Here is a 57,671-nt window from a genome sequence, read left to right on the forward strand (position 1 = left end):
GCGGCCGCGATCGACGCGGGGATAAAATTTCGCCTGCACGACCTTCGCGCCTCGTTCCACAACGAATTGCTCCGCGCCGGCGTGGATGAAATCTACCGCAAGATTCTGATGGGCCACGGCAAGGACCTGGCGTTCGCTTCGACCGTGCAGGAACGGTATGCTCGGGTGCTTGATGCCGACCTAACCCGGATCATAAACTCGCTGCCGTCTTGTCAACAGCTTGTCGCCGAAATTTTGGAAATGCCGGTAAACCGTAGCAATAAACACAAGTTAGAATCGAGCTAGTCGTGTCTACGAATCCGTGTGTCGGGGGTTCAAATCCCTCCAGTCGCGCGGCGGAGCGAGCCCGGCGGCCATTGAGGTCGCCGGGCTTTTTTATTGGCCGGGCCGGTTCAAACCGCCGCCATCTCTTGCGGGATGCGTTTCGTATTGCTATGACCCTAGGCAAGGCAAAAGGAAGGATTACTTTATTCGTTGCCGGCCACCCAACCCGGAGAGCGGCTCCGGCTGATTCGAAACGAAGGGTTCTTCATGCGAAAGCGAATCGCCAACGCGCGGCGTGTCATCGTCAAACTCGGTTCAAGCACGATCGGCGCCCCTCACGGCGGCCTCGACGTCGCCTGCATCACGGGTTTGGCGGGTGAGATCGTCGCGGCCCGTCGCGCGGGCGTCGAAATCGTGATCGTTTCCTCGGGCGCCATCCTCGCCGGTCGCGGCAAACTGCGGATCACTACGCCCAATTCCCAACTCGACGTGGTCGCCAAACAGGCGATCGCCGCCGTGGGCCAGGTCGAGATCATGCGTTTCTGGCAGTACATTTTCGATTGGTACGGCGTCGTCGTCGGGCAAATCCTGGTCACGCGCGAAGTGATCGGTCAACGCAAGAGTTTCATCAACGCCCGCCATACGCTGCAGGCGCTCCTCGCCCGCGACGTCATTCCCGTCGTCAACGAAAACGATTCCGTGGCCGTCGAGGAAATCCGGCTGGGCGACAACGACAACCTCTCGGCAATGGTGGCCGGCCTGGTGGACGCGGAATTGCTGATCCTGCTGACCGACAAAGACGGGCTTTATTCGAACGACCCCGCGGTGGATCCGACCGCCAAGCTGATCCCCTTCGTTTCCCTGCATGACGACGGCGGCGAATTCGTGACCGGCGATTCGCGTTCGGGGGTCGGCCTGGGCGGCATGAACACGAAAGTGGCCGCCGCCAAGACCGCCGCGCGCTTTGGCGTGCCGACGGTGATCGCCGCCGGGAAAAAGCACGGCATTCTCACCGAAATCCTGACCGGCCGCGAAGTCGGGACACTCTTCGAACCCTTCCTGGAACCGCTCAAGGGCCGCAAACGATGGATTTTGTGCCAGGACGCCCCGTCCGGCGAAATCGTCGTGGATGACGGCGCCCGGGCGGCGCTGGTCAAGGGCGGTAAAAGTCTGTTGCCGAGCGGCATCCTGAACGTCAAAGGCGAGTTTGACCAGGGCGATGCCGTTTTGATCCGCGCGGCGGACGGACACGACATCGCGCGCGGTCTGGCCAATTACACGGCGGATGAAATCCGGCGGATCAAAGGGTTGAATTCGGCCGCGATCGAATCCGTTTTGGGCTATACGGCGGGAGAAGAAGTCGTGCACCGGGACGATTTTGCGCTGCTCGAATCGCCGTGATCGAAGGATTGCCGGCGCGGCAGGCCGCCGATCGGGAGGATCCGACGACATGAAAAACGAATCCGTGGAATTGAAACAACTGGCCCTGGCGGCGCGGCGCGCCTCCCTGCGATTGGCCGACGCCGATCCGGCCATGAAAAACCGGGCGCTACTGGAAATGGCGCGGCTGCTCCGCGACCGGACCGGCGCCATCCTCGCGGCGAACCAGAGCGACATGGAGCGCGGACGGGCCGGCAAGCTGTCCGCGGCGCTGCTCGACCGCCTGCTGTTGACCGAGGATCGCCTGGCGACGCTGGCCAAGGGCATCGAGGAAATCGCCGCCCTGCCCGACCCGGTGGGCGAAATCTCCCCGCTGACCAAGCGGCCCAACGGCCTGCTGGTTGGGCGGATGCGCATTCCCCTGGGCGTGATCCTGATGATCTACGAAGCGCGGCCCGGCGTCGCGGCGGACGCGGCGGCCTTGTGCCTCAAGGCGGGTAACGCGGTGATCCTGCGCGGTGGGTCGGACGCGGCCGACAGCAACCGGATGTTCGGCGATGTGTTGCGGTCGGCGCTGGACGAGACGGGGTTGCCGGTCGATGCCGTGACGGTCGTCGATCGCGGCGGCCACGAGAGCATCGCCGAGCTTTTGCGGTTCGATGAGGAAATCGATCTGGTCATCCCGCGCGGCGGCGAAGGTTTGATCCGCTTCGTCGCCGAGCATTCGCGCATCCCGGTGCTCAAGCACTACAAGGGCGTCTGCCACCTGTTCGTCGACCGCGACGCCGACCCGCAGATGGCGGTGGACCTGGCGCTGAACGGCAAGGTGCAGCGACCCGGCGTCTGCAACGCCGTCGAAACGATTCTTTTTCACGAGGACTGTGCTCCGGAATTGTTGCCGTTGGTTTGTCGCGAGCTGGCCGACCACGGGGTGCGGATCCGGGGCGACGCGCGGACGCGGCAGCTCTACCCGCCGGCCGAAGCGGCGACGGAGGCCGACTGGCCGGCGGAATATCTGGATTTGATCGTCGCCGTGCGGGTCGTGCCAGACCTGGACGAGGCGATCGCCCACATTCGGAAATACGGCTCGAATCACACCGAGGCGATCGTGACCGAGCATTACGAGAGCGCGATGAAGTTTCTGCGGCGGGTCGGATCGTCGACCGTGCTGATCAACGCCTCGACGCGGTTCGCGGACGGGCAGCAACTCGGCCTCGGCGCGGAAATCGGCATCTCGACGACCAAGCTGCACGCCTACGGTCCCATGGGGCTCGAAGGCCTGACAACGCAAAAGTTCATCGTTTTCGGCGACGGTCAGGTCCGGGAATAATGAAGGTCCCAATCAAAAGCGTTCTGCGGCGTTGGGGATCGGCGAAAGGATTCTCCAAGCAAATTCACATCCGCCGGCTGGGGCTGCTGGTCGGCGTGGCCGCGCTGATCGCGATCGCGCTTTCACCCAATCTGCTCAGTCGAGTGCCACGCTATAACGTCGGCGATTACCACGTCGGGGTCTACCGCGCCCCCTTCGCCCTGACTGTTACCGACGAGCTGGCCACCGCCGCGGCCCAAAAACGGGCCGTGGCCGACGTGCCGCCGATTTTCGATTTCGACCCGGCCATCGGCGAGCAGGCGATCCGCCAGACCCAGCTTGCTTTCCGCCGGATCCAGGACCTCAACCAGCCGCTGGCGGACCTGCAAAGTGAAAAAATCGGCGCCAAGGAAAAGGCGCGCCGGTTGGCCGAACTGGAGCAAACCATCCGCCGGAAAGCCGACCAACAGCGCGGCGATTTCGAAAAGCAGTTCGGCGTCGAAATGAAGGACGCCGAATTCAGTCTGCTGTCGAACGTCGAACTATCCGCCCAGCTCGCCGAACGCACGACGGCGCTGCTGCGCACCGCTTACGCCAAGTACATCACCTTCGACGCCGCCCAGGCCCGGCCGGCGATGGCAACGCCCGGCGAACCGGAAAAACCCCTACTCCTGCAATTGCAGACGAAAGGCAAGATCGCCACCGTCTCCGTCGCCGCCGCGGATCTCCTCGCGCCGAACCAGGCGGAGAAATTGCTGGCGCCGGAAGCCAGGCCGGAAAACGACGCCCTTCCCCCGGAAGCCGAGCGGCTGGCACTGCAAATCGCCTTGGCACAATTGAAACCAAACTTGCTGTTCAATGCCGCCGCCACCGAGGAGGCGCGCCGCGCGGCGGCGCTGGCGGTGCTTCCGGTCACCTACAATTTCGAAAAGAACCAATTGATCATCGGCGACGGCCGCCAGGTGACCGAACAGACGATCGTCGTGCTCGACGAAATCCGCCGGCGGACTGAAACGCGCGGCTGGCTGGTCGTCGCGCTCGGCCTGTTGCTGTTGGTTTTCGCCACTCTGTTTTTATCGTTCTGGCTTTCCGACGCGAACCTCGACGCCTTCAACATCACCGACCGCGACGTGCTGATGATGAGCATCCTCCTGGTCGCCACGCTTTTTCTGTTCCGCCTGGCCGGCTGGTTCGACGATCGGCTGAGCCTCTTGTTCCCGCGCAAGCCCGAAATGATGTTGATCTTTCTCTTCCCGCTCGCCGCGCCGGCGATGATCGTCCGTTTTCTGACGCGCTTCGAAATCGGCCTGATTTTTTCGGTCGTGTTGACCTTGCTGAGCGTGCTGGCGGCCAACGTCCCGACCCAGTCCGCCGCGCTGATCTTTCTTTTGCTGCTGGTCGGCTTGCATACGATGGGGCGCGTCAAGCGGCGCGGCGAGGTCTGGCGCGGCGGCCTTTGGGTGGGCCTCGCGGCCGGCGTCGCCGCCTTGCTCAGCGCCGTGCTCAAGCAGGATTTTTCCCTGGGCGGTCTACTGGGATTGCCCCTCGCCGGCATCTTCGGCGGCCTGTTGTGCAGCATGTTGGTTCTCGGCGTCACCCCACTGTTCGAATCGTCCTTCGATTACCTGACCGACCTCTCCCTGCTGGAACTGGCCAACATCGAGCACCCGCTGCTCAAACAGCTTTCCCACAACGCGCCGGGAACTTTCCACCATTCGCTCGCGATCAGTTCGCTGGCGGAAACGACGGCGGAAGCGATCGGCGCCAACGCACTACTGGCGCACGTCGGCGCGATGTTCCACGATGTCGGCAAGAGTCTGCAGCCGGCCTATTTCGTCGAGAATCAGTTGGGCGACAATCCGCACGACCAGATCCGCTCGCCCGAGGAATCGGCGCGCATCCTGATCGCCCACGTGCCGGACGGCGTCCGCCTGGCGAAGGAACACCGGCTGCCGCCGAGTCTGATCGACTTCATCGAGCAGCACCACGGTACGCGTTCGGCGGCGTACTTTCTCGCGCAGGCGCAACAGCGCGCGGCGGCGGGCGGCGCGCCGGCGGACGAATCGCTGTTCCGTTACCCCGGCCCCAAACCGCAAACCAAGGAAACCGCGATCCTGATGCTCTGCGACGTGATCGAGGCGCGCAGCCGCACCCTGGAAAAGCGTACGCCGGAAATCGTCGGTGGCATGGTGCGCGAAATGCTGGACCGCATCCGCGCGGAAGGACAGCTCGCCGAATGCCCGCTCACCGAAAGCGATCAGGAGAAGATCGTCACCGCGCTGACCGGCGCGATCATCGGCCTGCGCCACGAACGCATCGCCTACCCGGACCAGGTGCGGCATCCGCGCGAAGGGACGAATCGCTAATCCGTCGATTTTTCCGTTTCGCGCGCCGCCAACTGGCCGCAGGCCGCCAGGATATCCTGCCCCCGCGGTTTGCGAACAATGACGGTCAGTTGATGATCGAGCAGAATTTGTTGAAAGCGGCGCACACGCTCCTCGTTCGGCGGCGCGCACTCCGATCCGCTGAAGGGATTGGCGGCGATCAGGTTGATCTTCGGGCGCAAATCACCGACCAGCCGCGCCAGGCGGTGAGCGTCCTCGTCGGAATCGTTGACCCCGGCCACCAGCGAGTATTCGAACGTGATCCGTTTGCGATGCGGCACCGGAAAGCACCGGCAGGCGTCGATTAATTCCTTCAACGGGTATTTGCGGTTGGCGGGCACCAGGCGACTGCGCGTCTCGTCATCCGCAGCGTGCAGGCTGACCGCCAGGCTGACGTCGACCCGCCTTCCCAGTTCCAACATTTGCGGCACCAGCCCCACCGTCGAGAGCGTCAGTTTGCGCGGGCTCAGGTTGTTGCCGTGATCGTCGTAAAAGATTTTCACGGCGGCGACGACGTGGTCGAGGTTGTCGAGCGGCTCGCCCATGCCCATCAGCACGACGTTGCTGATGCGCCGTGCGGGCAGAAGGCGCTGGGCCGCGTTGTACTGTTCGACGATCTCCCCGGGCGTCAGGTTGCGGGTCAGACCCAGGGTGCCCGTGCGGCAGAAGCGGCACCCCCAACGGCAGCCGACCTGCGAGCTGATGCACAGCGTCACCCGGCCTTCCTCCGGGATGTATACGCTTTCGATGCGCTGCCCGTCGGGCAATTCGAATAAAAACTTGCGGGTGCCGTCCGCGCTTTCCTGAACGTCCAGCACCGGAAACCGCAGGATGAAGAATCGTTCTTCCAACCGCTCACGCAGATCCTTGGCGATATCGGTCATTTCAGCGAAGGAAGCCGCGTCCTTTTTGTACAGCCAGGTGAAAAGCTGTTGCGCGCGGAATGGTTTCTCGCCCATCTCCGTCAATGCGGCGACGAGTTCCTGCCGCGTCAGGCTTTTAATGCATTGCCGGCTCATCGCGCCCGCTCCGCCGCGGCTTCCCCGGCGACGAACCCGGTGGAAAACGCGGCCTGCAAGTTGTAGCCGCCCGTTACGCCGTCCACGTCGAGCACCTCGCCGCACAAATAAAGCCCCGGGCAAACCCGGCTGGCCATCGTGCGCGGGTCCACCTCGTCGAGCACGACGCCCCCGGCCGTCACCAGGGCTTCGTCCCAACCGCGGTTGCCGGTCACCGCGAAGCGCAAATCCTTGCACAATTTGCCCAGCGCCGTGCGCGTCACTTTGCCGACCTCGGCGCAGCGCTGTCGCGGATCGAGCTGCAACCGCGACACGAACAAGGGAATGATCGCCTGGGGCAACAGCCCGTTGAGCACGTTCTGCAGCGGCGCGCGGCCGTCTTTTTCCAGGTCGCGCCGCAGCCGGGCGTCGAGCTGGGCCGGATCGAGCGCCGGTTTGAAGTCGAGCGAAATGACGGGATCGGCCAGGTCGAGCGCCTGATAGGAAAGGTCCACCGGCACCGCCCCGCCGAGCGAGGTGTTTTCCAGCAGCGCCTCGCCGAAACCGGCGGCGACCTTGCGTTTGCCGTCCAACAAGGTCACGCCGACGTTGTGCAGCAGGATTTTCAAGGGGGCCTGGGGATTATCGATGCTCAATGGAACGAGCGCGGGCCGCGGCGGCGTCAACTTGTGCCCCAGGCGGGAGGCGAAACGAAAACCGTCGCCGGTCGAGCCGGTGCGCGGATAGCTCTTGCCGCCCGTCGCCAGAATCAATCGATTGGCCTGGATCCTGCCCCCCGCCAACTGCAGCAAAAAGCCCTTTTCCAGCGCGTCGATGGCCCGCACTTCGGTTTCGGTCCGCACCGCGCCGCCTTCGCCGCGCGCGTAGCGATACAGGGCGTTGACGACATCCAGCGCCTTTCCCGACTGCGGAAAAACGCGCCCGCCGCGCTCGACGACGCACGGCACCTGACGCTTTTCCAGCAGTTCGATCAGATCGCGGGAAAAAAAGCGGGAAAAGGCGCCGCGCAGAAATTCGCCGCCGCTGCGGTAGCCCTCGACGAACAGCTCGACCGGCTTGTCGTTCGTCAGGTTGCCGCGTCCCTTGCCGGCGATGCCCAGTTTGCGGCCCACCTGATGCATTTTTTCCAGTACCAGGACCTTGGCGCCGGCGCGCGAAGCGGCCCCCGCCGCCAGCAATCCCGCCGCGCCGCCGCCCACGATGACGATGTCCCACTGTTCCATCATGGCGGGCATCCTAGCGACGGCGTCCGCCCTTTTCAACGCCCCCGGTTCGATCCGCCCGCCAACCGTGCTAAGCTGGGCCAAACAGGAAAGGACGTCCCGTGCCGCTGCCCGACGATTACGAAGCGAAAAAAAACCGGGAGATCGCCTGGCACGAACAGTCGCGGGATCCACACCCGGGCCTGCTCAAACGGATTTTGTTTTCGCCCCTGATCACCAACGCGGCGCGCGATCGTTACACCTACGACGCCGCCAAGCGCGAAATGACCGCCTTCAGCCGCCGCTATCACCCGCGGCCGATCGAGTCCCTGCTGATCGCCCCCTGCGGCAGCGGCGAGGATTATCCCTATCTGCGGGCTCTGGCGCCGCGGATTCACGGGATCGACCTGGCCGCCGCCGCGACGGCCCAGTGCCCGCCGGAGATGATCACGCGGGCCGGCGACATTCTCGCCTCCGGCTATCCCGACGATTCGTTCGATCTGATTGCCAGTCCGCTCTTTTTTCACCATTTGCTGAAAATCGGCTTCGCGCCGTTTCTGGCGGAATTCCATCGGCTGCTCAAACCCGGCGGGTCGCTGATCATTCTCGAGCCGTCGCTGTATTACCCGCTGAACATCCTCACCCGCCCGCTCAAGCGCCTCTTGCACAATCCCTACGGCGAAGTGGCCGACGAGGATCCGTTCCCTCCGGGTCGCCTGCTTTCCGCATTGGCCGCAAGCGACTATCGGGATCTGCGCTGGCAAGCCGCGACTTACAGCCATCCGGCGATTTTCGTACCCCTGGCCAAAGCCGTCACCTGGCTCATGAGGCCCTTTTTGGCGGCGCGGCCGTTTCGTTATTTCGGTTGGTTGATTCTGTACGGCGCGCGCAAGCCCGGCTGACGGGCCGCCGCCGGACCTCGGCTAGTCGTCCAAAACCTCGCGGACTTTACGCACCAACACCTCGATCGAAAAAGGCTTCGCGATGAAGTTCGTGTCCGGATCGAGCGCGCCCTGGTGCTCGATGATGTTTTCCGTGTAACCGGACATGAACAGTACGCGCAATTCGGGGTCCCGTTCCCGCAAGCGATCATAAAGCTGGCGCCCGTTCATGTGCGGTATGATGACGTCGGTCAACAACAGATGAACCCGTTCGGGCAGATCCTGCGCCAAGAGAAAAGCTTCTCCGCCGCTCGCCGCGGTTTTAATTTTGTAGCCCTGCCGCTCCAGAACCTTCTGCGCCAGGTTACGCACCATTTCCTCATCCTCGACCAGAAGAATCGTTTCCCCGCCGCGTGGCGTATCCCGCCGGACGGACGTCGCGTACGCCTCCGGCTGGCCGCTCGCCAACGGCAGGTAGATTTTAAAGCTCGATCCCTTTCCCGGGCGCGAGGCGACATCAATGAATCCCTCGTTTTGCTTGACGATGCCGTACACGGTGGAAAGTCCGAGGCCGGTGCCCTTGCCGATTCCCTTGGTGGTGAAAAACGGCTCGAACAATCGCGCTTGTACTTCTTCGCTCATGCCGCAGCCGTTGTCGGTGACCCCCAGCATGACGTAATCGCCCGCTTTCACGTCGATGTGCCGGCGGCAGAATTCCTCGTCGATGATCCGATTCGCCGTTTCGATCACCAGCTTGCCGCCGCCGGGCATGGCGTCGCGCGCGTTGACCGCCAGATTGATCAGAATCTGCTCGATCTGGCTCGGGTCGGTGCGGACAAAACCGAGGTCGGGCGCCGGCCGAAACAGCAGCGAAATGTCCTCGCCGATCAGCCGTTCGATCATCCGGGTGGAATTGGCCACCAGTTCGTTCAAATCGATGATCTTGGGGTCGATGATCTGTTTGCGCGAAAAGGCCAGCAATTGCGCGGTCAGCGCGGAAGCGCGATCGGCCGCTTTTTTGATTTCCGACAGGTCGTTGTAGATCGGATCCTGCCGGCTGACGGAACCGAGAATGATTTCCGCGTAACCGGTGATGCCGGTCAGAATGTTGTTGAAGTCGTGCGCGATCCCGCCGGCCAGCTTGCCGATGGAATCCATTTTTTGCGCCTGGCGCAACTGCTCCTCGAATTGCCGCTTTTCCTCCTGCGCCTTGACGATTTCGGTGATGTCCTTCATGGCGCCCAGCAGGCGATAGGGCTTGCCGGTCTCGTCTTTTAAAAAAGTACCTCGGCTTTCGATGTGCAAATAAACGCCGTCGCGGCGGCGGAAACGATAAACGACCCGCAATTCGCGGCTGTTCTGTTGGGCTTCCGCCAATTCCGCCAGGACATCTTCCAGATCGTCGGGATGAACCATTTCCCGCCAGGCATCGAAATCAAACTGTTGAAACTCCTCCGGCGGGTAGCCGGAGATCGCTTCGATCGCGCCCGACCATTGGATCCGGCGGGCCTGCGGCTGATAATCGTAAATCAACTGTCCGGTGGCTTGCGCCGCCACGCGATACCGTGCCTCGTTCTCTTCAATGAGATCGCTCGCCCGCTTGCGTTGAGCCAACCGCCAGATGCCTTCCATCATCAAGGTCAACTGTTTCACGTCGGTTTCATCGTATTCGTCGACTTTGTTGCCGACCCCGGCCAGCAAGACGATTTTATCGCCGTCGAAAACGGGAATGTTCATGTGCCGTCGGATCGGCACGTGGCCTTTTGGATAGCCTTTTTTCCACGGATGCGGCGCCGGGTAATCGTTGGTGATGATCGGCCGCCGCTGGCGAACCGCTTCCCCCCAAAGGCCGGTATCTTCGAGCCGATAGACCTGCGGTTTATCGATAAGCGCGCACTGGGCCATCGCGCTTTTCGTCCAGGCGTACATGGTCAGTGTGGTCTCGGCATCATCGAGCAACGCCAGATAGCCGATCGGACTGTCGGTCAAGCGGGCTCCCTGTTCGAGGGCATAGAGCATCAATTCCTCGAAGGACAACCCGGTTTTCTGATTGACCTCCAGTAACGCCGTCAAACGGGCCTCGTTCAGATGAACCGCTGCCTCGCTTTTCTTGCGACCGGTGATATCGCGCGCGATGACAAAAATTCCCTTGATCTCGCCGTCCTCGAGATACGGCGTGGAATAAACCTCGAGCGGTATCCGCTTGCCGTGGCGGTCGAGCATCGTCACTTCGAAAATGAATGTGCTGAAATCGCCGGCAAACCGTTTGGCCATGCGCTGTTCTTCGGCGGCGATTTCTTCCGGAGGAAAGAAGGACCGCAGATTCACTTCCTTGATTTCCTCGGCATCGTAGCCGCTGACCGTGAGGCCATGGCGATTGATGTAAATGATGCGGCCTTGCAGGTCATGAATGAAAATGATCTCGTTCGCCGTTTCGGTGATCAGCCGGTACTTTTCCTCGCTGCGCCGCAAGGCTTCCTCGGCATTCTTCCGGGCGGTGATGTCGACCAGCGTCGATTGAACCGCCGGCCGACCGCCAAGCATGATCTTGACGGAATAGGTTTCCACCCAAAAAATCCCGCCGTCCCGATGAACCCCCCGATATTCATATCGACCGAGGACGGAGGCTTCGTTCAATCGCCGCTGGTGGCGCTCCTGAACGGCGATTCGATCCTCCGGATGAATCAGTTCGCTCATTTGCCACGGCGCCATCGCCAACAATTCCGCGATGGAATACCCGGACAAATCCGCCGTCGCCTGGTTGGCGAAAACGATCCGCCCGTCCTGGATGATGATCAACGCCTGCAATGATTGATCGACCAGCGCGTGATAGACCTCGCCCGCCCGGTTATCGTCCGGGGCTTCACGGAAAAGAAACAAATAACCGCCGGTCTCGCCCGGCGCCGGCGCTAGGCGGTTCGCTTCGACCGCGAAAAAACGTCGTTCGCCGGTCGGCGATAAACTGGTGATCGTGCCTTGCCAGGTATGTTCCCGCCGGAGTACCGACAACAGATCGGCCGATGTTTTTTCATCCGATTCCAGCAACGGCAAATCCGTCCAGGCGAATTCCCTGGAATCCGGATCAATCGCCAAGAATTGTCGGGCGGCGACATTCGCGTAACGGATCCGCCCATTCTCATCGAGTAAAAGCACCGGCTGGGAAAACGAGTCGAACAAGCGGGCCGCGTTTGTTTGGGCATTCGAACCGGACATTGAATCGCCTGACATTATTTTTATATACTTCCACCCGAGCTACATGATCGTACTGAATTTAATATCGTCCTGTAGCGGAAAGAACTGTACAATTTTCTCCGGTGGAACCCAACGGTTGATTTTATCCGGGTTTTCCCGTCAATCGTTTTCGTCGAAAACCCCGTAATAACGCCCCAGCCAATAGGCATGCAGGAAATCCGCGCCGCCGCCGTCCATCCAGTCCGAGGCGCCGACCTGGAATTCCGAGGTCGAGGTGATCCACATGTTGGGATGCATCCGATCGAACATCGGCATGCCGAATACTCCCTGAAAACGGCCGCCCTGCATCCAGTCGAATTTCCACGGCAGGTCGGGCAGCGGCGAGGCGCACCAGGCCGGATCGATGCGCTTATCGATCGCCAGGGACTGCTTTGGATAGGCCAGTTCCCGCATACCCCAGATCGCGTTTTCGAATACCGCGTCCACGTCGGCGGGCGGATCGCCCAAGGCTTCGGCGGCGATCGGAAACAATGTCTGCGTCCAGCGATTGAGCCGCATGCCGTTGGTCCACCCGCGCTCGATGATCGCCTGCGCCTCCTCGTCGCCGGTCGCCTCGGCCAGGAAATGGAGAATCAGCATCCCGATGGTTTCCAGATGCTGGCCGGACCAATCGGTGATGCCGTAGACGTACCACTTTCCGTCGCCGGCCTCGACGTATAGGCGGAAAAACGGATTGGACCACAACTCCTGATAGTGCTGGCGATAGGTATCCTCGCCGGTGGTCAGGTAGGCGAGCCAGTGGGCCTTGATCTCGTTGAACTGGCCGTCGTTGGCTACCGAACCGTAATCGGCCAGCCGGGCCGCCCGTTCGGCGATGCCGGCGCGGTACTCGTCGTACTGCGCCTCGGCGGGTAGAAAAATCCACGACAACAGGTAGCCGTAATAAAGCCCCTGGATCATGTCGTTGTTGCCGCAGCAAAGCCAATCGTAAGCCTCATACGGCGCCGCGCCTTGGATCCATTCCTTGCCGCCGCCGGCGACATGCGGTCGCACGGTGCGCGCGAACGAGGTCGGATCCTGAACGATGTCGTGCGAGAGGAACAAGCCGTCGAGCGCTTGCAGCCAGTTGTCCAGTGCCGCGGCGTCGCCCGTCGTCAGGTAGCGAAACACCTGGCCGGCGAGATAACAACCGGTCCACAACAGGCCGTCGCCCGATTCGCTTTGCAACAGCGGATCGGACCCGGTCAACGCCGCGCTGAACATGCCCAGCGGGTTGACGTAAAAGCGCGGCATATCCTCGTCGAACCAGGCGGCTTTTTGCGCCAGGGTCGGACTGAATCCGCGCGCCCGCAGCATGGTTTCGGCCAGACTGATGTCATCGAGCCATTTGCCGACGACCCGCAGCGCGCCCGGGTGCGCGCGGTACCACTCGAAGTCCGTGTGAAATTGCGCGATGTAATGCACCGCCAGGTCGAACTCCGGCCGGTCGCGGTAGGGGTCGAAAAACTCCAGCGCGTGGTAATCCCGCAAAAGCAAAAACAGGAGGTCGTGCAGGAAATCCGGCATCGGGTCGTGACCCGGGACGAAGGAATCCTCATCTTGGAAAATCGGCTGTTCCCCGCCGGGACCGCTGTAGGTCCAGGTTTCGTCGGCGGTCAATTGATGGGCCGCCGCCGCGACGGTCTGGAAATGAAGCGAATAGTTGCCGTTGCCCATCTCCGCCGCTTCACCGACCACCTCCACCGGCTCGCCGTCTTCCGCCTTGCGAACGAGGCCGTTGTATTCGGTGATGGTGTCGGCGACTTTCAACGTTAATTCCACGCGCACCGGATCGGTGCTCGCCACCCGGCCGGTCCAGACCGAATGCACTTCGTAATCGAGGTCGAGGAGCGGGTCCGGGAATGATAGATCGGCGTAGCGCACCACCCGAATGAAATCGGGATCCTCATCTTCCCCGCGGATTTCCACGGTGCCCTCGTAGGCGCCGGATTGCGAATCGGAACCGGTCACCTGATAAAGGCCTGGCTGCAGGCCGGTGGGAGCCGGTGAGGTATCATCATCGCCGCTATCGTCGTCGCTCGGCGACGCGTCGTTGTCATCATTGTCGTCGTTGTCATCGTCCTCCTGCGGTTGTCCGGAATCCGCACCGGCGTCGTCGTCGTCGGAATCCGCGCAAGCGGGTAACAATGCCAACAAGAGAATAAGGCAAAATAACTTAAGACCCATCGTGGTCATATTTTTCATCGTCCGCCCCATCCCTTTCTGGTTCGTCGGGCATTGTACCGAAAAATGGGTTCCCAGGGGAAACTCGGCGGGATAACTGTCTTTTTAAGCGATTCGGCGATTGCATCGACCACGGGCGAGGGATACTATCCGCCTCGTGAAATGGGGCCTTTTCACCTCGAAAGGCCGGCGGGTAGGGAAAAAAAAGATGAATTCCAGATTTCAATTCGTGTATGACAATCCCGATAGTGGCAAGTTTCCGCCGTACTCGGACGATTTCATGCGCGCGCTGGCCGCGCTGCTCAAGAGCCACGAAGGAACGCCCGAATTCGAACAATGGTTTCTGCTCAATTTAACGCGCGTCGCGGACAAACGACGCAACCTGATCCCGGCCCTGACCCGCTATACCACGCTGGCTGATAAGGAAATCCTGGAAATCGGGTGCGGCCTCGGGCCGGGCACCGTGGCCCTCGCCGAACAAGGGGCGCGCGTCACGGCGCTGGACGTGGATGCCAAGGTCATCGAGACGGCCCGCCTGCGGGTTCGCGATCACGGATTCGCCGACCGCGCCCAGGTGATGCACGTGCCCAACACGCGACACTTGCCGTTCGCGGATCAGGCGTTCGATTTGATCGTCTGCAACGGCGTGATGGAACACGTTTTGCCCTCGTTGCGCCATCCGCTGCTGAATGAAATGTGGCGGGTGCTAAAACCGGGCGGCCTGCTGTTCATCGGCGAAACGCCCAACCGCCTCTGGCCGATCGACGGCCACACGACCGGCCTCTGGTGGATTCATTACCTGCCGTTGCCGCTGGCCGCCTGGTATGCCAAGGCGCGCCATCGCATCCGGCCGGTCGACGACCTGAACGAACTGGGCGGCCTGGGCTGCACCTACGGTACGCTGGTTCGCGCCCTGCCGCGCCGCGAGACGGACGTGCTCAATCTGCGCCCGCCCTATTCCTGGATCAGTCGTCACCGGACCGTCACCGGCGGCCGGCCGATCGTTCGCCTCGGGAAAAAGTGCCTGATCTTCAGCGCGCGCCTGACCGAGCAGGTCATTTTGCATCCGCTTTTTCATCGACCGATCGACATGTTTTTCCCCTACCTGACGCTCGGCGTGCAGAAAAAATCGCCGGCCCAATTGCCCGGACAGGCCGGCGGCCACGCCGTTCATTGACAGGCAAAGGCCGACCCATTACCGTTTAGCCGTTCGATCCATCCACCGCGAGGTTTGTCATGTCCCCATTGCTGAGACGTTTTTTGTTTTTCGCCCTCTACGCGCTGCTGGTCGCCGGCCTGTTTGCCTGCGGCGGCCAGGATGACGACGACGATGATGCCGCCGCCGGCGACGATGATGACGACAACGACGATAACGATAACGATGACGACAACGACAATGACGACAACGATGACAACGATGACAATGACGATGCCTCGCCGACGCCGGATCCGTTGCGCATCGTCTTCGAGTTTCCGCCCGTGGCCGAATCCGGTGAGGATTATTCCTACCAATTCCAGGCCGAAGGCGGGCAACCGCCCTATCGCAACTGGCAGGTGACCAACGGCGAACCGCCGGCGGGCCTGACCTTGGACGCCGCGACCGGCGAGTTGTCGGGAACCGCGGCGAACGAGGAAAAGCTGTACTACTTCGTGATCGACGTCGAGGACTCGGCGGCCGAGCCGGCCCGCGCCCGCGAAGCGTTCGGCATCCGCGTCGGCGATCCGTCGCAACCCGGCCCGCTCTACCTCAAGGCCCAGCACTACCAGGAAATTTACGATACGCGCCACAACTGCGACGGCCTGTCGGTGACCGCCGACAACCCGGACGACCCGAACGGCGACTACTGGTTCACCGACCTGGGCGACGCCTGCTTCATCCACGGCAATTCGTCGGCCGGCGCGGCTTATCGCTACGCCGTCGAACCAAGCGCGGCGGCGCTGGCCGACGCGCGGTTGCACACGCGGGGGCTGGATCTGCTCAACCGCGTCAACGGCATTCCCGGCTTGATGTCCCGCAGCTACGTGCCGCAGGACGCGCCTTACGGCCCCAACGAATTCCAGACCTTTTACCCCGACTCCGAGAACCACGTCGGCGAAGGCGAATTCGCCGATTACTACTGGAAGGGCGATGTCAGCATCGATCAATACTCCGGCGCCCTGGTGGGCTTGTCGTTGCTGTACGATCTCGTCCCCGACGACGAGGTGCGCACGACGATCCGCCGCAACATCGTCGAGATCGCCGATTACCTCTGGGACGGCGGCCTGATCATATACGACGCCGACGGCGAACCGACCACCTACGGCGACTTCCGCGGCTATTGGCTGGAAGGCTGGCCCGTGCCCAACGGCCTGGGCGCGGCGGCCTGCCTGGCGTGGTTCAAGCTGGCCCACCACGTTTCGGGAGAGTCCCGGTTTCTCGATTACTACAACGAGTTGAAGGACGAGCGGCACTACGACTGGGTCGTCGCGAACACGCTGCTATTGTATCTGGGCTATCAAACCAAGCATTACAACGTGTACATGGGATTCGAGAACATGTTCACGCTGACCCGGCTGGAGGAAGACACCGCGCAAAAGGAATTCTGGGCCGACGCGTTCGCCCGCTGGTTGTGGATTTCCGGCGAACAACTGGCCTGGCGGCGCGCCGACGTGGAAGCCAATCCGACCTACACTTCCTGGTATCTCTACTCGACGGGCCGCCGCGATCCCGACGCGATCATGAAGTCCATCTGGGAAATGGACGTCTTCGTCGACGCCCCGCTGCGCGATCGCTACATCCAAAACAGCATCAATCCGGACATCGAGAAAAATCCCGAACGCCCCGAGCTGGCGCTCTACCCCCTGCCCGCCAACCTGCGCGTCCCCGACATGTGCATCTGGCACCGCACGCCGTACGCGCTGGACGGCGGCGACGACAACGGGCGCGAGCGCACCGGCCACGATTATCTGTTGCCCTACTGGATGGGGCGTTACTACGGTTTCATCAGCCCGGATTGGTAGCCGGCAGCGCCCGGTTCAGCGGCCCAACAACTCGCGCACCAGATCCTCGCGCCCGTAAACCTTGGCGAGGCTTTCGAGGATCGCTTGCGGGCTGACCGTCAATGACCGGGCTTCCTTATCGTCGTAGACAAACTCGATGCCGAGCGATTCCAGATTGCCGTCGAAGACCAACCCCACCAACTCGCCGTTTTGATCGACCAGCGGGCTGCCCGAGTTGCCGCCGAAGGTTTCCGCCGTGTTGACCTGGTTGTAGGGCGTCTCCAGCTTCAGCGAACCGGCTTTTTCGAGCCACCGGGCCGGCAGGTTGAAGGGCGCGCGGCCGGCGAAGTTGAAATGCCGGTCGAACAACCCATAGAGCGTGGTCTGATACGGCAACCGATAACCGTTCGCCTCGTAACCGGCCATTTTTCCGTAGGCCAGCCGCAAGGTGAAGGTGGCGTCGGGGTACACCTGATTGCCGCGAATGGCGAAACGGGCCTGGGCGATGCGCATGCCCGCACGCTCCTCGACGATCCGCACTTCCGATTCGTAGCGCTGCCGCATTTCGCGGAAATACGGATCGATCGCCAGAACGAGCCGGAGGAGCGGATCCTTGGCGGCGGCGATCGCCTTGACGCCGGCTTTCGCCCATTTTTTCCGTTCCGGCGCGGACAGCAATTTGGTTCCCCCGACGGCTTCCTTGGCGATCAGCTTCGGATCGCGGTTTTTCAAAACGGCCTTCACCAGCGGGTCGTCGCCGCCCAGTTCGTCACGCAATTGCGCCAAGGCGTCGGCGAGAATCGCCTCTTCCAGGTCGGGATAAATCGGCACCTCGGCGAACAAATCGTGGTAGAGCGAATCGAGATTGGCTTCCTGGTATTCCTCGAGACGCTGTTCGTTGGGCTTGGTCAGCTCGGTATTCAAACGGACGATATCCGCCGCCAGCGAAAATGCCTGGCTGTAGCGAATCTGCACGAGCCGGTACCGCTTGAGAAATTGGGCGTGCGCCTGTTGCGCCTTGGCGATCTGTTCCCACGGGTCGCCGCCGGATTGAAACTCCGGCCGGGCGATCGCCACGCGGCGCAGCTCGGCTTCCTCTTTTTCCTTGCCGCTCATCAGGTCGGCGCGTTGCAACCCGGCCAGATTGCCCGTGTACGCCTTGATACCGTTCTGGATGTAGAAAGTCAGCGTTTTCGCCCGCCGGGTCGGTTCCTCGCCGGTCTTGGCGTAATCCTCCAGCAGCGCATTGAGGCGTTTCAACTGCTTGAGGCGGAAGGGGTAAGCCACGTCACGCAGGAATTTCAGTTGATCGAAGGTGAAAAACCGCTGGCTGCTGCCCGGGTGTCCGGAAATAAATACCGGTTCGCCCTCTTTCACCCCCGCCGGGTTGATTTTCAGGTGGTGCGGCGGATGCGCCGGCTTGCCGTCCGGTCCATACGCCCGCACCAGCGCGAAATCGAGGCAAAAGCGCGGGAAATTGAAGTTGTCGTCGTCGCCGCCGAAAAACGCCAGTTGCATTTCCGGGGCGAAAACCAGCCGGAGATCGCGGTAGATCTGATATTGATAGATCCAGAACTGGCCGCCGCCGTGCAGCGTCACCGCCTCGCAGGTCAGCCCGGTGCGATCCTGACACTCTTTTTCCAGCCGCCCCAGGACCGCCCGTCGCGCCGTCGCCGCCGCGGTATCGTCGATCCCTTCCGGAATCGCCGCCTTGACCTGCCCGGTCACTTCCTCGGTCCGGTAGAGCACCCGCGCTTCCAGAGTCGGGCACTTTTTTTCGCCGCCGTCGAGCCGGCTGTCAAAGCCCGTCGCCAGGTAATCTCTTTTCTCGGTGGATAAATCGTCGATGCAGCCGGTGGCCACGTGATGATTGGTGAGGATCAATCCGTCCGCGGAGATGAACGACGCCGAACCGCCGTCCAGCCGCACCGAGGACATCCGCAAATGCTCCAGCCATTCAGGAGAGAGTTTAACGCCATATTGTTTTTCGATCGCCGCGACCGGCGGATGATCGAAGGTCCACATGCCTTCATCGGCTTGGAGCAGCGAGGAAAACAACAACAGCAACGACAGCGCGATCATCCAGCGGACGGGGTGTGCCATGCGATCTCTCCTTGGGAAAAAAAACGAGGTTCCTGGTATCACCCAACATTGGATTTTGCAATGCAGGCGGGTTGAAAATTGGCCGTTGATAACGGCTCTCATTTATCTCGATTTTCACGACTTTTTGAAATTTGAATCCGATACTTGCCAATATTCGCTATTTTTGTTAAAAAGCGCCCGGGTTGGATGGGCAAAGAGAGAAGAAAAATAGTATATGGAAATGGTGACCCAAGCGATTCTCGTCTCCTGGACAACCACCCTGATTGCCGCGCTGATCTACTGCTATCTGTACTTCGTTTATCGCGAACGCTTCATCGGATTTTTTGCCGCGTTCTGGGTTTTATACACCGTCAAACTGGCTTTCGACCTCACCATCGAGCTGACCGCGCCGAATTTTTTCTTCCTCGCGATCAATCACCTCAGCGTAATTTTCATGGGCTATGCGGCACTGGAAACGATCAACGCCTATGCCCGGCTGAAGACCTGGCGGCCGGTCTACTATTTCGCGTTCCCGATGGTCGTTTGGATCCTTTTCACCAGCCGATACCATCCGACAGTGACGCTGCTGACCTGGCCGGCCTACCTCTATTGCGCCGGTATCTTTCTTTACACCAGTGTGATTTTTTTCCGGCAGAAAGATTACTCGGCGTTTCTGAAGCCGGTGACGGCGGTCGTCTTTTTCACCTGGGGCGGCGTTCAACTGGCCTATCCGTTCATCCGTTCCGACATGACCGGATCGGTCTTCGGCTATTCCGCGGCCTCGGTGATCAAACTGTTCGTCGCGCTGAGCGTTTTACTGGTCTACTTCGAAAAGATCCGCAAGGACCTGACCGACAGCGACACCCGTTTGCGCCAAATCATCAATCTGGTGCCGCACCATATCTATGCCAAGGATTTGCAGGGCAAATTCATCCTGGCCAACGAAGCCGTGGCGCGAACATTCGACGTGCCGCTGGCCGAGCTGACCGGCAAAACGGAAGCCGAGTTCCGGCGCGGCGAAATCGAACCGAAAACCCTACGCCAGGATGACCACGAAATCCTGCAAAGCGGCAAGGCAGAAGCGGTGGCCGAGGAAGTGGTGCTCGATGCCAAGGGCAAAACCCACTACTTCCAGACCACGAAAATCCCCTATACCGCCTTGAATTCCGATCAACCGGCGGTCCTGAGCGTCGCCATCGACATCACCGACCGGAAACAGGCCGAAAAAGAAAACGCCCGGCTGCAGGATCAATTGCAACAAGCCCAGAAACTGGAGGCCGTCGGGCAATTGGCCGGCGGGATCGCGCACGATTTCAACAACCTGCTGACCGGTATCGCCGGCAACGTCGAGTTGTCGCTGATGGAGATCGAGCCGGAACATCCGCTGGCGCCGGCGTTGCTCGACATCAAACACGCCAGCGAACGGGCGGAAGCGCTGACCCGCCAGTTGCTGGCGTTCAGCCGGAAACAACTGATCCAACCGCGCCTGGTCAATTTGAATCAAATCCTGGACAACCTGGCCAAGATGCTGGGCCGGGTGATCGGCGAGAACATCGAATTGAAGATGATCCGCGAGCCGAAGCTGCAGGCGATCAAGGCCGATCCCTCGCAATTGGAACAAGTGCTGCTCAACCTGGTCATCAACGCCCGCGACGCCATGCCCGAGGGCGGCAGGCTGATCATCGAAACCGCCAATCGACGGCTCAACGGACAACACCTGAAAAACTTTCCGCAGGCGAGGCCGGGAAATTACGTCCAACTTTCCGTTACCGACAACGGCATCGGGATGGACGAAGCGGTCCAGAAACACATTTTCGAACCGTTTTTCACCACCAAGCCCAAGGGCAAAGGCACCGGCCTGGGATTGTCAACCGTTTACGGCGCCACCCGGCAAAACGGCGGCTTGATCGACTTCGTTTCGGCCCCGGGCAAAGGAACGACCTTCTTTCTCTATTTCCCGCAAGCCGACGAAACCGAAGACCCCTTGGCGATGCCGCCGGTGAAGAAAAATCTGCCGACCGGCACGGAGACCATTCTGCTCGCCGAGGACGATCCATTGGTTTTGGACATGACCTTGAAAATCATCAAGCATCTCGGCTATCGGGTTCATTACGCGCGAAACGGCGCCGAAGCGCTCGCTCTCGGCGAGAAATACGGCTCGTCCATTCAACTGCTCATGACCGACGTCATCATGCCGCTCATGAACGGCAAGGAACTGGCCGAGCGCCTGACCAAGGCCTTTCCGCACATCAAGGTGCTCTTCACTTCGGGTTACACGGATGATGTCATCGGCCATCACGGCATTCTGGAAGACGGCATCAATTTCCTGCCCAAACCTTTCACACCGCGACTGCTGGCCCAGAAGCTGCGCGAGGAACTCGATTCCTGATCGTGCTCTAACCCACCGTCCGGACTTCTTTTTTTCACTTTTTTGGCATCGGTTCCAATCTGTGTTATGATTTGTTTGATGGTCAACAATACCCCCACGGCAATACCGGAAGCTTCCAGCGCGAGTTGGGCCGACCGCATCGATGAAGGTATTTCGCTGCTCGGCGAATTACTGATCGCGGACTTGCCCTTTCCATTGAACGGCCGCGCCGAAACATTGCTCTGCCTTTGCCATCATCATCGATTCCGCCGACGCACCGGCGGGGAGCTACCGCTCATCGGCATTCTCGGCAGTGCCAGCAGCGGTAAATCGACCCTACTCAACAGCATCGCCGGCGCGCCGCTCGCCAAGGTGACGCCCATTCCGCACCAAACGACCGGCGCGATCGTCGCGCTGCCCGTCGAACAGACCGGTCTGGCCGCGGACGATTCGTTTCTCCGCCCGTCCGTCAAACAAATTCAAATGGAAGCGTCGGCGGTGCGCGGGCTTTCCGGCGAGCCGGAGACCGCCATGGTCGTGCCCGCCTGGAGTCACCGCGACAAGCCGTTCTTGCTGATCGACCTGCCGGATATCGGCACCCTGGAAGCGCGCGAAGAACATTTGGTGGCGCTGCGTATCCTGCCGTGGCTGGATCGGGTGATTTTGCTGGTCACCGAGGAATCATTCGCCCAGGCGGAACACGAAACCATCCGCGAGGCCCTGCGCCTGTTGCGGCCCGAACGGGCGCGCGCCGATCTGTTCGTCGTGCTCAATCGATTGCACGCCCACACCAGCGACGAGGAATTTCACTCCCGTTTGGAAAACCTTAAGGAATTCTGGGGCGAAGCGACGATCAGCACCCTGCCGCACCTGACGGGGAATGACGGCTTCAAAGCCGCGGAAGTGCTGCCGCTCGTTGCCGAGTCGCATCCCCGCATCGGTCGCGCAATGCTCGCCGCCATCCGCAATCTGGCCCAAGAAGTCGCCACGGAAACCGAAAGCCTGGCCGTGACCCGACAGCGCGAACAGGAACGGGTCGCCGACCGCTTGCGGGATGAAATCGTCCTGGCCGCGCGCTTCAAAAAGGCGTTCTTCAGCGATGAATTCCGTAGGCGGCTCGATACTTTTTCGCCGTGGCGCACCTCGTTGAACCGCTGGCGCAAACTGCTGGGCGACGAGGCCGCCGCGAGCGGCGGCCTGGTGGACCTGTTTTCCGAAAGCGCCGTGCAAAAACACGTCGCGCAATCTCTGGCCGCGATTCAAACAACCGTGGCGCGGCAGATCGCGACGACCGCGACCGGCGACCGGCCGGCCGAAGCGCCACCGCCGGCCCCGCTCGACCTCCGCTCGACGGCGGCGGAAATCACCTCGCTCGTCGAGCAAATCAATCGGGAAGCGCGCCAGGACGTGGCCACGCTTCTGGAGGCGTTGGAGGAAAGGCACCGGCTGAAAGACCCGGTTTGGGGCACCGTCACCGCCGTGGCCTCCACCCTCTTCTTGCTCGATCTGGTCGTGCCCAGCCTGGGAACGTTGAGTTCCCTGACGCTGCTCGGCGCGCTGTCCGCGCTGGGTTTGGGCGGCATCTTCACCAGCGACCTGTTGCGCAAGGTTCGGACCGGTCGTTTGCGCGAGATGTTCGAAAGCTCCTTGCAAGGCATTCTGACCAAGGCGACCGATCCCTTGTGGCGGACGCCGGCGCTGAAAAAACTGGAGCTGCGAAACCTGACCCGGCGTTTGCAAAGCTGGGAACGCTCACTGCCCGAGGTGCGATGATGGAAAGCGGCCGTCGCCTGCGGCAACTCAACGACGAATTGCAGCGCTTTCTGGCGTCGCCGGAACCGGCCGCCGTTCAGCCGTTGCACGGTCCGGACGATTTGATGGTCTGGTTTCTGCTGGGCGGCAAGGACGTCGGCAAGTCTTCGTTCCTCAACGCTCTCTTTGGCAAAACGATTAACGCCGAGCCGCGCGGCAGCGCCGAAGGCACCGCCCGCTTCGTCGCCTATCTCCACGAAGCCTATCGCGCCGAATTGCAGAAACGCCTGGACGGACTGCCGATCGACATCGAATTCCAGTTGCACCAAAGCGAAGCCCTGCGCCAGCTTTGCGTGATTGACAGTCCCGATTTCGACAGTCGATTCGATCGCCACGTCAACCAGGTCCGCCGCGTCATCCAGGCCGGCGTGACCGACGGGGCGGTTCTCCTGGCCAGTCCCGCCAAATACAAAGACCGGCAATTCTGGCAGGCCTTCGAGAAACTGGCCGACGCGATCTCGCCCCAGCATATCCTGTTCGCCCTGACCAAGGCCGACTCGCTCGGCGACTACCTGGCGGAAGTACGCGCCGATTTCACCGCGACGATCGCCCGTCGCCTGGGCCGCTGGCAGGATCAGACCGCGACGAGCCGCCGCGACGAACCCGCGACCGCCGTCTTCCTGATCGATTCCCTCACGAAGAACTTCGACTTTCCCCGCTTGGAAGATCGCTTGTTGAGCCGGATGACGACCGCCGAGGTGCGCCGTGTCCAGGACGAAAATCAACAGCACGCGGCGGAATTGGGGCTGAATCAAATCCGCCGGCATTACCAATTGGACGAATTCCAAACGGCATTGAATCGCGCCGCCGATCCGGAACGCCAAGAGGAAATCTTCGACAGTTACTTCCCCGCCCCCTATTTCCTCCTGCTCGGCGAACGCTTGCGCAACCGGGAGGAAATCGGACTCCGCCTCCGCCGCGGGCTGGCGGCAAACGCGGAGCATACCTTGGCCGGGTTCCCGACGATTCTGGGTGTGGGGCGCTGGTTCGGCTCGCTGCTGCCGTTTCGCCAGGCCGGGGGACAATTCGCCGACAATTTTGACGAACTCCGCCTTCCCGCCTCCTTTTTCCAGTGGGGACAGGAAAATCTGACCGATCGTTTACTGGCCGCGCGTCGCGAGACCGGCGCCGAACTGTTGCGGCAATGGCCGGAAATGACGGAGCGTTATCTGCACGATGAACATTCGATCGAAATCGAGCTGGCGCAGTGCGTGGCCGACCAGTTGCCGGCCGCCGGAAGGCGGCTGTTTTCGCGCCCGTTTCAAATACTCCTCAATTTGCCGGTCTATCTCTACGCGCTTTTCTTTCTGGTGCTGGTGTTTTATCCGGCCTTTATTCTATTACAGGCCTGGTCGATCTTTCCGGCGCCGCGTCTGGCCGACTGGCTGACTCTCGACAACGTCCGGATGTCGTTTTTCGGTTTTTTTGGTTATTACACCATTGCATCGTTTTACGTGGCGCGTCGCCGCCGAATGCAGCTCGGTCAGGTGATGGATGCTTTCATTCAGGACTCGCTCGGCGCGCTGGAAGATCGGTTGAAAGCTATGGTAGCTTGGCCAATCACTAGAATTTCCAGGGATTTCACGGTACTCGCCGCGTCGCTGCCGCCGCCCGGTGACGGCCGTCCGGAAACCAGTTTGAATTCCGAGGAAAAACGAGTAACTTAAAAGGAAAATGCGCGGATCCGATTTTTTGGGGAGGATTGGATCATGGGAAGCATTTCATCTGAGGAAAATCAAAATCAAGAGAGAATGATTGCGATCGAGTTGCTTCGATTGCTCACCGAGCAGATGGATTTGCGTTCATTCATCCAACTGGTTCTGACCCGAATTCAGGAATATCTTACTTGCGAAGCCGTGGGCATCCGCCTGCGCGAGGGCGACGATTTCCCGTATTTTAAAACACAAGGCTTTCCCGCCGAATTCGTGGAAATGGAAAACTCCCTTTGCGCGCGCGACCTGAGCGGCCAACTGTTGTGCGATGAAATCGGCAATCCACTGCTCGAGTGCATGTGCGGCAACATCCTTTGCGGCCGCTTCGATCCGCAATTACCCTTTTTCACCCCGGCGGGTTCATTTTGGTGCAACAATACAACCCGGTTACTGGCCACGACCACCGAGGAAGAACGCCAGACCAAGACGCGCAATCGGTGTAATAGCGAAGGTTACGAGTCGGTGGCCCTGATTCCATTGCGCTCCAACGAACAAACCTTCGGCCTGCTGCAACTCAACGACCGCCGTCCCGACATTTTTACCCGCGAAAAAGTCGAATTCATCGAATCGCTGGCGTCTCTCCTGTCGATGGGGCTGGCGATCAAACAACTGAACGAACGAATCGCGGGACGCGAACGTTTTCTCCGGCTGGTGATCGACAACGATCCGAATTGCATCTTCGTCAAGGATCTGAACGGCCGCTACCTGCTGGCCAATCGGGCCTTGGCCGAACTGTATCAGGTCGACGTACGGCATCTGGAAGGTCACACCGACCTGGAAATGACCGTCGACATCCCTTCCTTACAGCTGGACACCGAGATTTATCGCCGGGATGACCGGGAGGTAATCGAAACCCAGCAAATCAAGCGCATTCCGATCGAGCCGTTCACCGGTAAAAACGGTGAAACCCGTTGGCTGAGCACGGTGAAAATCCCCCTGGAATTCGATCAGCGCGGCGATTGCGTCCTGGGCGTCGCGGTCGACGTGACCGAGGCGCAAAAAGTCCTGGCGGCGAAGGAGGAATCCGAACGGCGCTACCGGACCATTTTCGAGAATGCCGCCGACGCCATTTATATCGTCTCGAAAACCGGCTGCATTCTGGATGCCAATCGCCTGGCTTGTGAACGGCTGGGTTATACCAAGCAGGAAATGACGTCCCTGACGCTGGCGCAAATCGACACGCCGGAATTCTATCAAGATGTGCCGGCCCATATGCAAGAATTGGAGCAAACCGGGGCGACATTCTTCGAAACCGTGCATCGTGCCAAGGACGGTCGCCTCTTTTCGATCGAACTGAGCGCGCGGCACATCGATTACTACGGCGAGATCGCCATTCTGAGCATCGCGCGAGACATCACCGAACGGAAAAATCGCGAACAATCCTTGCGACTGGCGCGGGAAGAACTGGAAAAACGGGTCGAAGAACGGACCCGGGAGCTTTACCAGACCAACCTTCAGCTCTTACGCGAAATCGACAAGCAAAAACGAATCGAGCGCTCGCTTCGTTTTCGCGAGGATCATTTCAAACGCACCTTCGACCAATCGCCGATCGGCGCCGCGATCGTTTCGCTCGAATTCCGGTTTGTGCGGGTAAACGAGGAATTTTGTCGAATCACCGGCTACCAGGAGATCGAACTGTTGTCCATGGGCTTTCCCGAAATCACCCATCCCGACGATCTGGAACAGGACGTTCGCTACTGCCGGCAGTTGGCCGCCGGGGAAATCGATCACTATCAAATGGAAAAGCGCTACATCGCGAAAGACGGGAATGTGGTGTGGGTGCGACTGTCGGTGCGGCTGATGCGCGACGCCCAAGGCGACCCGCTCTACTTTCTGCCGATGGTTCAGGACATCGACAACCGCAAACAAATGGAAAAGGAACTGGCCGAAAAACAGCGCAGCCTGGTCGAAAACAACTACCTGTTGGAACAAAAAAATACCGCGCTTCACGAACTGATGCAGCAAGTCAAGGATGAAAAAGAGCGAACCGAAAAGCAGATCCGGCAGCACTTGGAGCAATTCGTTTTCCCGTTGATTCAACGGCTCAAGACGGAGGATCGCCTTCCCAGTACACCGACGCTGGAATTGTTGGAAGATAATTTACACAACCTGGCCAAGACCCTGCCGCAAGACAAACAAAATCAGCTTCGGTCGCTCTCACGCCGGGAAATCGAGATCTGCAACATGATTCGCGGCGGTCTTGCCACCAAGGAAATCGCCGGCATCCTGAGTATCTCGCCGCGCAGCGTGGACACGCATCGCAACAAAATTCGCAAAAAACTGGGCTTGACGGGGAAGACGATCAACCTCGAGTCCTATTTGACGAATATCTGATCGCCTCGCGAAGAAGACCCGACCGATCGGTGGGTCGCGACTGAAAACGGCGAAACGCTCCGTCGCTTGATCAGCCGCCGCCACCGTGAATCCTTTTGGGAGCGGACGGATGTCGGCGGAAAGAAAAATCCGTGTCCTGATCGTCGAAGACGACAACCTGGCGGCGGAAGCGGCGAAAATCCTTCTGGAAGATACCGGGTATCTCGTGATCGGCCGGGCGGAAAACGGCGCCCGTGCGGTCGAGCTGACCCAATCGTTAAAACCCGACGTGATCCTGCTGGACATTCAAATGCCGGGGATGGACGGCCTGGCCGCCGCCCGGCGAATCAATGAGGTGCGACCGACCCCCCTCGTCGTGCTGACGGCTGACGACCGGCCCGAATTGGTGGCTGAGGCCGGGCGGGTCGGCGTCGGCGCCTTTCTGCGCAAACCGCCGAACGCCGAGGAAATGAATCGGGCGATTATCGTGACCCTGGCCCGCTTCGCCGACCTGACCGCCCTGCGTGAGTTGAACGAGCGAATCGTCGCCGAGATGGAGATCAGCGCCAAGCGGGAAAATCAATACCATTCCATCATCCGGACCACGGTGGACGGTTTCTGGATGATGGATCTTGACGGGCGGATTCTGGAGGCAAATCAGGCGCTCGTCGAAATGCTGGGCTATTCCATTCCCGAGCTGCTCGCGCTGCGAGTTCAGGACATCGAAGCGCCGGAGACGGCCGGCGAAACGCGAGAACACATCGCCGCGGCCGGCCGATCGGGAAAGGCCCGTTTCGAGGCTCGCCTGCGGCACAAGGATGGACGAATTCTCGCCGTTGAAATCAGCATGAATATCCTCGCCGGCGAGGAAAAGTACATCGTCTTTGCCCGGGACAGCACCGATCGGCGGCGGGCCGAACAGGCCTTACGGGAAAGCGAGCAGCGTTATCGCGAGCTGTTCGAAAACGCGCCGGTCGGCATCTTCGCCACGACCTCCGATGGCCGGGCGATCCTGATCAATCCGATGATGGCGCGCATTCTGGGTTACTCCTCGATCGCGGAAACACTCGCGCATTACACCGATCTGGCCCGGCAGTTGTACGTGCGACCGGAACGCCGCGCGGAGTTGGTCCGACAACTGGCGCAAGATGGGAAAGTGGAAAATTTCGTCTATGAGGCCCTCACCGCGGACCGGCGGCGCATCTGGATCGGAATGAATGCGCGCATCGGCCGGCGACAACCCGACGGCAGTTTCATCATCGAGGGTTTCGCAACCGAAATCACCGACCGCGTCAAAGCCGAAGCGGCGTTGAAAAAGTCCGAAACCAAATTTATGAAAATATTTCAGTCCAGCCCGATCATCATGGCGTTATCGACCAGCACCGACGGGATTTTTATCGAGGTGAACCAGACATTTCTGGATAAATTGGGCTATCGAAAAGAGGAAGTCATCGGCCATTCGTCGGTGTCGCTGGGGATCCTGGGGCCGGAAGATCGTCAAAACACCTTTCGTTTTCTTTCCACCACCGGTACGTTGAAAAACCTGGAGCTTTCGGTTCGCGGAAAGAGCGGCCAACTGATCCCAGGCTTGTTTTCAGCCGAGTTCATCAAATTCGATGAGGAAAAAGTACTTTTGACCAGCTTTGTCGATCTTTCCGACCGCAAACGCGCCGAGGAAGAAAAGGCGAAATTGGAAGTTCAACTCCAACAAGCCATGAAAATGGAGGCGGTCGGCCGCTTGGCCGGCGGCGTCGCTCATGACTTCAACAATTTGTTGACGGGGATTTTGGGTTACGCGGACATGTTGCTGGCCGGCCTGGACCCGGGAAACCCGATTCATGAGGATCTGACCGAAATCCGCAAAGCGGCGGAAAGCGCCGCGAACCTGACCCGACAATTGTTGGCCTTTTCACGCAAGCAGTTGATCGAGCCGCAAATCATCGATCTCAACGAGTTGATCGCCAGTTTGCATAAAATGCTGGCCCGCCTGATCGGCGAAGATATTGAACTGGTCATCACCGCCGGAGACAAAATCGGACCGGTGAAAATCGATCCGGGCCAATTCGAACAGATTCTGATCAACCTGGCGATCAACGCTCGCGATGCCATGCCGGACGGCGGTCGCTTGACCATCGAAACAGCCAACATCGACCTGGATGAAGAATATTGCCGTCGGCAAGCTCAAATCTCGCCCGGACCTTTTGTGAGGTTGTCGATCAGTGACACGGGACACGGCATGAACAATGACGTGAAAGAACACCTTTTCGAACCGTTCTTCACCACCAAACCGAAAGGCCGGGGAACGGGCCTGGGATTGGCGACGATCTACGGCGCCGTAAAACAATCCGGCGGCGCCATCGAAGTCGATTCCGAGGAAGGCCGGGGAACGACTTTCACACTATATCTGCCGCGCTTATCGGAGACGGCGGTACCGCTGAAGATGAACAAACCGCCGCTCGAAATTTCGGGCGGCGAGGAAACGATCCTGGTGGTCGAGGACGAGAATATCGTTCGCGAACTGGCGATCAAATTTTTATCCAGTCTGGGTTATCGGGTATTGCACGCGCCGGACGGGAATCAGGCGTGCCAACTGGTTGAGAAATTCGCGGCGCCGATCGATTTGCTGATTACCGACATCGTCATGCCGGGAATGAACGGGCGACAATTGGCCGAAATATTGGTAAAAATTCATCCGGAGATGAAAGTGCTTTTTACCTCCGGTTATACGGAAGATGCGATTGTCCGCCATGGGATTATCGAAGAGGGTTTGAATTTTCTCGCCAAACCATACTCCCCTTATTCATTGGCAATTAAAATTCGGAAATTGCTCAAATAGCCCACTTTTGGGACGTTCCAATCTGCAGGATAGAATAATCATAATTAACAGAAGCACTTTGAATTTTTCACCCCGCCTTATAAATGATCTCAAGTCTCGTTTATTCAAATTTTGACCCTGAGTGACACATTTTTTGCGTATTTTTCATACGCATTGAATACGCATTCTTTCCGTGTTTTGCTTTAAGCGAATAAACCGATATGAAGAACAAGAAAGAAAAAAATTTTTAACGCGGCAAAGTCAGTGAAAAAAGGAAATAAAATTTTTCAATCCGAATTTTGGCTACTTTTCTTGTCCATTGACGGGTGAAAGCTCCAGTGGATTGTGGGGCTAAGGGATTGCAAACTAATTATTTTTCCTGTGCCTTTCCATCGGATGCGGCAATCCATCGGAGGTTCAACGCGGGTACGGGCTGGTTTGATCTCGTGATCGGACACATCGCCGGTAAAATTGGAAACAGCGGCGGAGATCGGCAAAAAGCGAATCGGATTCTTGGGCCGTCAATCGGAAGGAACAGGCGACGTTTTTGAATCGGAATCGCCGTGGGGAAAAATCGGAATTGGCAAAATCCCGCGATGTGACGGGTGGATCGGTCAGTACGAAAAAGAAAAGCCAATAAAATAGCGACACCCCGCTGGCTTTCGGCTCGAATTGATCGGTCCTCTCCTCACATTCCAACCGGCAATAGGAACGCCGGTGTTTTTTCGACCGGAGTGAAAATGGATTGCCGGTCGTCCAATCGGCCGGCTTCGCCTTTCCTGCGGAAGAAATGGGGGCCAAGAGCGAATGAACGCGGAAAAACAAGACAAAATCAGGGAAACGGTCTTACTCGTCGAAGACGAGGATATCGTCCGCAAACTCACCCACAAAATCCTGACCCGGTTGGGTTACCAGGTTTTGGTGGCTTGCAACGGTTGCGACGCTTTCACCCAATACCAGAACCATGCCGAGCCCATCGATCTGCTGTTGACCGACATGATCATGCCGAAGATGAACGGTCGAGATCTGTACACCAAGCTGAAGGAACAGCATCCCGACCTGAAGGTCCTGTTCATGTCCGGGTACAACGAAAGCATCCTGGCTCAACAGGACTCGGTGGCCGCCAACTTTTTCATTCAAAAGCCCTTTTCTTACGAATCGCTCGCGCTGAAAGTCCGCGAAGCGATCGAACAACCGGCGACCGCCTGACCGAAACCATCCGCTCACTTGTGATCGTTTCGCCAAAGGTGTAATGAAAATCCAGCCGAACCGTTCCCGGCAGCGGCCTCAGGCGCCGGCTTGATCGCGAGGGGATCCCGTTGCTGCTGATCCGAAACGAAACCGCCGCGGACATCGAAACGATCCGTCGCATCAACGACCTGGCTTTTTGCCAGCGCAACGAATCGGCGCTGGTGGAAGCCTTACGCCGGCGCGGCGCCTACACGTTATCGCTGGTCGCCGAATTAAACGGGAAATTGATCGGTCATGTCCTGTTTTCGCCGGTGACGATCGACGCCTCCGACCGCCAATTGTCCGCGCTCGGCATGGGGCCCATGGCGGTGCTGCCGGAACATCAGAAAAGTGGCGTCGGTTCCGCCCTGATCCGGCGCGGCCTGGAGATCAGCCGCGCGGACGGCTATCGGATCGTCGTCGTGGTCGGCCACCCGGATTTTTATCCGCGCTTCGGGTTTCAGGTCGCCAGCCGGTACGGCATCCGCTTCAGTTACGAAGGGCCCGATGAGCTATTCATGGCTGTGGAATTGGTCCCCGGCGCTTTGGCCGAAACCCGGGGTATCGTCCGTTACCAACCGGAGTTCGATCTGGTCTGATCATTGATGGGAAATTCACCGATGAATCGTCGCCAATTTCTGTTCTGCACCGCCGCCACCCTCGCCGGAACCGCCTGTTCGGGCGGCATCGTTTCCCGCGCGGAATCCGCCGAGACCTGGCCGACCGCGATCCGGGCCACCACGCCGCAAAAGGCTTTGGTGACGTGGTACAGCCAGACCGGCCACACACGCCGAATCGGCCGCTTGATCGGCAAAGTGCTCGAAAAAGAAGGTCTACAGGTCACCGCGCTGCCGCTCGCCGAAGTCGACACCACCGCCCTGCCCGGCTACGACCTGCTGGTTCTCGGCACGCCGGTTTACTACTTCGACGTGCCGGTGAACGTCGCGGCCTGGCTGCGGCGCCTGCCCGCCCTGACCGGAATCCCCGCGGCTTCGTTCGTCACTTTCGGCGGCGAGGGATCGAACCCGCACAACACGGCGGTCCGCTTGCTGCGGCTACTGGCCGACCGGGGCGCCGTTCCAGTGGGCCTGTCGATCTACGCGAACATGTCCACCTACGCGCCGACCTGGTCGATGGGAAGCGCCGCACGGACGCTGGCCTATCGCGATCTCCCCGACGAAAAGACCTTCGAACGAGCGCGGGCCGAGGCCCGGGCGATCGCCGATCGCGTGCGGCGCGGCCAGGCCATCAGGCCGGACAAGGAATTCAACGCCGGGGAAATCTGGCGACTGCTGGACAGTCAGGATTGGACCCGGATGCTCATCAGCGGGCACCGGATCAACGAGCAAAAATGCATCCGCTGCGGCACTTGCGTGCGAACCTGCCCCGCCGGCGCGATTCGGCTCGATCCGGCGCGGATCGATCATCGCGCCTGCCTGGCTTGTTTCGGCTGCGTCAACAACTGCCCCGCCGACGCGCAGGAAATGCGGTTTCTGCGTTACCCCGTGCAGGGCTTCGAAAGTTTCAAGAAGGCGCACGCGGTCACGACCCGGGAACCGGCCGAACTGCTCGGTTGACCGCTCCGGGTCTTCGTCAGGAATGAGTGAAAACCATCTTTTGCACCTGCACACCCTCCAGGCTCTGCAGATCCTTTTCCATGGCCTCCAACTCAGCGTCGGGGCCGCAAAGCTCCAGCAGGAGCAGGCCGGTTGGCGAGCAGATATTGCCGCTGACTTCGTGCAAACCCAAGCGGGTTTTGATGTTGCAACCGAATTGGGTCAGGATTTTTTGCACATCCGGGACTTTCTTCACACGGTCGGTGACGTGAACGCCCAAAATGACATGCTTTTCCATGTGGGCCTCCCTCTGTGTTCGGCGGGCCTGCCCGGCCCCCGGTTTGCGTCGCGCGGATCGATCGGTCTATTAATGAATTACTCGCGTCACAATGATTAGTCAAACATCACGGAGCGACTGAGACGATGCATCCGATCTTGTTTCACCTGGGCGGCCACCCTATTTATACCTATGGATTTTTTTACGGCCTGAGCATTTTCCTCGGCACGGTTTTGGGCTTGCGCCGCTTCGAGCGGGAAGGCCATGACGGCGCCTTTTACCTGAAGTCGATCCTGGTGGCCATCATCGGCGCCTTTTTCATGGGCAAGCTGTTGCACGTGGTCACCAATTGGCCGTGGTATCAAGTAAAGTGGAGCCGGCTTTGGGACCTGAGCACCGGCCACGTTTTTTACGGCGGTTATATCGGCTCGATCCTGTTCCCGTTTTTCTATTCGCGGTGGGCCAGACAGCCCTTTCTGCCGGTGCTGGACGTCACGGCGACCTACATGCCGCTGGGCCTGGCCCTGCACCGGACGTTCGCCTGCCTGATGGCGGGCTGCTGCTACGGCCGGCCGACCGACCTGCCGTGGGGCATCGTCTATCCGGCCGATGCCCTGGCGAGCCAGGCTTACGGCATGGTGCCGGTCCATCCGACGCAGTTGTACGAATCGACCTGGGCCCTGGGGATGTTCGCCGTGTTGATTTTCTACCGCCGACATTACCGCAAGGTCCCCGGCGAGCTGATCGCTCTGCAAATCGCCCTCTATTCGCTCGGGCGTTTTTTCATCGAATTTTTCCGCGGCGACGCCGACCGCGGCTCGTTCGTAGGCCTTTCCACCTCGCAATGGATCAGCCTCATTCTGGCGGCGTGCGTCGCGCTCGCCGGCATTTACCTGCGGCGCGAACGAAAAAAGGCGGCGCTCGGCGCCGCCTGACGGATCGGCAATGAGCCGGGGTTTGTTTCAGGTTTTCAGATCGACCTGCTGAATCGTCTGCGCTTGGCCGTCTTCGGTCAAATAAACGCCGGTGCTGCGGACTTGACCTTCCTTGTCGTTCTGGCTGTCGTAGAGGCCGATCTGGGTGCCGGCCTTTTGCAGGTAAATGGCGCCGACGTTCTTGCCCGCCAGCGTGTCGTATTGGTCCTGCCCCGCGGCGTTTTTCGACCATACCCGCAGATCGCCGAATACCGAGTCGCCTTCGTCGATCCAGCCGTTGGCGTCCTCGTCGAAAGTCGCCAACTCCTTGAAACCGTCGCCGGTGGTCGGGCCGAACAATTCGGTGCCGTCGGTCGCCTGGCCGTCGCCGTTGCGGTCCAGCACCAGGAAGCCGCTGCCGGACTTCACGAAGGAAACCTTCTCCGAAGTTCCGTCGGCGTCGAGGTCGAAATCGTATTTCTGATCGGTCAATTCCGCGGCGGTGCCGCCGTAGTTGATCACCAGCGGATCGGTGAGCGCATCACCGGCCCGCAGGAAGATATCGTTCACGGTGATTCGCTCGTGGTTCATTTCCAGTTCGGCCCGAAAGGCGATTTCCTTGCCGTCGGCCGTCTTCACCACGCCGTCGGTGGTGAACCGGGTGCTTTCGCTTTGCTTGGTTTCCTCGTGCCGCTGATAACTGATGCCCCATCCGAGGCGGGCCGGTTCGCCGTTCGCCGCGTTCCGGTTTTGATCGGCATCCTTGGCGGGCGCCTCGGCCGGCGCATCGTCCGCCGAACGGCGAGAGCTGAACAACAACACCTTATGGCCGGTCAGCGCCTCGATCAGCAGGATTTTCAAACTGAATTTGGCGTCCAAGGACAGGCCTTCGAACTCGTCCGTTTCTTTCTTTTTTTGCGCCGCTTTGATTTGCTCAACCGCGTCGGCCAGGGCTTTTTCCGTGTCGGTCAGCGGCTGTTCGGTTTCGAGTTTCTTGGCCAGATCCTTGGCGGTCGCGGAGAGATCGACTTGATCGCCGCTCGCCATCGCGGCGGCGCTGCTGAATTTCTCCTCACGATTGTAGTCGATCCGCGCGGACCCCGCCCAGGCGGCAAGGCTTTCGCGGACATAGGCGCTGGTCGAACGCGCACTACGGCCGGTCAGGGACACCTGTGATTCGAGGATCCTCATCGACGCCTCCTTGCGCCTCGGAAAATAGGCAGGCCCTCGCCGGCATCAGTTCCTTCTTGTCCGGCGATCATCTTTGTTATCGGTCGGCGAGAGAGGATACTTGAGAGCCGCGGAATAATTCTGATACGAACCGTGACAAACGCCGCTCAGGCCGCGCGCCGCCGCTGCGGTGCCCAGACCGGCCGGTTCCGCCGCCGCGCAAAACGCCAGGCCCAAAAAACGCCGTAGATGAAACCGCCGATATGCGCGTACCAGGCGACGCCCGCCGCGCCGGCCGCGGCGCCGATCGATGAAAAAACCTGCAGGATGAACCACAAGCCGAGGAAAATCGCCGCCGGCAGGGTAATGATTTTCGGGATGACGATGATGATGAACAGGGTTTTGACCCGCGCGCCGGGAAAGAAGACCAGATAGGCTCCGAGTACGGCCGAGATCGCGCCCGAAGCGCCGACGACCGGCACGGCGGAAAACGGACTGACCGCCACCTGGCACGCCGAGGCGACGAACGCGCCGGCCAGATAAAACAGTAAAAAGCGCGCGTGGCCCAACCGATCCTCGACGTTGTCGCCGAAAACCCACAAAAAGAGCAGATTGAAGCCGATGTGCAGCAGGCTGCCGTGTAAAAAGGTTCCGGTGATCAAGGTGAAAAACGGCCAGAGCGAGCCGCCGTGGAAAAATCCCCACAGTTGGCGCGGCACCATGGCGAAGGCCAGGCCGTTTTGCGAATCGAATAGCTGAAAAACGTAAACCGCGATGTTCGCAAGCACCAAACCGCCGGTGACGATCGGCAGGCGCGTGGTCGGGTTGAGGTCTTTATAGGGAATCATGGCCGCGTCTCGATCAATACACGCCGTGATCGTACAGGATCCGCAGACCGATCAGGAGCAGGACCACGCCGCCGGCCAGTTCCGCCCAGCGGCCGATACGGGCGAATCCCTTGATCACCCGCCCCAGTTGCATGCCGAAGGCGGTCAACACGAAAGCCATGACGCCGATGATCAGCGCTGGGGTCCAGATCTCGATTTTCAACATCGAGAAGCCGATGCCGACCGCGAGCGCGTCGATGCTGGTCGCCACGGAAAGCATGACCAACGTGCCGCCCTTGGTCGGATCGGCGGTCGGTGCTTCTTCCTTTTTCGGGATCAGCGAGTTGTAGATCATCCGCCCGCCGACCATACCCAAGAGGCCCATCGCCAGCCAATGATCGACATTTTCCAATAAGGCGCGAACCGACAAGCCGGCGCTCCAGCCGATCAGGGTCATGCCGGTCTGAAAAAGCCCGAAGTGCCAGGCCAAACGAACGGTTCGCCGCACGCCGACGGCCTGCAGCGACACTCCGCCTGCCAGCGCGACCGTGAAGGCATCGATCGCCAGCGCGAAGGAAATCATCAGGATTTCGCCCAGACTCATGAGTCGCCCACTCCCAGCCGGTTTCTCCGTTGCGCCAGCATAGCGTTTTTTCAAAGGAATGAAAGGCTAGCGGAAATCAGGATTTCCCCAATCATTACGCTAAAATACTGAATAATTAGGCCACCCTTACGAAAGTAATTGCTTTTACCAAACGGTAGGATTAGCATTTTTCTTCAACGCAGGATTTTCATCCATACCATTGACGTGAAAAAAAACCAATCCTTCCACTGGAGGGCCAGAGAAATGAAAACTAAGTTCCTTTTTTCCCTCCTATCAGCATTGATTTTCATCGTGCTGGGCGTCGCCTCGATCGGCCTTGCCGCGTCAATCGGTTCGCCGGTGATGATGCTCAACGACCCCGAGGACGCCATTTTGAGCGATCCGGAAGCGGATTTATCCACGGTAGTCGATGAGGAAGTGACGCTGCACATCGTCCAGCCGGCCCATGGCCTGCGGATCAACCAAAACGAGACGCTCGAGTTGTCCGCTAAAGTGCTGATCGACAACGAGACGCTGGACGATGCCGATGTGCAATGGTTCAGCGACCTGGACGGCTATCTCGGGCGCGGCGGCGATTTGCCCGTGGACGGCTTGTCGACCGGCGTGCACGTCATCGAAGCCAAGGCAGGCGGCCTGACCGCTTCGATCGCGGTCGGCGTGTTTGCCAAGTCCTGGACGGTCATCGTTTACATGTGCGCCGACAACAATCTGGAAAGCTACGGCATCGCCGATGTGAACGAAATGGAGCAGATCGGCTCCGACGCCAACGTCAATATCCTGGTTTTGCTCGACCGCATCACCGGATACGACACGAGCAACGGCAACTGGACCGATACGCGCGCCTTCTACGTCACCGCCGACACCAGCACCACCGTCCTCAACAGCCAATTGCTCGGCTCCTGGGGCGAGCGGGCGATGGACGATCCGGAGACGCTCCACCAATGGGTGACCTATTCGATCCAGAATTACCCGGCGGCGCATTACGCGGTCATTCTCTGGAACCACGGCAGCGGCTGGCCCAAGGGCGTGCGGCAAGTGACCAAGGGCGTCGGCTACGATGACACCTCCGGCTCGGGCAAGCACATGGACATCTGGGGTGTGCGGCAGGCGCTGCGCGCTTCGTTGACCGACACGGGCCTGAGCAAGATCGACGTGCTCGCCTACGATGCCTGCCTGATGGCGATGGCTGAGGTCGGCTACGAAACGCGGAACGAAGCCTCTTATTTCGTCGCCTCCGAGGAAACCGAACCCGGCGACGGTTACGAATACCAGCGCTGGTTGGCCAACCTGAAAGCCAATCCGGCGGCGACCGGTCTGCAAGTCAGCCAATACCTGGTTTCCGCCTATTACGGCACCAGCTACGCCACCTTGTCCGCCGCCGACATGGGGCAAACGGCGAATCTGGTCAGCGCGATGAACAGCCTCTCGTCCGCCTTGATCAGCGCCCTGCCGACCTATAAAAGCAAGATTTCCTCGGCGCGCTCCAAGACCAAGAAATTCTACGAGCCGACCTATCTGGATCTGTACGATTTCTGCACCAACTTGAAGAGCCAGTCCGTGCCGACCGCGGTCAAAACGGCCGCCACCAACGTGCAGACGGCGATCACCTCGTACATCAAGTACAAGGGCGGCAAGGCCACCAAGAGCTACGGCGTTTCGATCTGGTTCCCGTCCGCTTATGACGCCACGTTGTTCGCGTCCTACGCCAACAACACCCAGTGGGGCCTGGATGTGAACTGGTTCGATTTCCTCGACACGTATTATTGATCGCTCCGCGCGAACGATCGCGACGCGGCGCCGCCTCCGGCGCCGCTTTTTTTTAACGTCGGCCAATCCTTGACACCTTTTTCCGCCCGGCTCAGAGTATCAATCGGCGACTTAATCATTCCCCGGAGGTCGAATCCATGACCAGGCGACTGCAACTGATCGCGTGGTGTTTTGCGTCGTTGGCAATTCTGGCACCGAGTGCCATTATGGCCGATTCGCTGCCGATGACTTTCGATCTGGAACTGGCGAACGGCGCCTACGTGCCACTGCAAAGCGGCCGGCCGCTCGTCTCCTTCGACCCGCAGGATCGCCCGCAAGTGGATCTGGCGGGCAACTGGAAAAAACTGCGCCTGGGCATCAGCCACGATCTATCCCTGCAGCCGCGTGACTCCGCCTGGTTCACCGCCGTCGCGGTGGAAAACGGCGGCGCCACACTCGCCGACTTCGACGATTCTTCTTGGGACGACCACACCCTGCCCGGCGTCGAAAACGTCATGCCCGCCACACCGGAAGATCCGGCCGGAGCGGAGGTCTGGTCCGGCGGCATTTATTATCGCCGGCACATCGACGTGCCCGCCGACTGGGACGGCCGGGTCGTACGCCTGGTTTGCCTGGCCGCCGACTACATCGCCGACCTGTGGGTCAACGGCACGTGGGTCGGCTACCACGAAGGCGGCTATGCGCCCTTCGCCTTTGATCTCTCGCCTTATCTAGTCTACGGCGGCGACAACGTGATCGTCTGGCGCATCGACGCGATGCCCTGGGCTATCCGGATGGATATCCTCCCCAACCTGTTCGCCACCGACTGGCAGCACTACGTCGGCGTGATCCAGGACGTTTACCTCGAGGCTTCGCCGCCGGCGCATCTCGTGCGCGCCGACGTGCTGCCGCAAAACCTTGCCGGCGACCTGGACGTTTCGCTGGTGGTCGAAAACCGCGGCGACGCCGACCGCAAAATGACCGTCCGCCTCGCGGCCTACGAACTGGATGCCGAACATCCCGATTACCTGAGCGATCCGGTCGCGGCCCATTTGCTCGGCGAACCGGCGGAGCTGCGGCGCGAGACGGAAGCCTTCGCCATCGTGCCCGCCGGGCAATACCGGCGCGTTGAGTTGGCGCCGCGCCTCGTCACCCCCATGCCGTGGACCCCAGCGGAACCGCACCTGTATGCGCTGGTCGTCGAACTGGTCGGCGGCAAAGAAGTGCTCGACACCTTCGTGACGCAGTTCGGCGTGCGCACCGTAAGCGTGGGCGAAGGCGCCAAGGTGTTGCTGAACCGGCGGCCGGCCTTCTTTACCGGCGTCGCGCGCCACGAGGATTGGCCCGACAGCGGTCGCACGGCAACGGTCGCCAAGATCGCCGCGGATTTGCAAATCGTCCGCGACACCAACGTGCGTTTTCTGCGCACCGCGCACTACCCCAATCACCCCGCGACCTACCTGTTGACCGACCGCCTGGGGATCGCGGTCTGGGAAGAAATCCCGGCGTGGTGGATCAACCAGATCTCGATTCCGATCCTGCTGGAGCGCGGCCTCGCCAAGCAAATGTGGCGCGAGATGATCTGGAACCAGCGCAACCGGCCGTCGATCCTCTTCTGGAGCCTGTGCAACGAACCGATGTGGTATTTCGTTTTCAACCTGCGCACCTACGTGCGGGATTTGCACGCCGACCTCGACGACAACTTCCCCGACGGCCGGCTGGTTTCGCAAAGCCTCGCCGCCGACGGCGCGGCGCTGACCGGCGCGTCGCAACAGGACGTCGACGTGGCCGGCTGGACGATGTATTTCGGCGTGTTTTACGGCGACGATCCCACCGTCGAATCGGCGGCGTTCCTGCGGCAACAGCACGAGAAGTACCCGGAGATCCCGCTGCTGGTCACCGAATTCGGTTACTGGAGCAACACCGACGGCGGCGCGGAAGCCGATCAGGTGGTGATCGCCCGGCAGACGCTGGCCGGGCTGTTGCCGCTCGCGGCGGTAAACAAAAACGGTCACACGACCGCCGGCTATCTGGCGGCGGCGACCTGGTGGTGCCAGTTCAATTGGTATCGCGTGCAAGACCCGCACAACCAGACGATGGGCCTGATGCACCAGGATCGCGTCACCGCCAAACCGGTTTACGGCACGCTGAAAGAGCTGTACGCGCCCTATTTCGCCATGGGCGGCCTCGGCGAGGAAATGCCGGCCGACGACGATACCGCCGATGACGATACGGTCGATGACGACAGCAGCGACGATGACGACGACAACGACGATAACAACGACAACGACGATCGGGCGGCGGACGACGATGACGACAACGACGACATTGGCGGGTGCGGTTGTTAGGCGGGTCGGCTCTCAGTATCGAAACAGCGCCTTGATCGCCTCGAACCGCGTGCGGAAAAACGCGAAAAAACCTTCTTCATGTTTCGCCGCCAGGCGACGCAGAAAATGCAAAACGACCAAGGCCAGCGCCAGGCCGAAGAAGATCGCAAACAAAAGCGGCGCCTCCTCGCGGGCGATCGACATCCCGAGCGAAACGCCGAGATAGGTCTGCAGCAGCCAGCCGAGCGTCACGATGCCCACCACGACGAACATCATCCAGAGCACAAAATACAACAGCGCGAAGGCGACCAGCGGCAGGATGATCAGGATGAACAGCAACTCCAGGAACAGGGAAACGTACTCGGCGATGTAAATCCGCCAGAACAACGTTACGCTGAACCGCCGTTCGCCCTGCAAAAAAGTCTGCACCGCCGGGAAAAGCGGCACGATCATCACCAGGAGCGACCAGGCGACGGCCTGCGAGGGCGAGCGGGCGAACAGGTAGGGAATACCCCAGACGATGCCGGCGACGGTTCCGGCGATCGAGGTCAGGTAACCGGCCAGGCGGATCCATCCGGCGGCCGAGTCTTTTCCGGGATCGTGGCTCATCGGCGTCCCGCTCCCTTGACGGGCGAAGAACAATTTTATCGAAATCGGCGCGGCGACCCATCCGAAAAACGCTGAACGCGCCGGCTGATCCGCCCGTTTTCACCCGCATCGCGGATCGGTAGAATGACGCCACATGCATGAAATCGGCGCAATGGCCTTCAGCCTGTTTTTTCTACTCCTGACTTGGGGTGTGGGCGAAATCATTTTACCGCTACGTTTGCCGTTGCCCAACGGCACACGCGGCGTGACGGCCACGGCCATCGGCGGCGCGATCGTTTCTTTTTGGCTGACCATCCTCGCCGCCTTTCACCTATTCAACGCGACCGCGATCCGGTTGGTGATCGCCCTGGCGGGAGTTGCGTTGCTGTGGGCGATCATCCGCCGCCTCCGCCGGAAAATCGCGTTTGCCGCGCCGGGCCAGGCGGAAGCGGCGCTGCTGGCCGGCCTGTTGATTTTTTATTTGCCGGCCTTGTTGATGGCCGCCGCCCCGCCGTTCATGCGCGACGGGCTGGTTTATCACCTGGCGTCGGCGCGCCGTTTTCTGGCGGCCGGCGGGCTCGTCTACCAACCGGGAAATTTCTTTTTCGCCTTTCCCAAGGCGCAGGAAATGCTGGCCGCGCTGCTGCTGGGAACCGGCGGCGAAACCGCCGCGCAAGCCTTCGGAGTCTGGCAGCAGTTGGCGGCGACCTGGGGTCTTTACGCCCTGGCGCGGTCGCAATACGGCAAAACGCCCGCGTTGGTGGCCGCCCTATCGTTCGCGACCCTGCCCACGGCGGTCTGCTTCAGCGGCTGCGGGTACGTCGAGCCGGCCATTTCGTTAGGGCTGGTCGCGGCGCTGATCGTTCTTTTCGGCCGGCGGGATAGCAAGGATCCGGCCCTGGTTCTCTGCCTGGGGCTGCTGGCCGGGTGGCTGGTCGCCCTGAAATACACCGGCCTGCTCTATGCCGGGATTTTTGGGTTGATGCTGCTTTTCGGCTTGCGACGGCAAGGCTGGCATAAGGCGCGGCGGGCCATCGGATTGTATGTTCTGGCGTTGACACCCGGGCTTTTCTGGTACGCGCGCAACTGGCTTTTACTGGGCAACCCGGTTTTTCCGTTCGCCTATTTATTCTTCGGCGGCACCGGTTGGGACGCCGGACGCGCGCTGGCTTACGGCGAATATCTGCGCGCTTACGGCCTGGGACGCGGACCGGCCGATTATCTGTTGCTGCCTTGGCGGATGGCGATGGACGGACGCTTCGACAGCATGGTTTTCGACGGCTACCTGGGGCCGATCGTTCTGGTGACGACGCTTTTCGCGCTCGGCTCCCTGGCGACGTGCCGGGACCGCCGCCTGCCGGGCGCGCTGGCGGCCGTCGCGCTAAGCTTTTTGTTTTTCGCCGTCGGCTCGCAACAAACCCGGTTTTATTTGCCAACCCAGATTTTCGCGGTGGTAGCCGGTCTGCCGTCGTTGGCGATTTTTCTGCAATGGCTCGAGGAAAAAGCGCCTCGACGCCGCGTATTTGTCGCCCTTTTGTTTTGCGCGCTCGTCGGTTGGAACCTCTACGTCTGGCTCGCCGAAGCGCGGCAACTGAATTTTTACCGGGTCGTTCCGGGGTTTGAACGCCGCGAAGAGTTCCTGGCCCGCCATGTTCCCGGTTATCCGGCGTTACGCTGGATCAACCAAAACCTGCCGCCGTCGGCGCGCCTGCTTTACGTCCTGACCGGCAATTATGCCTACTATTCGCATCGTCCTTACGTCGCCGACAGTTTCATCGAAGACTTCACCCTGCGCCGCTACCTGCGGTTGAACCCCGCCCCCGAAACGGCGGCGACCGCTTTGCTCGGGGACGGCTTCACCCACCTGCTCGTCAACCAGAACCTGCTGGAAAAGAGTTTACCGCCGGAGGAAAAGAAACTTTTCTCCTTACTGAAGCGTGACTATCTCCGCGGGGTTCGCGGCGATGATAAATTGTCCTTGTATCAAATCATCCCGTCACCCGCCGCTAAAACGTCGCGCTGAACCCGCTTGGCGTCTTTCTCCCATTCCCGGCCTTTTCGGACTATTCATTTCACTTCTTGACAGACGCCGCGATTTACGAAAAATGCGCTACGGACGCAGGGCGACTTTTGATTGAGCAACCGGGAGAGAAAAATGAACAGACAAAAATTAAGTTACGAGCACGGCACCAGCGAATTTCCCCTCTTGCACCTGACCATCGGCGAGCTTTTCGACCACATCGCCGAGACCTTTCCCGATAACGAATGCGTGGTTTCCGTCTATCAAAAAGCGCGCTTTACGTACCGCGAATTCAACGATCTGACCGATCGCCTGGCGAAGGGTTTGCTGCTGCTGGACGTCAAACACGGCGACCGCGTCAGCCTCTGGGCGATCAATCGTTGGGAATGGGTGGCGATGCAGGTCGCCACGGCCAAGATCGGCGCGGTGCTCGTGAACATCAACCCCGCCTATCGCACGCACGAATTGAAATACGCGTTGCAGCAATCCGAATCGAGCACCCTGGTGCTGATGGATTCCTACAAATCGTCGAAATACCGCGAGATGCTGTTGGAAGTCTGCCCGTCGATCGCGCTGGACGCGCCGGGCCGGACGAAGATCGACGACCTGCCCAATTTGCGCAACGTCATTCTCATGGACGGCGAATCGGCCGGCATGTTCCCGTTCAACGACATTCTCGAATCGGGCGGGCCGGTGCCGCAGGAGGAACTGCGCCGGGTTCAGGCCGAGCTCGATCCCGACGATCCGGTCAACATCCAATACACCTCGGGCACGACCGGCTTCCCCAAGGGCGTGACGCTGACCCACTTCAACATCATGAACAACGGCCACCACGTGGCGCACATCATGAATTTCACCGACCGCGACCGCCTCTGCATTCCGGTCCCCTTCTACCATTGCTTCGGCATGGTGCTTTCGAACCTGGTGTGCATGTCGCAAGGCGCGACGATGGTCATTCCCAGCCCGACCTTCGAGGTCGAGGCCGTGCTGAAAACCATCCAGGAAGAGAAATGCACGGGGCTCAACAGCGTGCCGACGATGTTCATCTCGCTGCTGGCGAGCCCGAACTTCGACCAATACGATTATCGCACCCTGCGCACGGGCATCATGGCCGGCGCGCCCTGCCCGATCGACACCATGCGCGAACTGATCGACCGCATGAACATGCGCGAGATCGTCATCGGCTACGGCCAGACCGAAGCCTCGCCGATCACCACGATGACCCGCCCGCAGGACTCGCTGGAAAAGCGCGTCGCCTCCGTCGGCCGCGTCGTCCCGATGCAGGAAATCAAGGTGATCGACCCGGCGACCGGCCTTACCGTGCCGCGCGGCGTCCAGGGCGAAATCTGCTTCCGCGGCTACCAGATCATGCGCGGCTATTACAACAATCCCACCGCCACCGCCGAAGCCATCGACGCGGCCCGCTGGCTGCACAGCGGCGACCTGGGCGTGATGGACAACGCCGGCTACCTGAAGATCACCGGCCGCATCAAGGAAATGGTGATTCGCGGCGGCGAGAATCTCTACCCGCGCGAAATCGAGGAATTCCTCCGCGGCCACGACAAGGTGCTTGACGTGTACGTGATCGGCGTGCCGGACGCGAAATACGGCGAGGAACTGATGGCCTGGGTGTTGCCGCGCGACGGCGAAACCCTGACCGAGGAAGAAATGCGGGCCTACTGCAAAGGCAAGATCACCCACTTCAAGGTGCCGCGTTACTGGAAGTTCGTCACGAGCATGAACGAATTTCCGATGACGGTCACCGGCAAGATCCAGAAGTTCCGCATGCGCGAGCAGGCCATCGATGAACTGAACCTGCACGACGCCGCGAGCATCAAGACGGCGTAGGCCGGTCGGTACTACCAACGGCTGTGAATTCCAGCTTGCGCACGGAAAGACCGTGACGCGGATCGCGCCGCGGATTTATTTCTCCGGTTCCAGGATCAACACGCCGGTCGCGTTTTTCTCCCAATCGGCGAAGCCCAGCTTCATCGAGGCGCCCTGCCCCTTGAACCACAGCGGCAACAGGTCGTCGTAATGGTTCGAGCTGGGCCGGCCGCTCTGCCCGCCGGGCAGGCACATCCGCGACGCGGCCAGATCGTTCAAGTCGGCGTTGACGCGCAGCACCGGGCCGTACTTGATCGGGAAGCGCCACATCTCCGAGCGCATGAACTGATGTTTGTTGACGCCGTTGCCGGTGCCGTCGGTGGGCAGCGGGCCGCGGTTCAGATAGCCGGCCAGCACCTTCTGATCGCCGAAGTTGTGCTTGAGCACGAACGGCGCCACCGTCGTCCACTTCCAGTCGTCCACTTCCTCGCCGTAATTCTCGACCAGCGCCTTCACCGCGTCCCGGAACGACGCCGCGATCACCTCGGCCGCCGTTTCCCGCCGCTCGGTGCGGCGATCATCCCAGGCCGGGTTTTCAGGGTCGGCAAAAATATTGAAAACGAACGGTTCGGCGTTGAAGAAGCCGAGAATGAACGACAACGATTCCGGCCGCATTTCGTCGGCCAGCGTATTTTCGAGAATGAAGGCGTTGAGCGTCTGGAACAGGCTTGAACCGGCCTCGTTAGGCCCCGCGTGACCGTCCCAGGCCGACAAGGCCTTGGCCGCCTTGGCGACAACCGGATCGGCATCTTTGAGCAGCGGTTGGAGCGCCTGGGTATAAAGCGGCTTCACTTGCAACCAGCCAAGATCCATGTCGTCGCGCTGCAAATCGGCCATCTGCTCGACGATCGGCCGGCCGTCGTTGCCGGCGCCGAGCACCTGCCAGATGCGGCCGATGCGTTGCGGCACATCGCCGTCCAGCGCGATCGGCGCGGCGAACGACTCGGGTTGGATGACCTGGTTGTTCGCGGTGCCGAGGAAATGCTGCGGCGGATTGAGGATCCACGGCAACTCGGCCGGCGAATAAAAGCTTTCCCATTCGTAGGTGCCGGTCCAGCCGGGAACCGGGATCGTGCCCAGGTGGCGGGTGCGTTTCGGCAGGCGGACGCTGCCGACGTAAAGCAGGTTGCCGCCGTCGTCGGCCAGCGACCAATGGCCGATCATCGCGGTGAAATCGAGCAGCGCGGTGCGCGCCTCGGTGACGTTGCGGGAAAGGTACAGGTTGCGCAGGGCGGAAATCGGCTTGCCCCATTCGTTATCACGCCGCAGCACGACGATCGGGAACTCCGGCGGCAGCCGGTCCATAAAATCGTTGATCACCACGCCGTGGCGGGTCGTGCGCACCTGGTGTCGCTCCTCGCGGAACTGGCCGTTCTTCAGCCTAATCTTGAAGACTTCTTCGCGGGTTTCGAACGGCATGGCCTGGCCCTGGTAATAATAATGGCCGGGCTTGTCGGGCACGAGTTTTTCCACGTACACGTCGGTGACGTCGGCCCAGTTGGACGTCGGGCCCCAGGCGGTATGGCCGTTGGTGCCGAAGGCGATCGCGGGCAGGCCGACGAACGCGCCGCCGATCACTTCGTAGGAGCCGGCCTCGCAGTTGTCGCATTTGAGGTGCGCCAGATAGCCGAGCGACGGCAGGAAATGCGGCATGTGCGGATCGCCGCAAAACGCGGCCTTGCCGGTGCCGGTCCAGACGCCGTCCACCGCCCAGTTGTTGCTGCACGAGAAGCCGCGGCCCCAGCCTTCCCACGGCGACTCGGACACCGGCGCGGGCGGATTCGCCGTCACCTTCAAAGGATATTGCTTGGCGTAATCGGCGAGGAATTCCTGCAGTTCCGGCGCGACGGGCGGAATGCCGGCAAAGGGATCCTGGGCCGGTTTTTCGCCGATCAGATGCGGGCCGAGATCGTATCGCGCCGGCCAGACCCGCAGCGCGCGGTCGAGGTTGGCGTTGGTCTGTACCTGGTAAATCAGAAATTCCAGGCGCGAGAGTTCCAGTTCCCAGTTTTTGCACAAGCCGAACCGGATCATCGCGATCACCAGGCCGGTATCGGTCGTCGTCCAGGGCTCGGGTTCGTAATCGAGCAGCCGAAACTCCATCGGCAGCGGCTCGCGGCGCGCGGCCTCGTTGATGCCGTCGGCGTAAGCCTGCAGTAGCCGGCGATCCTGGGGCGAAATGTCGGCCAACAAGGCTGCCGCGTCTTTGTACAAACCGATCATGCGGCTCAAGATTTCCAGCCGTGTCATCACGCCGGATTCGTCGCGGTCGCCGATCAATTCGCGCAACCGGCCGGCCGCGGCCATTTTGAGCGTTTCCAATTGAAACCGGCGGTCCCGACCCTGAATGTAACCGAAGGCGTAGTACAGGGAATATTCGTCGCCGGCCTGAATGTGCGGAATGGCGTATGGATCGAGGTAAATCTTCACGGGGCCGGGCAATCCCTGCACCGGAACGCGAACCTCGCCTTCCGTGGCCACCCGGTCGGGAGACACGCGGTAGTTGACGTAGCGCACAGCGGCCGAGCCGCAACCGCCGACCAGAATTCCAAGCACCCCCGCCAGCGCCAACCAGAGAACCGCTCGTTTGCTCATTGAACCGCCCTTCCGTTATGTACATTTATTGCGGTTTAGAGAATGTAAATCCCTTTTTCATCATTTGATGCGATTTGTCAAATTCCCTCAAGGCGCGCGGCATCGTAACGACTTGATAACGCTTGTTTTCGCTCATTGTTTGCTTGCCCGAGCCATTCGATCCATCTATGATGAAATCGGTAAAAAAAGAAGGTAGGAAACAATGTTTTACAAGGTCCTGCATATCAGCGCCGCCAGCGGTTTTTACCGCGTTGAACGCTATCCGATCGGTGAAGTGGTAGGGCCGCTCGACATCGGCATCGAGTTGTACGACAAAACCGGCGGCCTGACCATCGGCGCCGGGTTGCTGGCCGGGTCCATCCTTCCCGGCACCAATCGGTTGATCGTTTGCGGCCGTTCGCCGGCTTGGGGCGGTTTTTATGTTTCGACGATGGGCGGCGCGGCGCTAATCTTCGACAATCTCGGCTTGAACGCGATTCATCTCACCGACCACCATCCGATTCCCGCGGTGCTGCTGCTCAACCGGGAGCATGGCGAGGAGATCCAGGTGCGACTGCTGCCGTTGCCGCTGGAAGCGATCTGGCGCGGCTACCGGGATTACCACGGCTTCTACGCCCTGTCGCATTGGGTTTGGGATCAATTCGCCGGCGAATACAAAGAAACGCCGCGCATCCTGGCAACCGGTCCGGCCGCGCTGGCAACCGATTTCGGCGCTCTCGGTTCGCTGGTGCCGCATGCCGACGGCCTGTCGCCCGTCGATACCTGGGCGGGACGCGGCGGTTTCGGCACCAAGCTGCTGCGGGATCACGGCATCGCCGCCGTCATCTACGGCGGCAGCGTCGTGGACGAGGATTTCCGCGACCGCAAGGTGGCCGACCAATGGTTCGAGAACCGCTACCTGAAAAAAATGAAAATCAAGGATCTCGAGGCGACTACCAAGTACCGGTACGATCCGCTCGTCGACACCGGCGGCACCTTCGGCGTCAATTACGCCAAAATGGGCGGCCGCTTGCTGGCGTTCAATTACCGTTCGGTATTGCAGGGCGAAGCGGAGCGCGAAGCGCTGCAGAACCAACTGATCAAGGATCATTACCTACGGCAATTCAACGAGGAAACCATCCAAGGCAGACAGTTCAAAACGTGCGGCGAGCCCTGCGCGGCGGTCTGCAAAAAAATGATGGGGGAGTTCAAAAAGGATTACGAACCCTATCATGCCATGGGACCGCAAATCGGCGTGTTCGATCAGCGGGCGGCGGAACAGGTAGTGCATCATAGCGACGCCATGGGCTTCGACGCCATTTCCCTGGGCGGCATACTATCCTGGATCGGCGAATGCCTGGAAACCTCGCTGTTAACGCCGGACGAGTTGGGGTTGCCCGGCAAATTCAAATTCACCGCCGGGAATTTCGACCGGGAAGCCGACTCCCGCGATAACGCCGACCTGGCGATCCGGCTGATTGATAAAATAATCGCTCGACATCCGTTGCTGGATTTATGGGACGGCGCCCGCTCCCTGGCGCGCCGCCTGGCCGCGGAACGCCACGAGCCCCGGATTGCGGACTGCCTGGTTGTCAACGCTTTCGGCAATCGCGGCTGGATGGTGCCGAACCAATATTGGACCCCCGGCGTCTTCAGCCCGATGGCGGTGATGGGGAAATACTATCAGCATTACGGTGAGGATTATCTGCCGCCAAGGAAATTGGGCGCCGCCAACGCGGAACGCATGATCCGGGAAATGATGGTGGACAATTCCGGCATGTGCCGTTTTCACCGCGCTTGGTCGGAGGATTTGATCCCCGACATATTTCGGGAACTCTACGGCGAATCAATCGACATGCTCGCGCATCACCGGCGCCTGGCCCAGCGGCTCACGGCTCGAAACCAGTCCAATCCATGGGAAGGCCGGCGGATCGTGGAAATCATCGCCGCCTTCCTGCGGCGCAAAATCGAAGTGGAAGGCCAAACCGACCCGGAGCTGTCGGCCTGGCACGATCGTTTTCTCGCCGAGCCGAAAATCGCGGCGCTCGACTTCTGGTACGAAATTCACAAAGGGGTACGGATGGCGCTGGTCGATTAAACCGGACCGTTTTCGGGCGAAGAGAAAACGAATTTCGCGAGGAAATATCGCAGGTCGCGGCCCAGGCTGCCGCGGCGAAGCCCGCGGTAAAGCCGCTGGGCGAAATACCCCACCCGCCAATAGAAGCCGCGATAAAATCGGCGATAGGCGTTTTGAATCGTCACGGCGTCGAGGCGCGGATGCCGAAAAGCGATTGAATACTGGTGAAAATTGAATTGGCTCCAGTCGGTGGTCGTCAGGCGGCCCTCGTTTTTCCACTGCTGATAGATCGCGGTCCCCGGGAACGGCGACAGAATGGAAGCGCGGGCGAAATCGGGCCGTAAGCGCCGGGCAAAACGCGCCGTTTTTTTCAACGAAGCTTTGGTATCCTCCGGCAGTCCGAGGATGAAGAGCGCCAACGATTCGATGCCGGCCTGGCGGCAGAGCCGGACAGCCGTTTTGAATTGAGACAGCAGTTCGTGTTTGCCGATCGCTTCCAGGACCAGCGGATCGCCGGTTTCGATGCCGAATTGAATGCGGTAGCAACCCGCCCGGCGCGCCAACCGAAAGAATTCCCGATCCGTTCGCTCGGCGCGAATGCCGTTTTTCAGCTCCCAAACCAATTTCAGCGGCTGGTTTACCAACAAGCGGCAGATTTCCTTGGCGCGCTCCAGATCGGTCGTAAAACCGTCGTCTTGAAAATGCACCTCCTCGAATCCGATCGCCGCCAATCGCCGGAGTTCTTCGATCACGCGTCCCGGGCTCTTCGCCCGCCAACGGCGGCCGAAGACTGCGTTACTGGAACAAAAGGTGCAGTGAAACGGACAGCCGCGGCTCGTTTCGCAATTCGCGATGCGCCGTTTTTTCCAGAACAATTGCGGGCGGTCGTACCGCTTCAGGTTGAAGGCGGAATAATCGGGAAACGGCAATTGGTCCAGGTCGGCGATCCGTTCGCGCGGCGGATTGGTAACGATTTTCAGGCCATCGCGCCACAGCAAGCCGGGAATGTCCCGCCAGGCGACGCCGCGCAGCAAATCCTGCCAGGTGCGCTCGCCCTCGCCGATGACGACGGCGTGAGCGCCGGATTCGATCAACGACGCCCGCGGCAAAACCGTGGCGTGAACGCCGCCAAGGACGATTTTCGCGTTCGGGCTGAGCGCCGCGACCCGGGCGACGATCTTTGGCACGCTCGGAAACGCCGCGGTATAAGCGGTGAGACCGACGATTTCCGGTGGATCATTAATCAATTGATCGGGCAGTGCCGATTCATCCGCGACGAACGGCGAGCAATCGACGATGCGCGGCGAATGCCCGGCCTCGACGGTCGCGCCCGCCAGCGCCGCCATTGCCAGGGATGGCGCCACCGGAGCCGCGGCCAGCGTTCGCCGATAAATATCGAAAGGCATGGCCGACTGGATAAGCAGCGAGCGCATCTTCCCTCACTAAAATAATATAATTTTCGTTCGGTGATGACTCATGCCAATGGTGAAATCCTGCCCACTTTTCGGTTATACCTCGTTCAACAAATAAAACAAGTCCATTCTTTTGATTTACTTCGCGGACGGCATTGATTAATCTAACGCGAATATTCGAGACAACCAGTTTACAGCCGCGAGTCGGGCAGTAGAGGCGGATGAACAACAAGGCCGAAATTCTCCTGATCAATCCGGCGGGAAAGCACATCGTCGGCGACCGCACGCCGCCCTACGGTTTACTCAGCCTGGCCGCCGCGCTGCCGCGCGAAACGCCGCTGCGCCTGCTGGACCTGCGGTTTGAAAAGCATTCGGCCGTCGAATCCGCCTTGCGGTCGCCGGAATTACGCCTGGTGGGTATCTCCTGCCTGACCGGAAAGCAGGTCGGCCAGACCGCGGAATTAACGCGCCTCGTTCACGCGAGGACGAAAGCGCCGGTCGTCTGGGGCGGCATTTTCCCCACGCAGATGACCGAAATGTCCTTGCGGCAAGGCGGCGCGGACGGCGTGGTGCGCGGCGAAGGCGAAGTGGTCTTTCGCGCGCTCGCCGCTTTGCCATCGTTGCCCGCGGCGGCCGAACCAGCGGGGTTCGCACGGCTGACCACTTCCGGTGAATTGAGCGGCGAAAAATCGCTCGGCGTGCGCCTGGATTTGGCGGAACTCCCCGACCCGCGATTCGACCTGGTGGATGTCCGGCGTTACATCGAACACGGGCCCTACGGCCCGGCGTTTTCCCTGCTCACCTCGCGCGGCTGCCCCTGCGAATGCGCCTATTGCTACATGAAATCCATTTACGACCGCCATTGGCGGGGGCACACGGCGGAATGGGTGGTCGAGCTGGTGCGGCGGCTGCACCGCGATTACGGCATCCGCCATTTTCAATTCATGGACGACAACTTCATGACCAGCCTGGAGCGGGTGCGCGAAATCGCCCGCCGACTGATTGAGGCGCGCCTCGACCTGACCTGGGCGGTTTTCGGCGCCACCGTCGTTTCCTTGAACAACCTGGGCCTCGAAGGCCTGCGCCTGCTGCGCCGCGCCGGCTGCCGGATCGTCAACATCGGCACCGAATCCGGCTCCGAGATCATTCTGCAGATGATTCACAAAAACGTCGATCTCCCCACGTTGCTGAAGGTCAACGGCTGGATGAAGGAAGCCGGCCTCAAGCCTTCCTACAATTTCATGTCCGGCTTCCCCGGCGAAACGGATGCGGACGTGCGGGCGTCGGTCGACCTGATGCTGCGGCTGAAGAACGAGAATCCCGCCGCCGATTGCGGCACGATCAAGCTGTTTCTGCCCTATCCCGGCACCGAGTTGTACGAGGTCGTGCGGCGCGATTACGGTTTTCAACCGCCGGCCGAGCTGTCGTTCTGGAGCCGTTACAGTTGGTCGGAGGCCGACGGCCTGGACATGCCGTGGTTGGAGCCGCGCCGCAAGAAACGCCTGCTGTTGCTCTACTACCTGTCGATCCTGATGAATCCGCGTTACCTGTTCATCCGGTCGCGGTTTTTCCGTGCCGCGGCGTTTGTGCTCTACCCGCTGACCCGTTACCGTTTTCGGCGGATGCGCGTCGACACGGCGCTGCTGCCGCGGCTGCTGCACTGGATCTACAAAAAGCTCTGAGTCCGGAGGGAAAGAGATGAAGCGCGTCGGTTTCATTTTGAAGGTCAGAGCGGAGAAGCTGGCCGAGTACAAGCAACACCACACGAAAGTCTGGCCGGAAATGCAGGAAGCGTTGCGCCGGCACGGCTGGCACAACTATTCGCTGTTTTTGCGCGACGACGGCCTGATGTTCGGCTATTTCGAAACCCCCGTCGACTTTCAACACGCGCTGGACGGCATGGCCGGCGAGGAAGTGAACGCGCGCTGGCAGCAAATGATGGCGCCCTATTTCGAGGCGCTCGGCGGCCGCAACCCCGACGAGGGCATGGCCGAATTGACGGAAGTTTTTCACCTCGATTAACGGGTCGGCGGCTATCGCCTTTCGCGGAGGCGCGCCTCGTCGGCGCGAATCGCCTCGATCCACTCCGTCCCGGCGGGTACCCGTCCGCGCGAACAGAATTCGTTCCAGACGGCGCCCAGCGGCAGGGCCTTGCACTCTTCCAGCCACGCCAGGCGGCCGAAGCCGTCGCCGGCCGCTTCCCGCTCGCGCAACCGTTCGGTCGGTTCTAGCAAAGCGAAGAGCAAAGCCTTGAGGGTCGCGCGCGCGCCGGTCACCCAGGCGCCGACGCGGTTGATCGACGCATCGAAAAAGTCGAGTGCCAGGTGCACGCGGTCGAGGCCGTCGGCGCGGACGATTTCCTGCATCAGCGTCACCAACTCGTCGTTGAACAGCACCACGTGATCGCTGTCCCATTTGACGCCACGGCTGACGTGAATGAGCAGTTCCTCGCGGAAGGTCAGCAAGGCCGAGATTTTTTCGGCGACTGATTCGGTCGGGTGATAATGGCCCATGTCCAGGCACATCATCACGTCCTGATTGCGCGACCAATCCAGATAGAATTCGTGCGAGCCGACGACGAAACTTTCCAGGCCGATGCCGAAGAGCTTGCTTTCCACGCTGTCCTTGAGCGCCGCGCGCGGGAACGTCGTCGTGTAGATTTCGTCCAGGCTCTCGCGCAGGATTTCGCGGCGCAGCCGGCGGCTGACGGTCTCGTCCTTCGAGCCGTCGGGAATCCAGAGGTTGTGACCGCACGGCGTGCCCAGTTCCTCGCCCATCCAGGCGCCGATTTCGCGGCAACGTTTGACGTGCTCGATCCAGAACCGGCGGACTTTCTGATCGCTGTGGCTCAGCGTATAACCCGATTCGGCGAGCGGATGCGCGAACAAGGTGGCGTTGAAATCCAGCCCGAGCCCGCGTTCGCGGGCCCAATCGACCCAGCCCCGGAAGTGGTCGGGGCGAAAGCTGTCGCGCGGCACGTACTCGCCGCCGAATTCGCCGTACGTCGAATGCAGATTCACGCGATGCCGGCCGGGAATCAACGCCAGCGCCTTTTCCAGATCGTCGCGCAGCTCGCGCGGCGTGCGCGCCCGCCCCGGATAATTGCCGGTCACGGCCAGGCCGCCGCCCGACAGGGCCGCCCCGGCGAGCTCGAAACCGCCGACGTCGTCGCCCTGCCAGCATTGCAGCGAAAGCGGAACCGTTTCGAGGGCGGCCAGCGCCGTTTCGGTATTGACGCCGCAATCGGCGTACACCTTTCGCGCCGCCGCATAGGCTTGTTCGATCTCGCGCGCGTTCATTGCTTCTCCTTTACGGGTGATCGCTTTCGTTCGCTCGCGACAACAGTGCGCGGAACCGCGCCAGCGCCTCTTCCCAGTCGTCTCGCCCACGCGGCTCGTAACGTTCCATCTTGCAGGACCGCTTGACCACCGAGCGCAGTTCGGCCGGCGACCCGATCGTTCCGTCGGCCATCGCCTGCACGAGCAGGTTGCCGATCGCCGTCGCTTCCGCCGGTCCGGCGTAAACCGGTACGCCGGTGGCATCGGCCGTCAGTTGGCAAAGCAGGCGATTTTGCGAGCCGCCGCCGATCACGTGAATCCGGTTGATCGGCCGGCCGGACAATTCGCGTATCTGCTCCAACACCAGCCGATATTTGAGCGCCAGGCTCTCCAGCACCAGCCGCGCCGTCGCGCCTTTATTTTCCGGCGCCGGTTGGCCGGTGCGGCGGCAGTAAGCCGCGATCGCCGCCGGCATGTCGGGCGGAGCGAGAAATGCCGGATCGTCCGGATCGACGAACGACCCGAACGGCGGCGCGGCCGTGGCCATTTGCGCGACCGTCGCGTAATCGAGCGGCGTTTCCGGCGCCCAGGCGCGGCGGCATTCCTGCAACAGCCATAGTCCCATGATGTTTTTCAGCACGCGGAAGGTGCCGCCGATGCCGCCTTCGTTGGTGAAATTAGCGGCTAGCGAAGCGGCCGAGATCACCGGCTCATGCGCTTCGAAGCCCATCAGCGACCAGGTGCCGGAACTCAGAAACGCCCAGTCCTCGCCTTCCGCCGGCGTCGCCGCTACCGCCGACCCGGTGTCGTGCGTCGCGACTGCCGCCAAGGGGATACGCCCCAGCCCCGTCGCCGCGGCCGTTTCCGCGTCGAGCCGTCCCACCATAGTGCCGGGCGGCACGACCGGCCGCAACAACGACCGCGACAGGCCCAGCGCCGCGAGCAGGTCCGCGTCCCAATCCATCGTCAGCGGATTGAACAATTGCGAGGTCGTGGCGAAAGTGAACTCCGTCTGTTTTTCGCCGCCCAGCAGGTAATAAAAAAGATCGGGGATGAACAACAGATCGGTCGCCGCCGCCAGGAGCGGCGAACGGTCGCGCACCATGGCTTCGAGCTGAAACAGCGTGTTGATCGGTAGGAGTTGAATGCCGGTGCGGTGGTAGACCGCCGCGCGCGGCATCTTGCGGAAAAACGAGTCCATCGCGCCGTCGGTGCGGCGATCGCGGTAGGCGTACGGCAGGCCGAGAATTTCCTCGCCGGCCAGCAGCGCGAAATCCACGCCCCACGTGTCGATGCCGATGCTGCGCAACTCGGCGTTATCTCGTTGGGCCGCAGCGCGCAGACCGTCCCGCAAATGCGCGAGCAAGCCCGGCACGTTCCAATGGCGATGGCCGCGCAGCGCGATCATGCCGTCGGGAAAACGATGCAGTTCCTCGATCGCCAGCCGGCCGTCGGCCAGGCGGCCGAGAATCGCGCGACCGCTTTCCGCGCCCAAATCGAAGGCCAGGTAAGACGTCGTCATGGCCCCTATTCCGGCAAGTGGAAAGTTTGGACGAGTTCCGCCAACTGCGTCTCGTTCAAGCCCGTCGGCTTATGGCCGGCCGACCGGCAAAGCAAGATCAGGCGCGCGGCTTTGTTGAGGGTGTCGATCAGGTCGAAGGCCTCGCCGACGGTTTCGCCGATCGCCACGCAGCCGTGCCATTGCCACAGGGCTACCGAAAAGCCTTGCCGAAATACCTCGACGGTCCGTTCGGCCAGCGCTTCGGTGCCCGGCACTGTATACGGCGCCAGGCCCAGGCCGCGCGGCAGGGTCACCTTGACCTCGGGGTGGATGCTCCATAAGGCGCGGTTGATGGCATCGCCGTTACGATAGCGCGGCAGATGCGTAAGGACGATCAATTCCGTTGGATGGGTATGTAACACCACGGTCTGGCGCGCCCGCGATTGCCGGAGGAATTCATGGATACGCAAATGCGCCGGGAACTCGGACGTGGGCCGAAAAGCGGGATCGCCGGAACCGGCGCCGAGCAATTCATAGCCGCAACCGTCCGCGTCCATCCGCAATACGCCCGTGTGCGCGGCGGCGTTTTTAGCCAGATCGCGGTAACGGCGACCCGTACCGGTAACCAGGAAGCTCCGCCCGGCCAGATCCGGATAGGTGTACTCGGTCGCGACCCGGACGCCGCCGCCGACAACCAGTTCCCGTTCGGTGAAAAGGTCGGTCACTTCGATCGACAAATTGCCGGCATTTCGTTCCGCCCAGCCTTTTTCCCATAAATACCCTGAGATTTCGGTGATTTCAGCCAACAGCGGCGACAATTTCGAAAAAGCGGAAAGTAGCTCGTTCACCTGATCCCCCATTCACAGTGGTGCGAAATTTTTGTTTTGCGGACGCTGATTGTACCCGCCCCCTCTCGGCCTGCCAACCGCCGACGACCGAATGAACATTTGTCGGCGTCACCGAAATATCCATTGAAAAGCGGTCCTTTTGGATGGTATTATCTTGGCCGGGTTGGGCCGATCTTTGTGAGGAGAAGGGAGGATGACCGATGAGAGATTATTCCACCCTTGCTCTGATCATACTCGCTTTACTGCTGATGCCCTTGTTTACCTTCGGTTGCGATTGCTGCGGCGACGACTGCGACGAGTGCAAATCCTGCCCTGCCGATGACGACGCTTCGCCGGACGACGACACTTCGCCCGACGACGACGCCTCGCCGGACGATGATGACGACAGCGGCGACGATGACAACGACGACGACAGCGGCGACGACGATGACGATAACGACGATGACAACGACGACAATGACGACGATCTCGCCTCCAGTTATGACTATCTCGCCGGAGGCACCTTCTCCGGTGCGGCTGTCGTAATGAACAACGCCGGACTGGCGAGCGTCATCAGCAGCAAGTCGCGTTATCTGCTGGCCTATCGCGAGAGCGCCACCGCCGATTACAACACCGTCATCGCGGCGTTCGGCATCTACGCCAATCCGTCGGCCGCCGTCGGTCCGGACGGATCCCTGCACCTGGCCTTTTACGATTGGTACGCGCAGACCCTCTGGTACGCCACCAACCACGGCGGCAGCTGGCATAGCGCGGCGGTGGACGAGGACGGCGACGTCGGCCATTACAGCGCGATCGCCGTGGACGGCGACGGCGTCGTGCACATCGCCTACACCGAGGAATCCTCGCGGACGCCGATCGGCCTGCGCTACGCCAACAACGCCGCCCGCGCCTGGTCGACCG

38 protein-coding genes and 1 pseudogene (1 of these 39 running past the window's edge) are annotated in these 57,671 nt (G+C 60.7%); 24 read left to right on the plus strand and 15 right to left on the minus strand.

Annotated features, from left to right (window positions below):
• From GX444_01115 to GX444_01130, 4 genes are all read left to right on the plus strand, one after another.
• A partial coding sequence (locus GX444_01115; GenBank protein ID NLH47182.1) for a site-specific integrase occupies positions 1-285 on the plus strand: 285 nt, incomplete at its 5' end.
• Between the two features lie 246 nt (positions 286-531).
• Positions 532-1,665, plus strand: a complete 1,134-nt coding sequence (gene proB, locus GX444_01120; GenBank protein ID NLH47183.1) for a glutamate 5-kinase — start codon at positions 532-534, stop codon at positions 1,663-1,665.
• Between the two features lie 49 nt (positions 1,666-1,714).
• Positions 1,715-2,974 carry a glutamate-5-semialdehyde dehydrogenase gene (locus tag GX444_01125; GenBank protein NLH47184.1) on the plus strand — a complete coding sequence of 420 codons (1,260 nt, stop codon included), beginning with the start codon at positions 1,715-1,717 and terminating at the stop codon, positions 2,972-2,974.
• Positions 2,974-5,319 carry an HDIG domain-containing protein gene (locus tag GX444_01130; protein ID NLH47185.1) on the plus strand — a complete coding sequence of 782 codons (2,346 nt, stop codon included), beginning with the start codon at positions 2,974-2,976 and terminating at the stop codon, positions 5,317-5,319. Before GX444_01125 ends, GX444_01130 begins: the two co-directional genes overlap by 1 nt.
• On the opposite strand, the gene rlmN is transcribed toward GX444_01130, so the two are convergent.
• A complete protein-coding gene (gene rlmN, locus GX444_01135) occupies positions 5,316-6,356 on the minus strand; it encodes a 23S rRNA (adenine(2503)-C(2))-methyltransferase RlmN (GenBank protein NLH47186.1) in 1,041 nt (346 codons plus the stop codon). The genes GX444_01130 and rlmN overlap by 4 nt on opposite strands.
• Complete coding sequence (locus GX444_01140; GenBank protein NLH47187.1) at positions 6,353-7,582, minus strand: NAD(P)/FAD-dependent oxidoreductase; 1,230 nt, start codon at positions 7,580-7,582, stop codon at positions 6,353-6,355. The genes rlmN and GX444_01140 overlap by 4 nt, the downstream gene beginning before the upstream one ends.
• A 98-nt stretch (positions 7,583-7,680) precedes the next feature.
• Between GX444_01140 and GX444_01145 the strand changes: the two genes are divergently transcribed.
• Positions 7,681-8,460: a class I SAM-dependent methyltransferase gene (locus GX444_01145; protein ID NLH47188.1), complete on the plus strand. Its 780-nt coding sequence runs from the start codon at positions 7,681-7,683 to the stop codon at positions 8,458-8,460.
• Between the two features lie 21 nt (positions 8,461-8,481).
• Here GX444_01145 and GX444_01150 read toward each other — a convergent pair whose 3' ends face one another.
• Both GX444_01150 and GX444_01155 read right to left on the minus strand, forming a co-directional pair.
• Complete coding sequence (locus GX444_01150) at positions 8,482-11,652, minus strand: PAS domain S-box protein (protein NLH47189.1); 3,171 nt, start codon at positions 11,650-11,652, stop codon at positions 8,482-8,484.
• A 138-nt stretch (positions 11,653-11,790) separates the two neighbouring features.
• Entirely contained in the window at positions 11,791-13,875 is a 2,085-nt protein-coding gene (locus tag GX444_01155; protein NLH47190.1) for a hypothetical protein, read from the minus strand.
• A 187-nt stretch (positions 13,876-14,062) separates the two neighbouring features.
• On the opposite strand from GX444_01155, the gene GX444_01160 reads away from it, so the two are divergent.
• Both GX444_01160 and GX444_01165 read left to right on the plus strand, forming a co-directional pair.
• A complete protein-coding gene (locus GX444_01160) occupies positions 14,063-15,031 on the plus strand; it encodes a class I SAM-dependent methyltransferase (protein NLH47191.1) in 969 nt (322 codons plus the stop codon).
• Between the two features lie 140 nt (positions 15,032-15,171).
• Positions 15,172-15,285: pseudogene (locus GX444_01165) on the plus strand (ATPase).
• 1,584 nt (positions 15,286-16,869) lie between these two features.
• On the opposite strand, the gene GX444_01170 reads toward GX444_01165, so the two are convergent.
• The gene (locus tag GX444_01170; GenBank protein NLH47192.1) at positions 16,870-18,936 is read right to left on the minus strand and encodes a S46 family peptidase; all 2,067 of its coding nucleotides are present in this window, start codon (positions 18,934-18,936) and stop codon (positions 16,870-16,872) included.
• A gap of 214 nt (positions 18,937-19,150) precedes the next feature.
• Between GX444_01170 and GX444_01175 the strand changes: the two genes are divergently transcribed.
• The 8 genes from GX444_01175 to GX444_01210 all read left to right on the plus strand — a co-directional run bounded on the left by GX444_01175 (position 19,151) and on the right by GX444_01210 (position 32,742).
• On the plus strand, positions 19,151-21,304 hold the full coding sequence (locus tag GX444_01175; protein ID NLH47193.1) for a response regulator: 2,154 nt from the start codon (positions 19,151-19,153) through the stop codon (positions 21,302-21,304).
• 78 nt (positions 21,305-21,382) lie between these two features.
• Positions 21,383-23,056, plus strand: a complete 1,674-nt coding sequence (locus GX444_01180) for a GTPase domain-containing protein (GenBank protein NLH47194.1) — start codon at positions 21,383-21,385, stop codon at positions 23,054-23,056.
• On the plus strand, positions 23,056-24,762 hold the full coding sequence (locus tag GX444_01185; GenBank protein NLH47195.1) for a GTPase domain-containing protein: 1,707 nt from the start codon (positions 23,056-23,058) through the stop codon (positions 24,760-24,762). The genes GX444_01180 and GX444_01185 overlap by 1 nt, the downstream gene beginning before the upstream one ends.
• A gap of 84 nt (positions 24,763-24,846) precedes the next feature.
• Complete coding sequence (locus GX444_01190) at positions 24,847-27,141, plus strand: PAS domain S-box protein (GenBank protein NLH47196.1); 2,295 nt, start codon at positions 24,847-24,849, stop codon at positions 27,139-27,141.
• Positions 27,142-27,250: 109 nt separating this feature from the next.
• A complete protein-coding gene (locus tag GX444_01195) occupies positions 27,251-29,956 on the plus strand; it encodes a PAS domain S-box protein (protein ID NLH47197.1) in 2,706 nt (901 codons plus the stop codon).
• 786 nt (positions 29,957-30,742) lie between these two features.
• Positions 30,743-31,144, plus strand: a complete 402-nt coding sequence (locus GX444_01200) for a response regulator (GenBank protein ID NLH47198.1) — start codon at positions 30,743-30,745, stop codon at positions 31,142-31,144.
• Between the two features lie 110 nt (positions 31,145-31,254).
• On the plus strand, positions 31,255-31,764 hold the full coding sequence (locus GX444_01205; GenBank protein NLH47199.1) for an N-acetyltransferase: 510 nt from the start codon (positions 31,255-31,257) through the stop codon (positions 31,762-31,764).
• 21 nt (positions 31,765-31,785) lie between these two features.
• Positions 31,786-32,742, plus strand: a complete 957-nt coding sequence (locus GX444_01210; GenBank protein NLH47200.1) for a 4Fe-4S binding protein — start codon at positions 31,786-31,788, stop codon at positions 32,740-32,742.
• Between the two features lie 16 nt (positions 32,743-32,758).
• Here the strand turns inward: GX444_01210 and GX444_01215 are convergent, their stop codons facing one another.
• Positions 32,759-33,019, minus strand: coding sequence for a hypothetical protein (locus GX444_01215; protein ID NLH47201.1), 261 nt, complete (start codon positions 33,017-33,019; stop codon positions 32,759-32,761).
• A gap of 125 nt (positions 33,020-33,144) precedes the next feature.
• Here GX444_01215 and GX444_01220 point away from each other — a divergent pair, with 125 nt between their 5' ends.
• Positions 33,145-33,933, plus strand: a complete 789-nt coding sequence (locus GX444_01220; GenBank protein ID NLH47202.1) for a prolipoprotein diacylglyceryl transferase — start codon at positions 33,145-33,147, stop codon at positions 33,931-33,933.
• A gap of 27 nt (positions 33,934-33,960) precedes the next feature.
• Here the strand turns inward: GX444_01220 and GX444_01225 are convergent, their stop codons facing one another.
• The 3 genes from GX444_01225 to GX444_01235 all read right to left on the minus strand — a co-directional run bounded on the left by GX444_01225 (position 33,961) and on the right by GX444_01235 (position 36,513).
• Positions 33,961-35,103 carry a hypothetical protein gene (locus tag GX444_01225; protein ID NLH47203.1) on the minus strand — a complete coding sequence of 381 codons (1,143 nt, stop codon included), beginning with the start codon at positions 35,101-35,103 and terminating at the stop codon, positions 33,961-33,963.
• 146 nt (positions 35,104-35,249) lie between these two features.
• Complete coding sequence (locus GX444_01230) at positions 35,250-35,930, minus strand: rhomboid family intramembrane serine protease (GenBank protein NLH47204.1); 681 nt, start codon at positions 35,928-35,930, stop codon at positions 35,250-35,252.
• A gap of 13 nt (positions 35,931-35,943) precedes the next feature.
• Complete coding sequence (locus tag GX444_01235; protein ID NLH47205.1) at positions 35,944-36,513, minus strand: manganese efflux pump; 570 nt, start codon at positions 36,511-36,513, stop codon at positions 35,944-35,946.
• A gap of 243 nt (positions 36,514-36,756) precedes the next feature.
• Here GX444_01235 and GX444_01240 point away from each other — a divergent pair, with 243 nt between their 5' ends.
• The gene (locus GX444_01240; protein ID NLH47206.1) at positions 36,757-38,280 is read left to right on the plus strand and encodes a hypothetical protein; all 1,524 of its coding nucleotides are present in this window, start codon (positions 36,757-36,759) and stop codon (positions 38,278-38,280) included.
• A 137-nt stretch (positions 38,281-38,417) separates the two neighbouring features.
• Positions 38,418-40,607 carry a glycoside hydrolase family 2 gene (locus GX444_01245; protein NLH47207.1) on the plus strand — a complete coding sequence of 730 codons (2,190 nt, stop codon included), beginning with the start codon at positions 38,418-38,420 and terminating at the stop codon, positions 40,605-40,607.
• A 12-nt stretch (positions 40,608-40,619) separates the two neighbouring features.
• Here the strand turns inward: GX444_01245 and GX444_01250 are convergent, their stop codons facing one another.
• Positions 40,620-41,195 carry a hypothetical protein gene (locus GX444_01250; protein ID NLH47208.1) on the minus strand — a complete coding sequence of 192 codons (576 nt, stop codon included), beginning with the start codon at positions 41,193-41,195 and terminating at the stop codon, positions 40,620-40,622.
• 133 nt (positions 41,196-41,328) lie between these two features.
• Here GX444_01250 and GX444_01255 point away from each other — a divergent pair, with 133 nt between their 5' ends.
• Both GX444_01255 and GX444_01260 read left to right on the plus strand, forming a co-directional pair.
• Positions 41,329-43,197, plus strand: coding sequence for a hypothetical protein (locus tag GX444_01255; GenBank protein ID NLH47209.1), 1,869 nt, complete (start codon positions 41,329-41,331; stop codon positions 43,195-43,197).
• Between the two features lie 132 nt (positions 43,198-43,329).
• Positions 43,330-45,042, plus strand: coding sequence for an AMP-binding protein (locus tag GX444_01260; protein NLH47210.1), 1,713 nt, complete (start codon positions 43,330-43,332; stop codon positions 45,040-45,042).
• 75 nt (positions 45,043-45,117) lie between these two features.
• Here GX444_01260 and GX444_01265 read toward each other — a convergent pair whose 3' ends face one another.
• The gene (locus GX444_01265; GenBank protein ID NLH47211.1) at positions 45,118-47,676 is read right to left on the minus strand and encodes a penicillin acylase family protein; all 2,559 of its coding nucleotides are present in this window, start codon (positions 47,674-47,676) and stop codon (positions 45,118-45,120) included.
• Between the two features lie 202 nt (positions 47,677-47,878).
• On the opposite strand from GX444_01265, the gene GX444_01270 reads away from it, so the two are divergent.
• Entirely contained in the window at positions 47,879-49,753 is a 1,875-nt protein-coding gene (locus GX444_01270; GenBank protein ID NLH47212.1) for an aldehyde ferredoxin oxidoreductase, read from the plus strand.
• Here GX444_01270 and GX444_01275 read toward each other — a convergent pair.
• Positions 49,750-51,165 (minus strand): radical SAM protein, encoded by a 1,416-nt coding sequence (locus tag GX444_01275; GenBank protein ID NLH47213.1) that lies wholly within the window; start codon positions 51,163-51,165, stop codon positions 49,750-49,752. The genes GX444_01270 and GX444_01275 overlap by 4 nt on opposite strands.
• 200 nt (positions 51,166-51,365) lie before the next feature.
• On the opposite strand from GX444_01275, the gene GX444_01280 reads away from it, so the two are divergent.
• Both GX444_01280 and GX444_01285 read left to right on the plus strand, forming a co-directional pair.
• Positions 51,366-52,826, plus strand: coding sequence for a B12-binding domain-containing radical SAM protein (locus GX444_01280; protein ID NLH47214.1), 1,461 nt, complete (start codon positions 51,366-51,368; stop codon positions 52,824-52,826).
• 16 nt (positions 52,827-52,842) lie between these two features.
• Positions 52,843-53,166 (plus strand): L-rhamnose mutarotase, encoded by a 324-nt coding sequence (locus GX444_01285; GenBank protein ID NLH47215.1) that lies wholly within the window; start codon positions 52,843-52,845, stop codon positions 53,164-53,166.
• 11 nt (positions 53,167-53,177) lie between these two features.
• Here GX444_01285 and GX444_01290 read toward each other — a convergent pair whose 3' ends face one another.
• Genes GX444_01290 through rhaD form a run of 3 tightly spaced genes read right to left on the minus strand, consistent with a single transcriptional unit; the run spans position 53,178 to position 56,771 of the window.
• Positions 53,178-54,443 carry an L-rhamnose isomerase gene (locus tag GX444_01290; protein NLH47216.1) on the minus strand — a complete coding sequence of 422 codons (1,266 nt, stop codon included), beginning with the start codon at positions 54,441-54,443 and terminating at the stop codon, positions 53,178-53,180.
• 10 nt (positions 54,444-54,453) lie between these two features.
• Positions 54,454-55,944 carry a rhamnulokinase gene (locus tag GX444_01295; protein ID NLH47217.1) on the minus strand — a complete coding sequence of 497 codons (1,491 nt, stop codon included), beginning with the start codon at positions 55,942-55,944 and terminating at the stop codon, positions 54,454-54,456.
• Between the two features lie 5 nt (positions 55,945-55,949).
• Positions 55,950-56,771 (minus strand): rhamnulose-1-phosphate aldolase, encoded by an 822-nt coding sequence (rhaD, locus tag GX444_01300; protein NLH47218.1) that lies wholly within the window; start codon positions 56,769-56,771, stop codon positions 55,950-55,952.
• 200 nt (positions 56,772-56,971) lie between these two features.
• Between rhaD and GX444_01305 the strand changes: the two genes are divergently transcribed.
• Positions 56,972-57,671, plus strand: the 5' portion of a protein-coding gene (locus GX444_01305; protein NLH47219.1) for an exo-alpha-sialidase. Its footprint extends 1,475 nt past the window's final position; the window shows 700 of its 2,175 coding nt (coding positions 1-700); its start codon is at positions 56,972-56,974; its stop codon lies off the right edge, out of view.

Source organism: Myxococcales bacterium, assembly GCA_012517325.1.
GTDB lineage: Bacteria > Lernaellota > Lernaellaia > Lernaellales > Lernaellaceae > JAAYVF01.

Coding starts and splice junctions, on each gene's coding strand:
- proB (NLH47183.1), top strand. CDS start 532: ATGCGAAAGCGAATCGCCAACGCGCGGCGTGTCATCGTCAAACTCGGT.
- GX444_01125 (NLH47184.1), top strand. CDS start 1,715: ATGAAAAACGAATCCGTGGAATTGAAACAACTGGCCCTGGCGGCGCGG.
- GX444_01130 (NLH47185.1), top strand. CDS start 2,974: ATGAAGGTCCCAATCAAAAGCGTTCTGCGGCGTTGGGGATCGGCGAAA.
- rlmN (NLH47186.1), bottom strand. CDS start 6,356: ATGAGCCGGCAATGCATTAAAAGCCTGACGCGGCAGGAACTCGTCGCC.
- GX444_01140 (NLH47187.1), bottom strand. CDS start 7,582: ATGATGGAACAGTGGGACATCGTCATCGTGGGCGGCGGCGCGGCGGGA.
- GX444_01150 (NLH47189.1), bottom strand. CDS start 11,652: ATGTCCGGTTCGAATGCCCAAACAAACGCGGCCCGCTTGTTCGACTCG.
- GX444_01155 (NLH47190.1), bottom strand. CDS start 13,875: ATGAAAAATATGACCACGATGGGTCTTAAGTTATTTTGCCTTATTCTC.
- GX444_01160 (NLH47191.1), top strand. CDS start 14,063: ATGAATTCCAGATTTCAATTCGTGTATGACAATCCCGATAGTGGCAAG.
- GX444_01170 (NLH47192.1), bottom strand. CDS start 18,936: ATGGCACACCCCGTCCGCTGGATGATCGCGCTGTCGTTGCTGTTGTTG.
- GX444_01175 (NLH47193.1), top strand. CDS start 19,151: ATGGAAATGGTGACCCAAGCGATTCTCGTCTCCTGGACAACCACCCTG.
- GX444_01180 (NLH47194.1), top strand. CDS start 21,383: ATGGTCAACAATACCCCCACGGCAATACCGGAAGCTTCCAGCGCGAGT.
- GX444_01185 (NLH47195.1), top strand. CDS start 23,056: ATGGAAAGCGGCCGTCGCCTGCGGCAACTCAACGACGAATTGCAGCGC.
- GX444_01190 (NLH47196.1), top strand. CDS start 24,847: ATGATTGCGATCGAGTTGCTTCGATTGCTCACCGAGCAGATGGATTTG.
- GX444_01195 (NLH47197.1), top strand. CDS start 27,251: ATGTCGGCGGAAAGAAAAATCCGTGTCCTGATCGTCGAAGACGACAAC.
- GX444_01200 (NLH47198.1), top strand. CDS start 30,743: ATGAACGCGGAAAAACAAGACAAAATCAGGGAAACGGTCTTACTCGTC.
- GX444_01210 (NLH47200.1), top strand. CDS start 31,786: ATGAATCGTCGCCAATTTCTGTTCTGCACCGCCGCCACCCTCGCCGGA.
- GX444_01215 (NLH47201.1), bottom strand. CDS start 33,019: ATGGAAAAGCATGTCATTTTGGGCGTTCACGTCACCGACCGTGTGAAG.
- GX444_01220 (NLH47202.1), top strand. CDS start 33,145: ATGCATCCGATCTTGTTTCACCTGGGCGGCCACCCTATTTATACCTAT.
- GX444_01225 (NLH47203.1), bottom strand. CDS start 35,103: ATGAGGATCCTCGAATCACAGGTGTCCCTGACCGGCCGTAGTGCGCGT.
- GX444_01230 (NLH47204.1), bottom strand. CDS start 35,930: ATGATTCCCTATAAAGACCTCAACCCGACCACGCGCCTGCCGATCGTC.
- GX444_01235 (NLH47205.1), bottom strand. CDS start 36,513: ATGAGTCTGGGCGAAATCCTGATGATTTCCTTCGCGCTGGCGATCGAT.
- GX444_01240 (NLH47206.1), top strand. CDS start 36,757: ATGAAAACTAAGTTCCTTTTTTCCCTCCTATCAGCATTGATTTTCATC.
- GX444_01245 (NLH47207.1), top strand. CDS start 38,418: ATGACCAGGCGACTGCAACTGATCGCGTGGTGTTTTGCGTCGTTGGCA.
- GX444_01250 (NLH47208.1), bottom strand. CDS start 41,195: ATGAGCCACGATCCCGGAAAAGACTCGGCCGCCGGATGGATCCGCCTG.
- GX444_01255 (NLH47209.1), top strand. CDS start 41,329: ATGCATGAAATCGGCGCAATGGCCTTCAGCCTGTTTTTTCTACTCCTG.
- GX444_01260 (NLH47210.1), top strand. CDS start 43,330: ATGAACAGACAAAAATTAAGTTACGAGCACGGCACCAGCGAATTTCCC.
- GX444_01265 (NLH47211.1), bottom strand. CDS start 47,676: ATGAGCAAACGAGCGGTTCTCTGGTTGGCGCTGGCGGGGGTGCTTGGA.
- GX444_01270 (NLH47212.1), top strand. CDS start 47,879: ATGTTTTACAAGGTCCTGCATATCAGCGCCGCCAGCGGTTTTTACCGC.
- GX444_01275 (NLH47213.1), bottom strand. CDS start 51,165: ATGCGCTCGCTGCTTATCCAGTCGGCCATGCCTTTCGATATTTATCGG.
- GX444_01280 (NLH47214.1), top strand. CDS start 51,366: ATGAACAACAAGGCCGAAATTCTCCTGATCAATCCGGCGGGAAAGCAC.
- GX444_01285 (NLH47215.1), top strand. CDS start 52,843: ATGAAGCGCGTCGGTTTCATTTTGAAGGTCAGAGCGGAGAAGCTGGCC.
- GX444_01290 (NLH47216.1), bottom strand. CDS start 54,443: ATGAACGCGCGCGAGATCGAACAAGCCTATGCGGCGGCGCGAAAGGTG.
- GX444_01295 (NLH47217.1), bottom strand. CDS start 55,944: ATGACGACGTCTTACCTGGCCTTCGATTTGGGCGCGGAAAGCGGTCGC.